The organism is Steroidobacter agaridevorans (assembly GCF_009932555.1).
Taxonomy (GTDB): domain Bacteria; phylum Pseudomonadota; class Gammaproteobacteria; order Steroidobacterales; family Steroidobacteraceae; genus Steroidobacter; species Steroidobacter agaridevorans.
This window is the reverse complement of sequence record NZ_BLJO01000001.1, coordinates 1,544,833-1,601,026: the sequence shown is the minus strand read 5'-3', so window position 1 is coordinate 1,601,026 and position 56,194 is coordinate 1,544,833. Positions and strand designations below refer to the sequence as shown.

General features: G+C 62.4%; 56 protein-coding genes and 1 pseudogene. 43 read left to right on the top strand and 14 right to left on the bottom strand.

The annotated features are described in order from the left end of the window. The first annotated feature begins 13 nt into the window (after positions 1-13). The 15 genes and pseudogenes from rplE to rplQ form a co-directional block, all read left to right on the top strand. Positions 14-559, top strand: a complete 546-nt coding sequence (gene rplE, locus GYH35_RS06850) for a 50S ribosomal protein L5 (RefSeq protein ID WP_129775230.1) — start codon at positions 14-16, stop codon at positions 557-559. Between the two features lie 17 nt (positions 560-576). Beyond that, positions 577-882 (top strand): 30S ribosomal protein S14, encoded by a 306-nt coding sequence (rpsN, locus tag GYH35_RS06845; protein ID WP_116808881.1) that lies wholly within the window; start codon positions 577-579, stop codon positions 880-882. A gap of 27 nt (positions 883-909) precedes the next feature. Continuing rightward, positions 910-1,305 (top strand): 30S ribosomal protein S8, encoded by a 396-nt coding sequence (gene rpsH / locus GYH35_RS06840; RefSeq protein WP_161816281.1) that lies wholly within the window; start codon positions 910-912, stop codon positions 1,303-1,305. A 15-nt stretch (positions 1,306-1,320) separates the two neighbouring features. Beyond that, positions 1,321-1,857, top strand: coding sequence for a 50S ribosomal protein L6 (gene rplF / locus GYH35_RS06835; RefSeq protein WP_161816282.1), 537 nt, complete (start codon positions 1,321-1,323; stop codon positions 1,855-1,857). Positions 1,858-1,909: 52 nt separating this feature from the next. After that, positions 1,910-2,260 (top strand): 50S ribosomal protein L18, encoded by a 351-nt coding sequence (gene rplR, locus GYH35_RS06830; RefSeq protein ID WP_129644632.1) that lies wholly within the window; start codon positions 1,910-1,912, stop codon positions 2,258-2,260. 12 nt (positions 2,261-2,272) lie between these two features. Further along, entirely contained in the window at positions 2,273-2,782 is a 510-nt protein-coding gene (rpsE, locus tag GYH35_RS06825) for a 30S ribosomal protein S5 (RefSeq protein ID WP_161816283.1), read from the top strand. 40 nt (positions 2,783-2,822) lie between these two features. After that, a complete protein-coding gene (rpmD, locus tag GYH35_RS06820) occupies positions 2,823-3,023 on the top strand; it encodes a 50S ribosomal protein L30 (RefSeq protein ID WP_161816284.1) in 201 nt (66 codons plus the stop codon). A gap of 15 nt (positions 3,024-3,038) precedes the next feature. Then, the gene (rplO, locus tag GYH35_RS06815) at positions 3,039-3,488 is read left to right on the top strand and encodes a 50S ribosomal protein L15 (RefSeq protein WP_161816384.1); all 450 of its coding nucleotides are present in this window, start codon (positions 3,039-3,041) and stop codon (positions 3,486-3,488) included. 98 nt (positions 3,489-3,586) lie between these two features. Continuing rightward, positions 3,587-4,885, top strand: a complete 1,299-nt coding sequence (gene secY, locus GYH35_RS06810; RefSeq protein WP_161816385.1) for a preprotein translocase subunit SecY — start codon at positions 3,587-3,589, stop codon at positions 4,883-4,885. Positions 4,886-4,931: 46 nt separating this feature from the next. Continuing rightward, positions 4,932-5,045 (top strand): 50S ribosomal protein L36, encoded by a 114-nt coding sequence (gene rpmJ / locus GYH35_RS06805; RefSeq protein ID WP_116808875.1) that lies wholly within the window; start codon positions 4,932-4,934, stop codon positions 5,043-5,045. A gap of 90 nt (positions 5,046-5,135) precedes the next feature. Beyond that, a complete protein-coding gene (rpsM, locus tag GYH35_RS06800) occupies positions 5,136-5,513 on the top strand; it encodes a 30S ribosomal protein S13 (RefSeq protein WP_161816285.1) in 378 nt (125 codons plus the stop codon). Between the two features lie 19 nt (positions 5,514-5,532). Further along, on the top strand, positions 5,533-5,940 hold the full coding sequence (rpsK, locus tag GYH35_RS06795; RefSeq protein WP_161816286.1) for a 30S ribosomal protein S11: 408 nt from the start codon (positions 5,533-5,535) through the stop codon (positions 5,938-5,940). A gap of 20 nt (positions 5,941-5,960) precedes the next feature. Beyond that, positions 5,961-6,584: a 30S ribosomal protein S4 gene (gene rpsD, locus GYH35_RS06790; protein WP_161816287.1), complete on the top strand. Its 624-nt coding sequence runs from the start codon at positions 5,961-5,963 to the stop codon at positions 6,582-6,584. Positions 6,585-6,687: 103 nt separating this feature from the next. Further along, positions 6,688-7,692 (top strand): DNA-directed RNA polymerase subunit alpha, encoded by a 1,005-nt coding sequence (locus GYH35_RS06785; RefSeq protein WP_116808871.1) that lies wholly within the window; start codon positions 6,688-6,690, stop codon positions 7,690-7,692. A 55-nt stretch (positions 7,693-7,747) separates the two neighbouring features. Then, a pseudogene (rplQ, locus tag GYH35_RS34835) lies at positions 7,748-8,140 on the top strand (50S ribosomal protein L17); the annotation flags it as partial. Positions 8,141-8,520: 380 nt separating this feature from the next. Here the strand turns inward: rplQ and GYH35_RS06775 are convergent. Both GYH35_RS06775 and GYH35_RS06770 read right to left on the bottom strand, forming a co-directional pair. Continuing rightward, a complete protein-coding gene (locus tag GYH35_RS06775; RefSeq protein ID WP_161827945.1) occupies positions 8,521-9,504 on the bottom strand; it encodes an FAD:protein FMN transferase in 984 nt (327 codons plus the stop codon). Positions 9,505-9,581: 77 nt separating this feature from the next. Continuing rightward, entirely contained in the window at positions 9,582-12,119 is a 2,538-nt protein-coding gene (locus tag GYH35_RS06770) for a TonB-dependent receptor (RefSeq protein ID WP_161827944.1), read from the bottom strand. A 398-nt stretch (positions 12,120-12,517) separates the two neighbouring features. On the opposite strand from GYH35_RS06770, the gene sthA reads away from it, so the two are divergent. Further along, entirely contained in the window at positions 12,518-13,909 is a 1,392-nt protein-coding gene (gene sthA / locus GYH35_RS06765) for a Si-specific NAD(P)(+) transhydrogenase (RefSeq protein ID WP_161816291.1), read from the top strand. Between the two features lie 86 nt (positions 13,910-13,995). Continuing rightward, on the top strand, positions 13,996-14,409 hold the full coding sequence (gene mscL / locus GYH35_RS06760; protein WP_161816292.1) for a large-conductance mechanosensitive channel protein MscL: 414 nt from the start codon (positions 13,996-13,998) through the stop codon (positions 14,407-14,409). Positions 14,410-14,824: 415 nt separating this feature from the next. On the opposite strand, the gene pepQ is transcribed toward mscL, so the two are convergent. Together pepQ and GYH35_RS06750 are read right to left on the bottom strand one after the other, a co-directional pair. After that, the gene (gene pepQ / locus GYH35_RS06755) at positions 14,825-16,162 is read right to left on the bottom strand and encodes a Xaa-Pro dipeptidase (protein WP_161816293.1); all 1,338 of its coding nucleotides are present in this window, start codon (positions 16,160-16,162) and stop codon (positions 14,825-14,827) included. A gap of 2 nt (positions 16,163-16,164) precedes the next feature. Continuing rightward, positions 16,165-17,007: a 2-keto-4-pentenoate hydratase gene (locus GYH35_RS06750; protein WP_161827943.1), complete on the bottom strand. Its 843-nt coding sequence runs from the start codon at positions 17,005-17,007 to the stop codon at positions 16,165-16,167. 171 nt (positions 17,008-17,178) lie between these two features. Here GYH35_RS06750 and GYH35_RS06745 point away from each other — a divergent pair, with 171 nt between their 5' ends. From GYH35_RS06745 to GYH35_RS06720, 6 genes are all read left to right on the top strand, one after another. Then, on the top strand, positions 17,179-17,403 hold the full coding sequence (locus GYH35_RS06745; RefSeq protein WP_161827942.1) for a hypothetical protein: 225 nt from the start codon (positions 17,179-17,181) through the stop codon (positions 17,401-17,403). A gap of 207 nt (positions 17,404-17,610) precedes the next feature. Further along, entirely contained in the window at positions 17,611-18,123 is a 513-nt protein-coding gene (locus tag GYH35_RS06740) for a GNAT family N-acetyltransferase (protein WP_161827941.1), read from the top strand. An 80-nt stretch (positions 18,124-18,203) separates the two neighbouring features. Next, positions 18,204-19,001 (top strand): TIGR00266 family protein, encoded by a 798-nt coding sequence (locus GYH35_RS06735; RefSeq protein ID WP_161816297.1) that lies wholly within the window; start codon positions 18,204-18,206, stop codon positions 18,999-19,001. Between the two features lie 4 nt (positions 19,002-19,005). Then, positions 19,006-19,413: a GFA family protein gene (locus tag GYH35_RS06730; protein WP_161816298.1), complete on the top strand. Its 408-nt coding sequence runs from the start codon at positions 19,006-19,008 to the stop codon at positions 19,411-19,413. A gap of 49 nt (positions 19,414-19,462) precedes the next feature. Further along, a complete protein-coding gene (locus tag GYH35_RS06725) occupies positions 19,463-19,846 on the top strand; it encodes a VOC family protein (RefSeq protein ID WP_161816299.1) in 384 nt (127 codons plus the stop codon). Positions 19,847-20,034: 188 nt separating this feature from the next. Continuing rightward, positions 20,035-20,316, top strand: coding sequence for a hypothetical protein (locus GYH35_RS06720; protein ID WP_161816300.1), 282 nt, complete (start codon positions 20,035-20,037; stop codon positions 20,314-20,316). A gap of 14 nt (positions 20,317-20,330) precedes the next feature. On the opposite strand, the gene uvrA is transcribed toward GYH35_RS06720, so the two are convergent. Continuing rightward, positions 20,331-23,186 carry an excinuclease ABC subunit UvrA gene (gene uvrA, locus GYH35_RS06715; RefSeq protein ID WP_161827940.1) on the bottom strand — a complete coding sequence of 952 codons (2,856 nt, stop codon included), beginning with the start codon at positions 23,184-23,186 and terminating at the stop codon, positions 20,331-20,333. Positions 23,187-23,424: 238 nt separating this feature from the next. Here uvrA and ssb point away from each other — a divergent pair, with 238 nt between their 5' ends. The 11 genes from ssb (at position 23,425) to GYH35_RS06660 (ending at position 35,970) form a co-directional block, all read left to right on the top strand. Continuing rightward, complete coding sequence (ssb, locus tag GYH35_RS06710; RefSeq protein ID WP_161827939.1) at positions 23,425-23,916, top strand: single-stranded DNA-binding protein; 492 nt, start codon at positions 23,425-23,427, stop codon at positions 23,914-23,916. 251 nt (positions 23,917-24,167) lie between these two features. Beyond that, complete coding sequence (gene miaB, locus GYH35_RS06705) at positions 24,168-25,544, top strand: tRNA (N6-isopentenyl adenosine(37)-C2)-methylthiotransferase MiaB (protein WP_161816303.1); 1,377 nt, start codon at positions 24,168-24,170, stop codon at positions 25,542-25,544. Further along, positions 25,541-26,581 (top strand): PhoH family protein, encoded by a 1,041-nt coding sequence (locus GYH35_RS06700; RefSeq protein ID WP_161827938.1) that lies wholly within the window; start codon positions 25,541-25,543, stop codon positions 26,579-26,581. The genes miaB and GYH35_RS06700 overlap by 4 nt, the downstream gene beginning before the upstream one ends. After that, positions 26,578-27,072 carry an rRNA maturation RNase YbeY gene (gene ybeY, locus GYH35_RS06695; RefSeq protein WP_161827937.1) on the top strand — a complete coding sequence of 165 codons (495 nt, stop codon included), beginning with the start codon at positions 26,578-26,580 and terminating at the stop codon, positions 27,070-27,072. Before GYH35_RS06700 ends, ybeY begins: the two co-directional genes overlap by 4 nt. Next, positions 27,053-27,916: an HlyC/CorC family transporter gene (locus tag GYH35_RS06690; protein ID WP_161816306.1), complete on the top strand. Its 864-nt coding sequence runs from the start codon at positions 27,053-27,055 to the stop codon at positions 27,914-27,916. Before ybeY ends, GYH35_RS06690 begins: the two co-directional genes overlap by 20 nt. Positions 27,917-28,008: 92 nt before the next feature. Further along, on the top strand, positions 28,009-29,571 hold the full coding sequence (gene lnt, locus GYH35_RS06685) for an apolipoprotein N-acyltransferase (RefSeq protein WP_161816307.1): 1,563 nt from the start codon (positions 28,009-28,011) through the stop codon (positions 29,569-29,571). A gap of 97 nt (positions 29,572-29,668) precedes the next feature. Beyond that, the gene (locus GYH35_RS06680) at positions 29,669-30,316 is read left to right on the top strand and encodes an FMN-binding negative transcriptional regulator (RefSeq protein WP_161816308.1); all 648 of its coding nucleotides are present in this window, start codon (positions 29,669-29,671) and stop codon (positions 30,314-30,316) included. A 134-nt stretch (positions 30,317-30,450) separates the two neighbouring features. Then, entirely contained in the window at positions 30,451-31,233 is a 783-nt protein-coding gene (locus GYH35_RS06675) for an undecaprenyl-diphosphate phosphatase (RefSeq protein WP_161816309.1), read from the top strand. Between the two features lie 8 nt (positions 31,234-31,241). Next, positions 31,242-32,513, top strand: coding sequence for a dicarboxylate/amino acid:cation symporter (locus tag GYH35_RS06670; RefSeq protein WP_161816310.1), 1,272 nt, complete (start codon positions 31,242-31,244; stop codon positions 32,511-32,513). Between the two features lie 62 nt (positions 32,514-32,575). After that, complete coding sequence (locus GYH35_RS06665; RefSeq protein ID WP_202624110.1) at positions 32,576-35,275, top strand: sensor histidine kinase; 2,700 nt, start codon at positions 32,576-32,578, stop codon at positions 35,273-35,275. Next, complete coding sequence (locus GYH35_RS06660; protein WP_161816311.1) at positions 35,272-35,970, top strand: response regulator; 699 nt, start codon at positions 35,272-35,274, stop codon at positions 35,968-35,970. Before GYH35_RS06665 ends, GYH35_RS06660 begins: the two co-directional genes overlap by 4 nt. Positions 35,971-35,986: 16 nt before the next feature. Here GYH35_RS06660 and GYH35_RS06655 read toward each other — a convergent pair whose 3' ends face one another. The 3 genes from GYH35_RS06655 to GYH35_RS06645 form a co-directional block, all read right to left on the bottom strand. Then, on the bottom strand, positions 35,987-36,979 hold the full coding sequence (locus GYH35_RS06655; protein ID WP_161816312.1) for a hypothetical protein: 993 nt from the start codon (positions 36,977-36,979) through the stop codon (positions 35,987-35,989). Positions 36,980-37,093: 114 nt separating this feature from the next. Further along, the gene (locus tag GYH35_RS06650) at positions 37,094-37,948 is read right to left on the bottom strand and encodes a methyltransferase family protein (RefSeq protein WP_161827936.1); all 855 of its coding nucleotides are present in this window, start codon (positions 37,946-37,948) and stop codon (positions 37,094-37,096) included. Beyond that, the gene (locus GYH35_RS06645) at positions 37,948-38,316 is read right to left on the bottom strand and encodes a LuxR family transcriptional regulator (protein ID WP_161816314.1); all 369 of its coding nucleotides are present in this window, start codon (positions 38,314-38,316) and stop codon (positions 37,948-37,950) included. Before GYH35_RS06645 ends, GYH35_RS06650 begins: the two co-directional genes overlap by 1 nt. Before the next feature lie 194 nt (positions 38,317-38,510). Between GYH35_RS06645 and GYH35_RS06640 the strand changes: the two genes are divergently transcribed. From GYH35_RS06640 to vapC, 8 genes are all read left to right on the top strand, one after another. Further along, complete coding sequence (locus GYH35_RS06640; RefSeq protein ID WP_161827935.1) at positions 38,511-38,933, top strand: hypothetical protein; 423 nt, start codon at positions 38,511-38,513, stop codon at positions 38,931-38,933. A 125-nt stretch (positions 38,934-39,058) separates the two neighbouring features. Continuing rightward, positions 39,059-41,341, top strand: coding sequence for a TonB-dependent receptor (locus GYH35_RS06635; protein WP_161827934.1), 2,283 nt, complete (start codon positions 39,059-39,061; stop codon positions 41,339-41,341). Beyond that, positions 41,338-42,936 (top strand): sialidase family protein, encoded by a 1,599-nt coding sequence (locus GYH35_RS06630; protein WP_161827933.1) that lies wholly within the window; start codon positions 41,338-41,340, stop codon positions 42,934-42,936. The genes GYH35_RS06635 and GYH35_RS06630 overlap by 4 nt, the downstream gene beginning before the upstream one ends. A gap of 111 nt (positions 42,937-43,047) precedes the next feature. After that, positions 43,048-44,538 carry a peptidoglycan recognition protein family protein gene (locus GYH35_RS06625; RefSeq protein ID WP_161827932.1) on the top strand — a complete coding sequence of 497 codons (1,491 nt, stop codon included), beginning with the start codon at positions 43,048-43,050 and terminating at the stop codon, positions 44,536-44,538. A gap of 4 nt (positions 44,539-44,542) precedes the next feature. Further along, the gene (locus GYH35_RS06620) at positions 44,543-45,601 is read left to right on the top strand and encodes a cell division protein FtsA (RefSeq protein ID WP_161816319.1); all 1,059 of its coding nucleotides are present in this window, start codon (positions 44,543-44,545) and stop codon (positions 45,599-45,601) included. Between the two features lie 176 nt (positions 45,602-45,777). Beyond that, entirely contained in the window at positions 45,778-46,920 is a 1,143-nt protein-coding gene (locus GYH35_RS06615) for an acyl-CoA desaturase (RefSeq protein WP_161816320.1), read from the top strand. 118 nt (positions 46,921-47,038) lie between these two features. Then, positions 47,039-47,239: a type II toxin-antitoxin system VapB family antitoxin gene (locus tag GYH35_RS06610; RefSeq protein ID WP_161816321.1), complete on the top strand. Its 201-nt coding sequence runs from the start codon at positions 47,039-47,041 to the stop codon at positions 47,237-47,239. Beyond that, positions 47,236-47,640, top strand: a complete 405-nt coding sequence (gene vapC / locus GYH35_RS06605) for a type II toxin-antitoxin system VapC family toxin (RefSeq protein ID WP_161827931.1) — start codon at positions 47,236-47,238, stop codon at positions 47,638-47,640. Before GYH35_RS06610 ends, vapC begins: the two co-directional genes overlap by 4 nt. Before the next feature lie 25 nt (positions 47,641-47,665). Here the strand turns inward: vapC and GYH35_RS35370 are convergent, their stop codons facing one another. The 3 genes from GYH35_RS35370 to GYH35_RS06590 all read right to left on the bottom strand — a co-directional run bounded on the left by GYH35_RS35370 (position 47,666) and on the right by GYH35_RS06590 (position 51,387). Continuing rightward, positions 47,666-47,875, bottom strand: coding sequence for an antitoxin Xre/MbcA/ParS toxin-binding domain-containing protein (locus GYH35_RS35370; RefSeq protein WP_161827930.1), 210 nt, complete (start codon positions 47,873-47,875; stop codon positions 47,666-47,668). Positions 47,876-47,953: 78 nt separating this feature from the next. Beyond that, entirely contained in the window at positions 47,954-49,396 is a 1,443-nt protein-coding gene (locus GYH35_RS06595) for a PepSY domain-containing protein (RefSeq protein ID WP_161816324.1), read from the bottom strand. Between the two features lie 2 nt (positions 49,397-49,398). Further along, the gene (locus GYH35_RS06590; RefSeq protein WP_161816325.1) at positions 49,399-51,387 is read right to left on the bottom strand and encodes a TonB-dependent receptor plug domain-containing protein; all 1,989 of its coding nucleotides are present in this window, start codon (positions 51,385-51,387) and stop codon (positions 49,399-49,401) included. Between the two features lie 198 nt (positions 51,388-51,585). On the opposite strand from GYH35_RS06590, the gene GYH35_RS06585 reads away from it, so the two are divergent. After that, positions 51,586-52,854: a hypothetical protein gene (locus GYH35_RS06585; RefSeq protein ID WP_161816326.1), complete on the top strand. Its 1,269-nt coding sequence runs from the start codon at positions 51,586-51,588 to the stop codon at positions 52,852-52,854. A 351-nt stretch (positions 52,855-53,205) separates the two neighbouring features. Here GYH35_RS06585 and GYH35_RS06580 read toward each other — a convergent pair whose 3' ends face one another. From GYH35_RS06580 to GYH35_RS06570, 3 genes are all read right to left on the bottom strand, one after another. Next, positions 53,206-53,646, bottom strand: a complete 441-nt coding sequence (locus GYH35_RS06580) for an EF-hand domain-containing protein (RefSeq protein WP_161816387.1) — start codon at positions 53,644-53,646, stop codon at positions 53,206-53,208. Between the two features lie 82 nt (positions 53,647-53,728). Further along, positions 53,729-54,979, bottom strand: a complete 1,251-nt coding sequence (locus GYH35_RS06575; protein WP_161816327.1) for an amidohydrolase family protein — start codon at positions 54,977-54,979, stop codon at positions 53,729-53,731. Next, positions 54,976-56,194: amidohydrolase (locus tag GYH35_RS06570; protein ID WP_202624109.1), on the bottom strand; the 1,219-nt coding region annotated here is incomplete at its 5' end. The genes GYH35_RS06575 and GYH35_RS06570, both read right to left, overlap by 4 nt.

Sequence of the window (56,194 nt, the reverse complement as noted above, 5' to 3'; positions counted from 1 at the left end):
CAGGTAAACGAAGATGGCTAAGGCAAGACTCGAACAGTATTACCGCGACACGATCGTGTCCCAGCTCAAAGAGACGCTGGGCCTCGCGAACGTCATGGAAGTGCCGAAGATCACCAAGATCACGGTCAACATGGGCGTCGGCGAAGCGGTCGCGGACAAGAAGATCATGGACAACGCGGTCGGCGATCTCACCAAGATCACCGGTCAGAAGCCGCTGGTCACGCGCGCGCGCAAGTCGGTTGCGACCTTCAAGGTCCGCGACGGTCTGGCGATCGGCGCCAAGGTGACGCTGCGCGGCGCGCGCATGTATGAGTTCCTCGATCGTCTGGTGAGCATCGCGATGCCTCGTATCCGCGACTTCCGCGGCGTGAGTGCTCGCTCCTTCGACGGCCAGGGCAATTACAACTTTGGCGTCAAGGAACAGATCATCTTCCCGGAAATCGCATACGACCAGATCGACGCGATCCGCGGCATGGACATCACGATCACCACGACCGCCAAGGACGACAAGTCCGGCCGCGCGTTGTTGGAAGCGTTCAATTTTCCGTTCCGCAAGTAACGGCGGGAGCTAGGTTTATGGCCAAGACATCGATGGTCAATCGCGAAGACAAGCGTGCGAAGCTCGTGAAGCGCTACGCCGCCAAGCGCGCGAAGCTGAAAGAGATCATTCGCAAGCCGACTTCCACGCCGGCGGAACGCGAAGCTGCTGTCGCTCAGTTGCAGGCTCTGCCGCGCGACTCGAGCAAGAGCCGCCTGCGTAATCGCTGCGCAATCACCGGCCGTCCGCGCGGTTTCTACCGCAAGTTCGGATTGGGCCGCACCAAGCTGCGCGAAGCGACCATGCGCGGCGAAATTCCGGGCCTCGGCAAGGCCAGCTGGTAACAGCTGGTACCTCTGGAGCACGCATAAATGAGCATGACGGATCCGATCGCCGACTTCCTGACCCGTATTCGTAACGGGCAGTCTTCCGGCAAAACCGAAATCAACGCGCCGACTTCCAAGGTGAAGATCGCGATTGCCAAGGTGCTGAAGGACGAAGGCTATATCGAAGATTTCTCCGCGACTGACGTCGAGGGCAAGCCGACGCTGGCGGTACAGCTGAAGTACTTCCAGGGCCGCCCGGTCATCGACCGCCTGGAGCGCATCAGCCGTCCCGGCCTGCGCGTCTACAAGGGGAAGGACGAGCTGCCTTCCATCCTGGGCGGACTGGGTATTGCCATCGTTTCCACGTCTAAGGGCGTGATGACCGATCGCCAGGCGCGCGCTGCGGGCCACGGCGGCGAAGTCATCTGCGTCGTTTCCTAATAGGGACGCACAGCAATGTCTCGAGTAGCAAAACAGCCGGTCCCACTGCCGCAGGGCGTGACCGCCACCATCAGCGCCGACAGCATCAGCGTCAAAGGCGCCAAGGGCACGCTGAGCCTCGCGCTCAACGCGCGGCTCGTGAAAGTGGTGCAGGACGCCGCTGCGCTGAAGGTGGAGAAGGCCAACGACGGTCGCGAAGCCGACATGGTCGCCGGTTCCACGCGCGCGCACCTCGCCAACATCGTGCAGGGTGTGAGCAAGGGCTACGAGCGAAAGCTCGAGCTCGTCGGCGTCGGTTACCGCGCCGCTGCGCAGGGCAAGAACCTGAACCTCACGCTGGGTTTTTCGCACCCGGTCGTCTACACGGCGCCCGAGGGCATCACCATCGAGACGCCGAGCCAGACCGAGATTCTGGTCAAGGGCTTCGACGTGCAGAAGCTCGGCCAGGTCTGCGCCGACATCCGCGCGTTCCGCCCGCCCGAGCCGTACAAGGGCAAGGGCGTGCGCTATGCCGGCGAGAAGATCGAACTGAAGGAAGCCAAGAAGAAGTGATATCGGCCCAGGCGTCGTGCCAGAGGGTACCGGTCATTTCGGGAAATTAGTTATGAACAAAAATGCTCAACGACTGCGCCGTGCGATCCGCTCGCGCGCCAAGATCCGCGAACTGAAAGTTCTGCGGCTGTCGGTGCATCGTACGTCACAGCACATCTACGCCCAGATCTTCGACACCGAGTCGAAGGTGCTGGCGGTTGCGTCGACCCTGCAGAAGGACGTGGCCGCGGGTTTGAAGGGCACCGGCAATGCGACCGCCGCTGCCGCGGTCGGCAAGGCAATTGCCGAGCGCGCCAAGGCGAAGGGCATCACCAAGGTGGCCTTCGATCGTTCCGGCTTCAAGTTCCACGGTCGTATCAAGGCGCTGGCCGATGCCGCGCGTGAGAACGGTCTGGAATTCTAAGAGAGACACCACATGGCCAGAGTTGAAAAGAACCAGGCGGGCGACGAGTACATCGAGAAGCTCGTTGCGGTGAACCGCGTCGCCAAAGTCGTGAAGGGCGGCCGCCAGTTCGGCTTCACCGCGCTCACCGTGGTGGGCGACGGTCGCGGCAAGGTCGGCTTCGGTTACGGCAAGGCGCGTGAAGTGCCGGTCGCGATCCAGAAGGCGATGCAGGCGGCTCGCAAGAACCTGTCGACGGTGTCGCTGAAGAACGCGACGCTGCACTACGCAGTGTCGGGCCGTCATGGCGCGACTCGCGTGCACATGCAGCCGGCCGCCGACGGTACGGGCTTGATCGCGGGCGGCGGTATGCGCGCCGTGTTCGAGTGTGCCGGTGTGCGCAACGTGCTCGCCAAGAGCTACGGCTCGCGTAACCCGATCAACATCGTGCGCGCCACGATGAATGCGTTGAACAGCGCGCAGTCGCCCGATGACATCGCGGCGAAGCGTGGCAAGAGCGTCGAGGAAATCCTCGGCCAGTAAGCCGAGAGATTCTCTGCGCGGACCAATTTAGGAAGTCGTCATGGCAAGCAACAAGGGCTACAAAGTCACGCTCGTAAAGAGTGTCTTCGGCCAGCTCAAGGCTCATCGCGCCACCGTGCGCGGCCTGGGTCTGCGTCGTATTCGTGACACCGTGACCGTGGCGGATACGCCGGAAATTCGCGGCATGCTGAGCGCCTCGCGTCACCTGCTGAAAGTTGAAGAGTTGAAGGGCTCTAATTAAATGAGTACCGAAAGCATGCGCCTCAATGAGATCTCGCCCGCTCCGGGCAGCAAAAAGACGCGTCTGCGCGTCGGTCGCGGCGCTTCCGCCGGCCAGGGCAAGACCTGCGGCCGCGGCGTGAAGGGTCAGCGCGCGCGTAAGGGCGGCTACCACAAGGTCGGCTTCGAAGGCGGCCAGATGCCCATCCAGCGCCGGCTGCCGAAGTTCGGCTTCCGCTCCAAGATCGCCCCGCTGGTTGCCGAAGTGCGCCTGTCGGAGCTTGCAAAGGTCAAAGGCGACGTCATTGACTTGGACGTCCTGCGTGCCAACAACCTGGTGCCGGCGTTTTCCGAGCGCGCGCGCATCGTGTTGTCGGGTGGCATCAGCCGCGCGGTGACCGTCAAAGGCGTGCACCTGACGAAGGGCGCCAAGGCTGCCATCGAGGCGGCCGGCGGCAAGATCGAAGCGGTCGAGGCTGCCAAGTAAGCAGCCTCTGACGGTTCGACAGTAACGATTCACTGAACGACAAGGACTCCGTGGCCACCAAACCCGCCACCGCTGCGTCTCTGTCCGCCTTCGGCGAGATGACCCGCTTCGCAGAGCTGCGACAGCGGTTGTTCTTCTTGCTGGGCGCGTTGATCGTGTATCGCATCGGCACGTTTATTCCGGCACCGGGCATCGACCCGGTGGCGCTCGCGCGCTTCTTCCAGGAGCAGCAGGGCACCATCCTGGACATCTTCAACATGTTCTCCGGCGGCGCGCTGGAGCGGTTGTCGATCTTCGCGCTGGGCGTCATGCCGTACATTTCCGCGTCCATCATCATTCAGATGATGGCGGTGGTCGTGCCGTCGCTGGCCGCGATCAAGAAGGAAGGCGAGTCGGGCCGTCGCAAGCTGACTCAGTACACCCGCTACGGCACGGTCGCGCTGGCGGCAGTGCAGGGCGCCTCGGCGGCCATCGCGTTCCAGAACCAGGGCGTGGTCGTGGCTCCGGGCCCGCAGTTCGTGTTCGTCGCGACCATGACGTTGATCGCCGGCACGATGTTCCTGATGTGGCTGGGTGAGCAGATCACCGAGCGCGGCCTGGGCAACGGCATTTCGATGATCATTCTGGCCGGCATCGTGGCGGGTCTGCCCGCGGCGATCGGCGGAACCTTGGAACTGGTGCGCACCGGTGAAATCAATCCGGCCGTGGCGCTGGTGCTGTTCATCATGGTGATCGGCGTGACGGCGTTCGTGGTGTTCGTGGAGCGCGGCCAGCGTCGCATCCAGGTGAACTACGCGAAGCGTCAGCAGGGCCGTAAGCTGTACGCCGGCCAGAGCACGCACCTGCCGTTCAAGTTGAACATGTCGGGCGTGATTCCGCCGATCTTCGCGTCCAGCTTGCTGCTGTTCCCGGCGACGATCGCCAGCTGGGGCGGCACGTCGGGCAATTTCTCGTGGCTGCAGAACGTGTCCACGGCGCTGACCCCGGGTCAGCCGGCGCACATGATCCTGTACGGCGGTCTGATCATTTTCTTCTGCTTCTTCTACACCGCGCTGGTGTTCAACTCGCGCGAGACGGCGGAGAACCTGAAGAAGTCGGGCGCCTTCATTCCGGGCATCCGCCCGGGTCAGCAGACCGGCGAGTACATCGACAAGGTGCTGACGCGGCTGACGGTGTGGGGCGCGCTGTACGTGACCATCGTCTGCTTGCTGCCGGAGTTCCTGATCTCGCGCTTCAGCGTGCCGTTCTACTTCGGTGGCACCTCGCTGCTGATCATGGTCGTGGTGATCATGGACTTCCAGGCGCAGGTCGCGGCACACCTGATGTCGCACCAGTACGAAGGCCTGATGAAGAAGGCCAACCTGCGCGGCTATGGCCGCCCGGGCCAGCAGAATTAAGTCGGTATTTGATGGCGGACGGCCAGGCGGTCCGCAGGAGTGAGTCATGAAGGTCCGTGCATCAGTCAAGAAGATCTGCAAGAACTGCAAGGTCGTGCGCCGCCGCCGCGTGGTGTACGTAATCTGCTCCGACGCGCGTCATAAGCAGCGCCAGGGCTGATAAGCCTCGGCTGGCAGTCTTTAAAGCATTGAGTTACAGGGTTTTTTAGTTTACAGTTCCGCGCTTTTCGTCGCGGGGAGTAGTCCGCAGATGGCTCGCATTGCCGGCGTCAACATTCCGATGAACAAGCATGTGTGGGTTGGCCTCACACATATCTACGGTATCGGCCGCACCCAGGCTCAGAAGGCCTGTGACACTGCGGGCGTCAAGCAGAACACGCTGGTGAAGAACCTCACCGACGCGGAAGTGGCTGCGCTGCGTTCGGCGATCAGCAAGCTCACCGTCGAAGGCGATCTGCGCCGTGAAGTGTCCATGAACATCAAGCGTCTGATGGACCTCGGTTGCTACCGCGGCATCCGTCACCGTCGCGGCCTGCCGCTGCGCGGCCAGCGTACGCGCACCAACGCCCGCACCCGCAAGGGTCCGCGTAAGGCAGCGGTGAAGATGAACGTCGCGGCCGGCAAGTAACGGCTGAACCAGAGGATTTATGGCTGAGCAGAAGCAACAGGGCGGCTCCAAAGGGGGCGCTCGCAAGAAGGTCAAGAAGCATGTGACCGATGCGATTGCCCACGTGCACGCGTCGTTCAACAACACCATCGTCACGATCACCGATCGCCAGGGCAACACCCTGTCGTGGGCGACGAGCGGTGGTTGCGGTTTCCGCGGCTCTCGTAAGAGCACGCCGTTCGCCGCGCAGGTCGCCGCCGAGAAGGCTGGCACCGCCGCGCAGGAACACGGCGTGAAGATGGTGGAAGTGCGCGTCAAGGGCCCCGGCCCGGGCCGCGAATCCGCCGTCCGTGCGCTCAATGCCTGCGGCCTGAAGATCACCAACATTTCAGACGTCACGCCGATCCCGCACAACGGCTGCCGTCCGCCCAAAAAGCGCCGCGTCTAACGCGTCGCTAAGGAAGTCGCATGGCTCGTTATCTTGGTCCGAAGTGCAAGCTGTCCCGCCGCGAAGGCACGGACTTGTTCTTGAAGAGCGGCGTCAAGTCGCTGGAATCGAAGTGCAAGCTGGAAGTGCCGCCGGGCGGCATCAAGGGTGAGCGTCGGGGTCGTCTGTCCGACTACGGCCTGCAGCTGCGCGAGAAGCAGAAGCTGCGCCGCATGTACGGCGTCCTTGAAAAGCAGTTCCGCAACTACTACATCAAGGCGACGGGCCGTCCGGGCGCCACGGGTTCGACCCTGCTGCAGTTCCTGGAAGGCCGCCTCGACAACGTGGTGTACCGCATGGGTTTCGCCGCCACGCGCAGCGAAGCTCGCCAGCTGGTCAGCCACAAGTCGATCTCGGTGAATGGCGAAGTGGTCAACATCCCTTCGTACCAGGTCAGCGCCGGCGACGTGATTGCCGTGCGCGAGAAGGCGCAGAAGCAGCTGCGCATCCAGACGGCGTTGCAGATCAAGTCCCAGGTCGGTTTCCCGGCGTGGGTTGAGGTCGACGAGAAGAAATTTACCGGCACGTTCAAGCAGCTGCCCGACCGCGAAGAGATTCTGCCCGAGATCAACGAGAACCTCGTGGTCGAGTTGTATTCGAAGTAATGACGTGTTTGACGGCGGATTTGAAATCCGCCGTCAACGCCTTGATCTATAGGGGACAGTTTTCGATCTGTCCCCAACACTTACCTAAACAGGTGAATGGTCCATGCAGGCATCCGTTGGCGAATTCCTGAAGCCTCGCGTCGTCAAAGTGACTCCCACGACCGCCAAACAGGCGAAGGTCGTGATCGAGCCGTTTGAGCGCGGCTTCGGACACACGCTGGGCAACGCCCTGCGCCGCGTGCTGTTGTCTTCCATGCCGGGCTGCGCGATCACCGAAGCGGAGATCGACGGTGTGCTGCATGAGTACACCAGCATCGAAGGCGTGCAGGAAGACGTTGTCGACATTTTGTTGAATCTGAAGCAGGTTGCGATCCGCCTCAATGCGCGCGAAGAGACCGAGCTGCGTCTCCACAAGAAGGGCCCGGGCCCCGTGACCGCGGGCGACATCCAGCTCGACCACGACGTGGAAGTGCTGAACACCGATCTGGTGATCGCGAATCTAACCAAGGCCGGTGAACTGAATATGACGCTCAAGGTGGAGCGCGGCCGCGGCTACCGTCCGGCCATCCAGCGCGCCACGTTCGAAGAGTCCAGCGGCCCCATCGGCCGTCTGCAGCTCGATGCGTCCTTCAGCCCGATCCGCCGCGTGACCTACACGGTCGAAAGCGCGCGCGTCGAGCAGCGCACGAACCTGGACAAGCTGATCCTGGACATCGAGACCAACGGCACGATCGACGCGGAAGAGGCGATTCGCCGCGCCGGCTCGATCCTGAAGGACCAGCTGTCGGTGTTCGTCGATCTGCAGGGCCAGGACGAGGGCGCTTCGAAGGCTGCCGAGCAGCAGTTCGATCCGATCCTGTTGCGCCCGGTGGACGAGCTCGAGCTCACGGTTCGCAGCGCGAACTGCTTGAAGGCCGAGAACATCCATTACATCGGCGACCTGGTGCAGCGGACCGAAGTGGAGCTGCTCCGTACGCCGAACCTCGGCAAGAAGTCGCTCACCGAGATCAAGGAAGTCCTGGAGAGCCATGGCCTGTCGCTCGGCATGCGCCTGGACAACTGGCCGCCGGTCAGCTTGAAGCGCGACGACGATCGCGACGTTATTTAAATGCTAGCTAGGGGCCCGCGCAGCGGGCCCCGAGTTTTGTAAGGACTGAAGAACAATGCGTCACCAACTTTCTGGCCGTCAGCTCAGCCGCAATGCTCCGCATCGCCAGGCGATGCTGCGTAACATGGCAGCCTCGCTGCTCCGTCACGAGACCATCCGCACCACCGTGCCGAAGGCCAAGGAATTGCGTCGTGTAGTCGAGCCGTTGATCACGCTCGGCAAGGCCGACAGCGATGCCAACCGCCGCCGTGCCTTCTCCCTGCTGCGCGATGCCGAAGTGGTCGTGAAGCTGTTCGAGACGATCGGCCCTCGCTTCCAGGCGCGTCCGGGTGGCTACACCCGCATCCTGCGCATGAACCCGCGTCCGGGCGACGCCGCTGAGATGGCGCTCATGCAGCTGCTGGATCAGCCTGAGCTCGCCGACGCTGAAGCCGCGCCGTCCACCGAAGGCGAAGAGGCCGCTGCGCCGAAGAAGAAGGCTGCTTCGAAGAAGAAAGCCGCTTCCAAGCGCGTCAGCAAGAAGGCTGTGAAGTCCGACGCGGAGAAGGCCGAGAAGAAGGCCAAGGCCGAGAGCAAGGCCGCCGCCAAGGCCAAGAAGGTCGAAGCCGCTGCTGCGAAGAAGAGCGCCAAGAAGACCGCCACGCCGAAGAAGAAGGCTGGCGCCAAGAAGAAGGCTGCTGCGAAGAAGTAACTTCGCGCTGGCTCGTCGATACCGAAGGCCCTCTCGAGCGATCGAGAGGGCCTTTTTCATTGCGCCTGCCGGCCTCCATTCCAGGCCGGCAGTAGTACCCGCTCTGTCTCCATTCCGGGCCGGCGAGGGACCTGTTTTTATTTTGCTGTGTCGGGCGGAGCCAAGCCTTTCGTGTACAGCACTTTCCCTTCCGGCGTCACCAGTACCGCGTCGATATCATCCAACCGGTTATATATTTCGATTGCCTTTTCCGGCCCTAAAACAAACGCTGTTTTAGAGAGCCCATCCGTGCGAGTCGCGGTCGGGCCAATGATCGTCGCGCTCCGAACCTTGCTCGCCGAGTGACCCGTCTTCGGGTCGATGATGTGGTGATAGCGCACGCCGTTCTCGTCGAAATAGCGTTCGTAGTCGCCGGACGTCGAGAGCGCCGCGTCTTCGAGCGGAATGCGCGCGATGACTTCATCTTTCCGATCGGGATGCCGGATGCCCACAACCCAGGGCTGACCGAAACGATCGCCAATGATCCGACTGTCGCCGCCCGCGGTGACCAGTGCGCGGTCGATGCCTCGCGCCTGCAGGACGGCGATGCCGCGATCGACCGCGTGGCCTTTGCCAATGCCACCTAGATCGACACGCACGCCAGGCCGGGCGAAATGCACGGTGCTGTTTTTCCTGTCCAGCTCGACGTGCCGATAATTGATGCCCGGCAACGCCGCGGCGATTTGTTTCTCATCCGGATGCACGTGCTTCCGGAAGTCATACATGTAGCCGACGCTCGCATAAGTGATATCGAACGCGCCGTCGGTGAGGCGTGAATAGTCGAGCGCGGTCGAGAGCAGATCGAACAGCTCGGCGGAGATCTCGATCGGCTCCTGAGCGGCCCGTGCGTTGACGATGGAGAGTTCACTCGTCGGCTTGTAAGTGCTCATCCCCTCATCGACACGTCGCATCTCCGCGAGCACGGCCGCGATGGCGGCGTTGCCTTGCGCCTTGTCGGTGGCCCACAGCTCCACGACGATGCGCGTCCCCATGATTCCGTCCTCGACGCGCTCCATCCATTCCGCGCGAGCCGGCTGGGCGAGGACGAAGAGCGCCAGGACTGTCGATAACAGGTGTTTCATCCGGGCATAGTAGCGCAAACAAAAAGGGCGGCTGATTACAGCCGCCCTTGCTCCTGCGAGAGCTGTTGCCGTACTTGTTAGAACTTGAACCGAGCCGTCACACCGTAGGTCCGCGGCGCGCCCAAGAAGCCATTGAGCGTGCTCTGCGAAGCGCCGGCGGTCGTCGACGAGCCCTGCAGCGTGGCGTCGAACAGCACCTGGTAGTACTCCTCGTCCGTCACGTTCAGCGACCACAGCTCGACCATCCACTTGTCGTCCGCCGCGCCGAAGCCCAGGCGCAGATTCACCAGCGTCATCGCATCCTGGATCTTGCGCGGATCCAGATTCGAGCCGGTGTTGTACTCGGACGTGTAGCGGGCGCCGACGTTGCCGCGGAACAGCAGGTTGTTGCCGATCGGCTGCTCGTAAGTGGCCGACAAGCTCGCCGACCATTCCGGCGCGAACGACAGCGTGTCGTCCTTACGCTCGGTCCGGAAGAACGCGAGATTGGCCGGGCCGCCGAAGTCTTCGATCTGCGTGTCCGCATACGTCACACCGCCCTGGAAGCTGAGCTGCTCGAGCGGCGTGTACCACACGAAGTCGACGTCCACGCCTTGCGACACCACCTGCGGCAGCGAGGTCACGATGAACTGCAAGCCGGTGAAGGTGTTGAGCTGGAAGTCGGTGTAGTCCTGGTAGAACACGGCGCCGTTCAACAGCAGGCTGTTGTCCGCCCACTGCGTCTTCACGCCCAACTCGTACGAGTCCACGAGCTCACTGTCGAAGCTCGTGTCGGTGTCGACTGAAGGACCCACCAGAGTTCCCACGCCAGGGATGGTGAGCGTCTGGCCCGGATTGAGGAAGAAGATGCCATTACGCTCGCGGTACAGGTTGAAGCCGCCGGCCTTGTAGCCCCGCGCGAACGACAGATACGACATCAGGTCGTCGGTGAAGCGATAGGCGACCTTGGCGGTGCCGCTCCATTCCTCTTCGTCGAGCGACTGCTTGGTGTCGACGTTGCCGAAGATCGGATCGGCGTACGTCACGCTACAGCCGATGCCGAAGATGGTCTGCGCCTGCGCGGCGGCCGTCGGGCCATTCGCACCCAGTGCCGCAGCTACCAATGGAGCGAAGGCGGGGTTGCTGCGCAGGAGTGTGCAGCCCTGACCGCTGTGCTCGTTTCGGTAATGGGAGTCCAGATCCTTCGACTCATCCGTGTAGCGCAGGCCCAGCGTCAGCTCCAGCGCGTCCGTGAAGCGGATGCTGTTGTTGGTGAACAGCGCCCAGTTCTTGGACTCCTGCTCATAAACGTCGCGAGTCGCGGCGTTGGCCGGATAGGCGGTAGCTGGCAGGCCGCGCACCGGGCTCGCGGTCGGGCCGCCGGTGATGCCGACGTAATACTGCTGGAACTGCGTGCCCTGAATCAGCTGATCGCGCGAGTCCAGATCTTCGTTCGCATAGAACAGACCGACCAGCCAGCTGAGCTTCTCGCTCTCGCCGGCAAGGCGGAATTCCTGCGTCAGCTGCTCGAACGAATTGCCGAAGTTGCCATCGGGATTGCGATACAGGATGTCGACCGTGGTGAAGTCGGCGTCCTGGCCGTTGATGGTTTCCCAATCGCGCCACGCGCTGATCGATGTGACCGTGGCGCCGCCGAGCGCCTCGAGATCCCAGTTGATCTCCATCGACGCACCCTTGTCTTCCACTTCCTGCTTGGTCGAGCGGTTCGAGTACGCGACGCGCTCGAACGGATCGGCGGGATTGCTGAAAGAGCCCGGCACCAGGGCATTCAGCACCGCGAGCACGCCGGGGTTGGGCGACAGCACGGCCTGCGGAGCCGCGCAGCAGTGTTCGTCGCGATCGGTGTAGTCGGCCGTCAAGCGGATATCCAGCGCTTCGCTCGGCTGGAACAGCAACTGGCCGCGTGCGGTCTTGAACTTGCGATCGACGTCTTCGTCTTCGGTGCGCGGGCCGGGGCCACGCACGATGTCGAGGAAACCATCACGCTCGCGCGAGGCGATATACAAACGTCCGGCCACTTTATCGGAGAACGGGCCCGTCACCGAGGCGGCGCCTTCCATCGCGCCGTAATCGCCGGCGGTGAGCTCGACGTTGGCGCCGAAGTCGAACGCGGGCCGCTTGGTCACGACGTTGATCACGCCGGCCGAGGTGTTCTTGCCGAACAGCGTGCCTTGCGGACCTTTCAGCACTTCGATGCGCTCCAGCTCGCCGAGGTCGCCAAAGCCCACGCCGTTGCGCGGCCGATAAACGCCGTCGATGACCACACCGACCGACGACTCCAGGCCGGCGTTATCGCCGACGGTGCCGATGCCTCGGATACGAGCGGTCGTGACCGACTCGTTCGACGTCGACGTCACCAGCAGGCCGGGCGTGAGCAGTGTGAGATCTTTGATGTCTTTGACGCCGGTATCCTGCAACAGCTGCTCGGAGATCGCGGTCACCACGATCGGCACGTCCTGCAGGCTTTGTTCACGTTTCTGCGCGGTCACGATGATGGTATCGATCGTGCGCGTATCCTGCTGCTGCTCCGTGGCTTGCTGGCCAAACGCAGGTACTGTTATCAGAGCCAATGCACCCACCACTGCTCGGCGCAGCAGCACACTTCGATCTTTCATGGATCCCCCTTGTTTAGATCCAACTATCTCTAGGTCCAGATTGAGAACTTGTCATGGCGGGGCTGACCAGCCCGCTGCTGATACCCAGCACGCGAAGACTACTGAGTTCGGAGCGCCGTTGAAAGAGACTTTGCATAAAAGCAACGTCCACTAAAGCACCAAAATGATTCAAACATGCCGGTTGCGGGCCGGGATATTCGGAGATAGCGCCATGCAGTCCGGGCTGCCCCCAACCAAGGGGCGAACCGCGGGCGATCTTGTTGCGTTCTGCAGGACTGGGCTGTTGTTCCCCGACAACGAGTCGGGGATGATGTGCGGTGCTGGGCAGGATGTCCGAATGCCGGGAGCGCAGGGATGCGCAGGACCGGCCTCGAAAAAGTGAGTCTGGTAACGAGAGCATGGCGACTGAACAGTTTGATGTCGTGGTCATAGGCAGCGGGCCGGCCGGCGAGGGCGCGGCGCTGACAGCTGCCAAGAGTCATCGCAGTGTCGCCATCGTCGAGCGCTACTTCGAGGTGGGCGGCGGCTGTACGCATTGGGGCACCATCCCCAGCAAGGCCCTGCGCCACGCGGTGAAGATCCTCCACGACCTGCGGCGCAATCCTCTGCTGCGTGAGTTTCACGACGCCTCGAAGCTGACTTATCCGCAGCTGCTGGCCTCGGCGGGCAAGGTGATCGAGGCGCAGGTGGCGAGTCGCCGGCGCTTCTATGAACGCAATCGGGTTCCGGTGTTGTTCGGCGAGGCGAGCTTCGTGGATGCGAACACACTGGAGATCCAGCCCCCGACCGGCAAGCCGACGCGCATCAGCGGCAAGCACATCGTCATAGCCGCGGGCTCGCGGCCTTACCATCCACCGGAAGTGGACTTCAGCCACGAACGCATTCGAGACAGCGATTCCATCCTGCGCTACGACCAGCATCCGTTCTCCGTGACCATCTATGGTGCGGGAGTTATTGGTTGTGAGTACGCCTCGATCTTCATCAACTTAGGCGCGAAGGTCACGTTGGTCAATACTCACGATCGCCTGCTGTCGTTTCTCGACGATGAAATCGCCGAAGCTTTGTCATATCACCTGCGCGAGCAGGGCTGCGTGATCCGTCACAATGAGCAATTCAAGGCACTGGAAGCGCGCGAGCGCGACGTGGTGCTGCATCTGGAGTCGGGCCGCAAGATCAAGTCGGATCTGCTGCTGTGGGCGAACGGCCGCACCGGCAACTCCGACAAGCTCAAGCTCGATCGCGTCGGCCTGAAAGCCAACAGCCGCGGCCAGGTCGAAGTGAATCAGCACTACCAGACGGCGGTGCCTCACATCTACGCAGTGGGCGATATTGTCGGGCCGCCGGCGCTGGCCAGCGCCGCGTACGTGCAGGGCTCGCATGCCGTACAACACATGCTCGATCCGTCGATCGCGCCCCATAGCACGGCGACGATTCCGAGCGGCATCTACACCATCCCGGAGATTTCCTCGATCGGCCGCACCGAGCGCGAGCTGCAGGAAGCGAAGGTGCCGTACGAAGTCGGCCACTGCTCGTTCAAGAACCTGGCGCGAGCGCAGATGACGGATGAGCGCGTCGGCGTGCTGAAGATCATTTTCCACGCCGAGACCATGCAGGTGCTGGGCGTGCACTGCTTCGGCGACAACGCTTCGGAGATCGTGCACATCGGCCAGACGGTGATGGCCGGCTCGAACAACGACATCCGTTACTTCACCCAGACCACGTTCAACTATCCGACCATGGCCGAGGCGTATCGGGTCGCGGCGTATAACGGCATCAACCGGCTGACGTAGTTCACGAGGCTCGACCGGCGGCGATTACATTCTTCATCTCAGTTGGGTATCGTCGCGTTGCGCTAACAACTCCAACCGAGGTGGCTATGAGCTTCGTCAAGGAATTCCGGGAATTCGCCGTCAAGGGCAACGTGGTCGACATGGCCGTCGGTATCATCATCGGCGCCGCGTTCGGCAAGATCGTCAGCTCGCTGGTCAGCGACGTGGTGACCCCGCCGCTGGGCTACATCATCGGCGGCGTGGATTTCACCAAGCTCGCGATTACCATGCCGGCCATTCGTGAAGGCGCGGAGCCGGTGACCCTTCGTTACGGCGTGTTCCTGCAAGCGACGTTCGATTTCATCATCGTCGCCTTCGCCATCTTCCTGATCATCAAGTTGATCAATCGGCTGCGCCGCGCCGAGGAAGCCAAACCCGCCGCCCCGGCAGTGCCGCCTCCGCCGCCTCGCCAGGAAGTGCTGCTCGAGGAGATTCGCGATCTGCTCAAACAGCAGCGCTGATTGGGCGCTGACGCGCGTTGCCGCTGACGCGGTTGCGCGCAGCCTGTCGGCAGAGCTGGGGCGTAGGTGGAGGGTCTCGGGAAACTCGCGAGCGTCTTCACTGTTGGCGGGCTTTGCCTCGATGGCTGCCGCACGATTTGCTCAGCTGACGTTTCACCGGCGGTATCGCTCGCTGCGCGCTAACGCGCTGCGAGCTGCAACGCGCGCCGTCAGCTGTACTGCCAACGTGCAACGGCTTGCTCGAATGGCGGCGGTGGCCGAGTCACCGTGGTTGCGAACTTCCCGAGACCCTCCACCTTTCCCCCAGCTCGAAGATGCGCGACTCGAGGCCTCACGCATCGAGGTCACTTTCGCGCTGTGAGCTGGAACGACGCTACCAAGCTCGCGTGGCGTTCCCTTTCCCTGCCAAACGGTTTTAGTTCGCAGCAGCGAACGCCGGACGCGTCAGATTCTCCGGTTCGGCCGTCGTGGCGGCGACGTTGTCCTCGATGCGGATGCCGCCGAACGGTTTGAACTTCTCGACCTGCTGCCAATTGATCTGCTTGCCGAGCGGGGACGTGCGGGCCTTCTCCAGCAATTGATCGATGAAGTAGAGGCCCGGCTCGATCGTCACGACGAAGCCGGGCTCCAGCGTGCGAGTCAGCCGCAAGTAAGGATGGCCTGGCGGTCGCGCCTTCTGTTTGCCATCCGGCGTAACCGTGAAGCCGGCAACATCGTGCACTTGCAATCCCAGCAGATGTCCGATGCCGTGCGGAAAGAACACGCTGCTCAGTCCACTCGCCAATGCCTCGTCCGGCGCAACGTTGATCACGTCGAACTCACGCAGAATCTTCGCGATGCGCCGATGCGCGCTGAGATGAATGTCAGCGTAGTCGACCCCAGCTCGAACTTCACTGCACAGACCCTGCTGTTCGCGATCCATCGCCTCGATCAACGCGGCGAAATCATCGTTCTCTCGCGAATACGTGCGCGTGATATCCGCCGCGTAACCATGAAACTGTGCGCCGGCATCGATCAGAAATGAACGCGACTGCGCAGGCGCCGTGCGCTCCTGATTTTGATAGTGCAGAACCGCCGAGTTGGCGTTGAGGCCTACGATGTTCGGATACGGCAGCTCGTTCTCTGTCTGGCCAGTCGCACGGATATAAGCCATGTTGATTTCGTACTCGGAGCCGCCGGCGCGAAATGCAGCTTCGGCAGCTTTGTGACCGCGCGCGGCCATGCGAGATGCGCGACGCATGCACTCGAGCTCGTACTCCGTCTTGAACGCGCGCACGTAATGCAGTCGATGCAGCAGCGCTTCGGGATTGCGACCGGTGAAACCCCAGTCGGTAAATTCTTCCCGCCACTCACCGACGAATGCACAGCGAGACACGCCGGCGATGTGTGACTTCGCCTCCGAGGCTTCACGAATGATCTTGATGTCGAACTGATCGGTCCAGAAGTCGTTCGGCAGCTGGGGCGGCTTGTACCAATAGTCCACCGGCTGCAGGAACACGAGCTGCAAGCGCTGTCCGGGCCGATACAGGATCCAGCAGTCGACCGGCTCCGCGAGCGGCGTCCACAGGCGGAAGTGCGGATTGGGCTTGAACGGGTAGGGCTGGTCATCCAGGAATTGCATGTGCAGACCGCCCGCATAGATCGCCAATGCGTCGAAGCCGGTGGCGGCGAGCGCATCGTCGGTGTGGCGTCGCTGGATCTGCAGGTGCGCTGTGTATGAAGCTCGCAGCGAAGCTGTGGATTGGACGTTCATGGTCATTCCGTCACGTTGATCTCGAGCGAGGCCCATTGCGCAGAGCCCGAATGGTAGCTGGCGACGCAGTGCCCTGTCGTGCCGGGGAGCATCCGACCCAGTGAACCGGTCAGCAAGATTTGCCCGGGCTCGAGCCGCCAGCCTTGCTCGACCATCTTGTTCACCAGGAACAGCGCAGCGCGCCACTGGTCGCCGAGCGAGTCGGTGCCTTTGCCGGTGAACATCTCCTGATCGTTGCACACGAGTCGGACGTCGGTCGCATTCGGATCGCGCTGTTGAGGCGATGCGAACTCGCCGACGATGTATTTCGCCGCCGCGACATTGGTGGCGACAATGTCGATGCCATCGAGTGCCTGCGGCTGCGTGTAATCGAGGTTGGGCAGCTCGATCGCGGCGCCGATGCCGTCGATGTGCGCGCGCAGAGACGCTACATCCGATAATGGTTGTTCGATCCGCGTGCCGATGCGCATGGCGATCTCGACTTCGATATGCAGACCGCGTAGTTCATGCAGACGCACCGTGCTTGCGGATGGCAATGAACCTTGCGCGAACAGCACGCCCGCCACTGCATCGTTGGTCTTGAAGCGTGCTTGCGCCGGTGCGGATGTGAGTCCTGCTTTGAACCCCGCTGGACGCGCGCCATTCAATTGCTCGCGCACGCTGCGCGTTTGCACGCGATACGCGGAATCAATTGTCAATGTTTCGTCAATGTTAGGTAACGCGCGCTGCTCGCGCCATGATGTCACTATTTCGTCAACGACACGACGCTCCGGCGAACTGCACGCACTGAGCACGATACAGATCAATGACATCGACGCGACGCTGCGCGCGGCTCTGGTTTTCATGTGAGTTTGTTAGATGTCTTCATGCAGCGACGACGCTGCTGATATGTTGCGTGGCTGTTTCAAACCCAGGTGAAACATCTTAGACTCCGGCCGCCGCATTGGAACGGTGGCGCGAGCCGCTCGATCCGTTGCTGTTCAATCAACCTACATCACATTGGGGTGATCGTTCACATGAACACAAAGATGATCCTCGCCGCTCTGGCGTTGTCGCTGTCGCTCGCTGCTTGCGCCAAGAAGGAAGAGGCTCCGGCCGAAGCCGCTCCTCCGGCCGCTGAGGCTCCTGCTGCTGAAGCTCCGGCTGCCGAGGCACCTGCTGCCGAAGCTCCTGCTGCCGAGGCTCCTCCGGCTGACGCCGCTACTGCGCCGGCCGAGACCACGCCGCCCCCGGCTCAGTAATCGAGCCTGGCTTGCGGGGATGGATTTCCAATCCGTCCCCGACAGTCACCAGCAACGGGCGGTTCTCCGCCCGTTGTTGTTTTGAGGGTCGCCCGGATGCGCCAGCCGTGGGGATCACCGATATCGGCGACTGCGATTTGGCAGTACTGTAATCTAAGGATTGAAACTCTCGATCAGCGGAGGTGGCAAGGGAATCGCCAGCAACCCGTGCCCGTCAGTATTCGCGATGCTTTGAATTCTCCACGCGACCGTCAGTGGATCCAGGCTCAATATCCGGAGTACCTGGAAGACCTGTCGCTCATGAGCATGAACACCGGCGTGTTCCCGGCCACCCGTGAGGTGCAGACCGAGCTCATGGCGCGCTGGTTCGCGGACGACAGTTCCTACCCCCTGATCATTTTGAAGAACGAGCAGCCAGCCGGCTTCGCGCTCGTCAGCCGCCCGCCCCGGAATCGGCGCGACCAAGTCGACTTCCGCATGGCGGAGTTTTTCATCGCCCTGAAATCGCGCCGGCTGGGCATCGGCCGGGACGCCGCGAATCTGATCTTCAACCGCTTCGCGGGCAGTTGGGAGATCACGGAGTTCCTGCACAACAAAGCCGCCGTCGGTTTCTGGCGCGCCATCCTGTTCGAGTACACCGGCGGAAAGTTCCAGGAAAAAGTCGCGCACGGAGAAGTGCGCCAGACATTCACGTCCGCGAATCGTCAGCGCGTGCGCTGACGCCTGTCCTCCGCGGGGCCCGTCCTCGCCGCGCTGCCATCGGCTATCCTATAGAAACTTTCTTCGGTGGAGAGCTTTCGATGGCGATGGATGTAGTGGACTACCAGATCTTCGGCGATGACATGCAGTACGTCGAGATCGAGCTCGATCCGGGCGAAGCCGCGATCGGCGAGGCCGGCGCGATGATGATGATGCAAGACGGGATCGAGATGGACACCGTCTTCGGCGATGGCTCCGCTCAGCAAGGCGGTCTGTTCGGCAAGCTGCTCGGCGCCGGCAAGCGGCTGGTGACAGGCGAGTCGCTGTTTACGACGATATTTCACAACGAGGCGCGAGCCAAACGTCGCGTGGCGTTCGCGGCGCCGTACCCCGGCAAGATCATTGCTGTGAAGCTGTCCGAAGTGGGCGGGACTTTGATCTGCCAGAAAGACAGCTTCCTCTGCGCGGCGCGCGGTGTGTCGCTTGGCATCGCGTTTCAACGTCGACTGGGTGTGGGGCTGTTCGGCGGCGAAGGCTTCATCATGCAGAAGCTCGACGGCGACGGTCTGGTGTTCGTGCACGCCGGCGGCACGCTGATGGCGCGCGATTTACAACCGGGTGAGCGGCTGCGCGTCGATACCGGTTGTATCGTCGCGCTCGAGCCCAGCATCGACTTCGACATTCAGTACGTCGGCAAACTGAAGAGCGCGCTGTTCTCCGGCGAAGGATTGTTTTTCGCGACGCTCACCGGACCGGGCCGCGTTTGGTTGCAGTCGCTGCCCTTGTCGCGTCTCGCCAATCGCATCATCGCCTCCGCGCCCGCAGCTGGCGGCCGCCAGGTCGGCGAAGGATCGGTGCTCGGGTCGCTGGGTGGATTGCTCGACGGCGACAACAGCTAGCCACATGAGTGAAAAGCACGTTGGCTCCTGCCTGTGCGGACAGGTTCGCTTCGAGATCGAGGGCGATTTCGACAGCTTCTTCCTGTGTCATTGCGAGTACTGCCGCAAAGACACGGGAGCGGCGCATGCCGCCAATTTGTTTGCTTCGACCGCAAGACTGCAGTGGCTCTCGGGTCGCGATCAGGTCCGAGAATTCAACTTGCCTTCCACCCGGCACGCCAGGTCTTTTTGCTCGGTCTGCGGGGCGGCGGTGCCGTGCGAACAGGCGGGCGGGGCATTGCTGGTCGTTCCCGCTGGAAGTCTGGATAGCGAGGTTCGCATCAGGCCGAACGCGCATATCTTCGTAGCGAGCCGCGCAAGTTGGGATGACGGCCTGCAGGCGCTTCCATCGTTCGACAAGTTTCCGTCCTGACAACGGACCGCGCGATGCTCTGGCTCGCGGGTGACCTATAGGAGGAGTCATGCACCATTCCAGGCTTTGCGCAGTACTCATTGACTGCAATACCTCTGACGTCGATCAGGCCGCGAGCTTCTGGGCGAGCGCTCTAGGTCGGCCAGTCGATCCCGATCATCCAGGGACCCGCGGCAACTACCGCATGCTGGCGACGCCAACTCACGAGCCCATCGTGCAGATCCAGCGCGTCGACCACGCAAGCAGAGTTCATATCGATATCGAAACCGACGACATCCCTGCTGAAGTGGCTCGGCTGGAAAAGTTAGGCGCGAGCGTGGTCAGCCGCCTGGAGCGATGGGTCGTGATGCAGGCGCCGACGGGGCAGCGATTCTGCGTCGTGCGCGTGCAGCGGCCGGGATGGCCTGAGAACGCCAATCGTTGGGAAGATTAGGCGCTCCCGATTCGCCGTGAGTCGAGTTGCCGATCGCATTGGATTCACCCTAAACTCAGAACGCGCGAGCGGCATGCGACTCGCAGATAATGATCTCAGATGGATCGAGATAAGCAGGGAGAATGAAAATGCGAAAGCGAAGCTCGCTAGGATCGGCGTTACTTGCTCTGATTTCCTGCGGAGTACTCGTGCTGCCAGCAACCGCTTCGGCGTGGGACGGCACGGTGAATGACACGATCAGTCAGATCGACGTAACTGATGGGGATCAATTGGGATTTCGAATCTATTTCCCCAACTCGACCGCGTGTGGCAACGCTCATAACTGGGCTTATCTGAATCGCGGCGACTCGAACTATCAGGCCTACGTCGCTGCGGCGTTGATGGCGAAGGCGACAGGAACTCCAGTCACGGTTTATTCAAACGTGGACGCCAATGGCTATTGTCACGTGCGCTTCCTGACGCTGCGTTAGTTGTGGAAGCGGGCTCACGCCCGCTTCCGAACCGCCGGCGGTTTCTTCTTCTCGAGAATCGGCTTCAGATACTTGCCGGTGTATGAGTTCTTGACCTGAGCGATCTGCTCCGGCGTTCCCGTCGCCACGATGGTGCCGCCACCGCCGCCGCCTTCCGGCCCCAGATCGATGATCCAGTCCGCGGTCTTGATCACATCGAGGTTGTGCTCGATGACCACGATCGTGTTGCCCTCATCGCGCAGACGATGCAACACGCCGAGCAACTGCTCGATATCGAAGAAGTGCAGGCCCGTGGTGGGCTCGTCCAAAATATAAAGCGTGCGGCCGGTCGAGCGCTTCGATAGTTCTTTCGCCAGCTTCACGCGCTGCGCCTCACCGCCAGACAGAGTCGTGGCGTTCTGCCCGAGGCGGATATAGGACAAGCCGACATCCATCAGCGTCTGCAGCTTCGGCGCGATCACCGGAGCGTGGCGGAAGAACTCCAGCGCATCCTCGACTGTCATCTCGAGCACTTCGTTGATGTTCTTGCCTTTGTAACGAATCTCCAGCGTCTCGCGGTTGTAGCGTTTGCCTTTGCAGACGTCGCAAGGCACGTACACGTCCGGCAGGAAGTGCATTTCCACTTTGATGACGCCGTCGCCCTGGCAGGCCTCGCAGCGGCCGCCTTTGACGTTGAAGCTGAATCGCCCGGCTTCGTAGCCGCGCGCGCGTGCTTCCGGAACGCCGGCGAAGATGTCGCGAATCGGAGTAAACAAACCGGTGTACGTGGCGGGATTGGAGCGGGGAGTGCGACCGATGGGGCTCTGGTCGATGTCGATGACGCGATCGATTTCGTCCAAGCCCTCGACGCCATCGCTCGGCGCCGGATCCGTTGAAGCATCGTTCAACTGACGCGCGACGAATTGATACAACGTGTCGTTCACGAGCGTCGACTTGCCCGAGCCGGACACGCCGGTCACGCACGTCATCACCCCGAGCGGAATATCGACCGTCACGCCTTTCAAGTTATTGCCACGCGCGTTGACGATGCGCAGGTGGCGGCCTTCCTGCAGCGGCGTGCGCGTCGGCGGAATCGCAATCTCACGCTTGCCGGACAGATATTGACCCGTGATCGACTTCGCGTCCGCGGCGATTTCCGCCGGCGTGCCTTGAGCGATCACCAAGCCGCCGTGCACGCCCGCGCCCGGGCCGAGGTCGACGACGTGATCGGCGTGACGAATGGCATCTTCGTCGTGCTCGACGACCAGCACGGTGTTTCCTAAATCGCGCAGCCGGTTCAACGTCAACAGCAGCCGGTCGTTGTCGCGCTGATGCAGGCCGATCGAAGGCTCGTCGAGGATGTACATGCAACCGACCAGGCCCGAGCCGATCTGGCTCGCGAGTCGAATGCGCTGCGCTTCGCCGCCGGACAGAGTGTCGGCGCTGCGATCCAAGGTCAGATAGTCGAGGCCCACATCGCTGAGAAAGCGCAGTCGCTCGCCGATTTCCTTGATGATCTTGCCTGCGATCTCGCCGCGCCAGCCGTCCAGCTTCAAATCCGAACTGAAGCTCAACGCATCGGCGACTGCGAGCTTCGCGAGATCCGGCAAACTCCGCTCGGCGACGAACACGTTGCGCGCGGCGCGATTCAAACGCGTGCCGCCGCAGTCGGGGCAGGGCTGATTGCTGAGGTACTTGGAAAGCTCCTCGCGAACGGCGACCGACTCGGTCTCGCGATAGCGGCGCTCGAGGTTCGGAATCACGCCTTCCCATTTGTGAGAACGGCGCAGCGTGCCGCCTTGGGCATTGACGTATTTGAAATCGATCTTCTCTTCGCCGCTGCCGTAGAGCACGACCTTCTTGCACTTCGCCGGCAGATCCTCCCAAGGCTCCTCGACGTCGAATTTGTAGTGCTTCGACAGCGATTGCATGAGCGCGAAGTAATAGGCATTGCGCCGATCCCAACCGCGAATCGCGCCGCCGGCGATCGATAAATTCGGATGATGAATCACGCGGCTCGGGTCGAAGAACTGCTGTACGCCCAAGCCCGAGCAAGTGGCGCAGGCGCCCGACGGGTTGTTGAACGAGAACAGCTTGGGCTCGAGATCGGCGATGCTGTAACCGCAGACGGTGCAGGCGAACTTATCCGAGAACACCAGTTCTTCCCGCTTCGGATCGTCCATGAACGAAACGCGCGCAACGCCATCGGCCATGCGCAGCGCCGTTTCGAACGACTCCGCCAGGCGCTGCGCCACATCGGCTCGCACTTTCAAACGATCGACGACCGCATCGACGCTGTGCTTTTTCTTCGGGTCGAGTTTGGGAACGGCGTCCAGCTCAACCACGTGCCCATCGACGCGCGCACGCACGAAACCCTGGCCGCGCAATTGTTCGAATACTTGAGCGTGCTCGCCCTTGCGATCGTCGATCATCGGCGCGAGCAGCAGGATGGGTGTGCCTTCAGGCAGGCGCATCACCTGATCGACCATCTGGCTCACAGTCTGAGCGGCGAGATCGACGCCATGATCGGGACAACGCGGCGTGCCGACGCGCGCGAACAGCAGACGCAAGTGATCGTAAATTTCGGTGACCGTGCCGACCGTCGACCGCGGATTGTGGCTCGTCGACTTCTGCTCGATGGCGATGGCCGGCGACAGGCCTTCGATCGAATCGATGTCAGGCTTTTCCATCATCGACAGGAACTGGCGCGCGTAAGCCGACAGCGACTCGACATAGCGGCGCTGGCCTTCGGCATAAATGGTGTCGAACGCGAGCGACGACTTGCCCGAGCCGGACAATCCGGTGAAGACAATGAGCTTGTCCCGCGGCAACTCGAGGTCGATGTTGCGCAGGTTGTGAGTGCGGGCGCCGCGGATGACGATGGAAGGCATGGGTTCCGTACGTGGCGTCAAAAGGGGATCGTTCAATATACGGGGCCGGTCAACCTCGGGCAAAACCTGGTCAGGGAGCGGCAGGAATTAGCAGCCGGCGGAAGCCCGCTCCGCCAAGCACGAATCGGCTGGCGTCGGTGCGCTGAATAACTGGCAGTTTGCCCGTGGAGAATGTTCTGCGAACCCGGCCCGGCCTGTTTACAATCCCGGCCTTCCCTGAATTCGAGGTTCGCTAGTCATGGCGCGCGGTATCAACAAAGTCATTCTGGTGGGCAACTTGGGAGCGGACCCCGACACGCGCTACATGCCCAGCGGCAAGGCCGTCACCAACATCCGGATCGCCACCTCCGAGTCCTGGAAGGACAAGCAGACCGGCGACATGCAGGAGCGCACCGAGTGGCACTCGGTCGTCCTCTACGACAAGCTCGGCGAGATCGCCGCCGAATACCTGCGCAAGGGCTCGCAGGTCTACATCGAAGGCTCGCTGCGCACCCGTAAGTGGCAGGACAAGGAAGGCAAGGACCGCTACACCACCGAAATCATCGGCCAGAACATGCAGATGCTCGGCGGCCGCGGTGGCGGAGGCGGCGGTGGTGGTGGCGGCGGCGGCGGCTTCGGCGGCGACGACGAGCAGCCGCGTCGTGCCCCGTCCCGTCCTCAGCAGAACGAGCGTTCGGCGCCCCCGCCGGCCGATGACGGCGGCGGTTTCGACGACGACATCCCGTTCTAGCCAGAAGACCCACGCCCTGGCCCCTCCCGCTGGGAGGGGGAAACAGACTCCAGGCCGAGGCGCTGGCCTGAATGCGGGTCTGAACCGAGCGGCCAGGGTCTTGAATTGACAAAAGATTGCCTCATTTAACCGGGCCCGCCAGCGAACCCCGCTGGATCGGGCCCGAAATCCGTTCGCCGGTGGAAAAGCCCCGGCGCGGCCCTTATCCTTGTCCACCCTCATAGCCTGCGTTCGTCCGCCCGTTTCACCCCATGCCTCGCGTCTTTATCCGCACTTTCGGCTGCCAGATGAATGAGTACGACTCCGCCCGCATGGTGGACGTGCTGCGCGAGGCCGAGGGGTTCGAGCCGACCGACGACCCGGCCCAGGCCGACCTGTTGCTGCTCAATACCTGCTCGGTGCGCGAGAAGGCGCAGGAGAAGGTGTTCTCGCAGCTCGGCGGCTGGAAGCAGCTGAAGAAGGCCAATCCGGGCCTGATCATCGGGGTCGGCGGCTGCGTGGCCAGCCAGGAAGGCGACGGCATCACCAGGCGCGCCCCTTATGTCGATCTGGTGTTCGGCCCGCAGACCCTGCATCGCCTGCCGGACATGATCCGCGAGATCCGCTCGGCCGGCCGCTCGGTCGTCGATGTGAGCTTTCCGGAGATCGAGAAGTTCGATCACCTGCCGGCGCCGCGCTCGGAAGGCGCGACCGCGTTCGTCTCCATCATGGAAGGGTGCAGCAAGTACTGCACCTTCTGCGTCGTGCCTTATACGCGCGGCGAGGAAGTGAGCCGTCCGTTCGAGTCGGTGATGCTGGAGATCCGGCAGCTGGCCGATCAGGGCGTCAAGGAAATCAATCTGCTGGGCCAGAACGTCAACGCCTATAACGGGCCGATGGACGATGGAACGCCTTGCGATCTCGGCACGTTGATTTATTGCGTAGCTGATGTGCCGGGCATCGAGCGCATCCGCTTCACAACGTCACATCCGGTCGAGTTCAAGGACTCGCTGATCGAGGCTTATCGCGACGTGCCGCAGCTCGCGAACTATCTGCATCTGCCGGTGCAGGCCGGCTCGGACCGCATTCTCATGGCAATGAAGCGTGGCTACACCGCGCTCGAATACAAACAGAAGATCCGCAAGCTGCGGGCGGTGCGCCCGGATATCAGCATTTCATCGGACTTCATCGTCGGCTTCCCCGGCGAGACCGACAAGGATTTCGAAGCGACCATGAACCTGATCGCCGACGTCGGCTTCGATCAGTCCTTCAGCTTCATCTACAGCCGTCGTCCCGGCACGCCGGCGGCGTCGCTGCCGGACGATGTGTCTCAGGAAGAGAAACATAAACGATTGGAGATTCTTCAGGCGCGCATCAACCAGCAGCACCTGGAGATCAGTCGTCGCATGGTCGGCACGGTGCAGCGGGTGCTCGTCGAGCGGCCCGCGAAGAAACACGAGGGACAGATTGCCGGCAAGACCGAGAACATGCGCTGGGTCAATTTCGATGGCCCGCACTCGCTGATCAATCAGTTCGCCGATGTGCTGATCACCGAGGCCATGCCCAATTCGCTGCGTGGCCGGCTGGTCGGCGCGGGCGACACCTCTTCCATCCCGGCCGCGGCGGAGCTCGCCGTGGCCGCCCAATGAACTCACATGAGAGTTCGCGTACCACGGCATTGAACGCATCCATCGCAACGCGCGCGCTCGCGTTCGAGCCAGTGGACAACGCCCGGCTCGCCAATTTCGTCGGCCCCATGGACGAAAACCTGCGGCACGTCGAGCAGCGGCTCAACGTGCAGGTGAACCGCCGTGGCGGCCACATCGAAGTGTCCGGCAATCCGGCCGCGGCCAACGCGGCGGAGAAGGTGCTGCGACGTTTGTTCGAGCTGTCGTCGAAGGAATCGATCACACCGGATCGTGTGCATTTAGCAGTGCAGGAGGCAGGCATGGAAGAATCAACGGCGCCCGTCCTGGTCGCGCCGCGTCCGTCGGACGAGGTGACGATCCACACGCAGCGCGGCGGCATCCGCGGGCGGGGTCCCAATCAAAGACAGTATCTGCATAACATCCACACCAACGACCTGACGTTCGGCATCGGGCCGGCGGGCACGGGCAAGACCTATCTTGCCGTGGCCTGCGCGGTCGAGGCGCTGCAGACCGATCGCGTGCGTCGCATCGTGCTGGTGCGCCCGGCGGTGGAAGCGGGCGAGCGTCTGGGCTTCCTGCCCGGCGACATCGGCCAGAAAGTCGATCCGTACCTGCGGCCGATGTATGACGCCCTGTACGACATGATGGGCTTCGACCGCGTCGCCCGGGCGATCGAGCGCCAGGTGATCGAGATCGCACCGCTGGCGTTCATGCGCGGCCGATCCCTTAATGACTCTTTCATCATTCTGGACGAAGCTCAGAACACTTCGGTCGAGCAGATGAAGATGTTTCTGACGCGCATGGGCTTCGGCTCCAAGGCGGTCGTGACCGGCGACATCACGCAGACCGACTTGCCCAAACAGCAGATGTCGGGTTTGAAGCACGTCATGAATGTTTTACCGGGCGTCGACGGCGTGGCCTTCAGCTACTTCACTTCGCGTGACGTGGTCCGGCATCCGCTGGTGCAGCGGATCGTGCAGGCGTACGAGCAGAAGCAGGCGGCCGCTCCCGACCGGCCTGGAGGCGACGGAGCTTGAAATTGGCCGTGACCGTGCAAGTGGCAAGTTCGCGTCGCGGCGTACCGCATGCCCGGAGTTTCAACCGGTGGGCGCAGGCTGCCTGCGCCCCCTACTTGCCACGCAATAACCAAGAACTCGCGCTGACCATCCGTGTGGTCGGCGCCGCGGAGAGCCGCAAGCTCAACCGCACCTGGCGCGCCAAGGACAAACCCACCAATGTGTTGTCGTTTCCCGCCGCGCCGCTGGCGCCTGGGAAGAATGGCGTGCCGTCTCGATTTCCCGCTAAAGAATATTCAGAGCTCGGCGATCTCGCGATCTGCGCGCCCGTGGTGGCGCGTGAGGCGACGGAGCAGGGCAAACCGGCGCAGGCGCATTGGGCCCACATGGTGGTCCACGGCGTCCTGCATCTATTGGGCTTCGATCACGAGAACGATCGTGACGCCACCGCGATGGAAGCCCGTGAAGTGAACATTCTGGCGCAATTTGGATATGACAACCCGTATGCCTGAAGAGCACAGTCACACCGGCAGTTGGCTGCGACGGATCACCGGCTCACTGAGCGGCGAGCCGCGCGACCTGGAAGATCTCAACGAAGTGCTGGGCCAGGCGCGTGAGCGGGGCATCATCGATGCCGACGCGCACGAGATGTTGGAAGGCGTGTTCCGGGTCGTCGAGCTGCAGGTGCGCGACATCATGGTGCCGCGCTCGCAGATGATCATCGTCAACCGCGACGATCCGCCGGAGGAGATCCTGCCCATGGTGGTCGAGCACGGCCACTCGCGCTATCCGGTCATCGGCGAGGACCGCGATCAGATCGTCGGCATCCTGCTCGCCAAGGACCTGCTGCGTTATTTCGCCGAAGGCACCCGTTCCAGTTTCGATATCAAGGAATGTTTGCGGCCGGCGGTGTTCATTCCCGAGAGCAAGCGCCTCAACGTGCTGCTGAAGGAATTCCGCGTCAGCCATCATCACATGGCCATCGTCGTCGACGAGTACGGCGGCGTGTCGGGCCTGGTGACCATCGAGGACGTGCTGGAGCAGATCGTCGGCGACATCGGCGACGAATACGACACCGACGACGATCTCGACATCCGCAAGGAAGGCGAGCGGCAGTTCACCGTCAAGGCGCAGACGCGCATCGACGAGTTCAACGGCTACTTCGGCACGGATTTCAGCGACGAGGAATTCGACACCATCGGCGGCCTGGCGATCAGCAGCCTGGGCCGGCTGCCCCGGCGCGGTGAATCTTTTTCGCTCGGCGGGCTCGAATTCAAGGTATTGCGCGCCGATCGCCGCCGTCTCGACCTGCTGCGTGTGATCACGCCGCGCGATATCGAGCCCCAAGACGACTGATCCGGTGCGCCTGTCCGGTGCCGGGAGCGCATGCCTGCGCGGGACCGGTCCCTCCTGGCACGATTGGCTCAGTCATCCGTCATTGCATCCAAGTGAACACTTCCAAGGAACAAATGGCGGCCATTCCGCTGCTAGCAAAGGATCACGCCGTGAGCGTGCGCACCTTCAAGTTCTACACGCCTCTGTCCTTGCCGGCCGGCGCTGCGGTTGCGCTGGCGTTCGCGCCGTTCAATGTGTGGCCGCTGGCCATGCTGTGCTTTTCGTTCTTGTTTCTTGCCTGGGAAGACGCGACGCCGAAGCAGGCAGCGCAGCGCGGGTTCCTGTTCACGGCCGGCACTTATCTGGCCGGCACCTACTGGCTGTATCACAGCATTCACACCATCGGGAATGCGCCGCTGGCGCTGACGGCGTTTGTGATGCTGGCGCTGGTCGCCATCATGTCGGCGTACACGGCGCTGGTCGGCTATGCCTTGAAACGCTGGATTCCCGCGCAAGGCTGGATCAAATGGCTCCTCGTTCTGCCCGCGGCCATTGTCATTCTCGAATGGTTCCGTGGCTGGTTTCTCAGCGGCTTTCCCTGGCTCGCGCTCGGCTACACGCAAACCGATACGTGGCTCTCTGGCTTCGCGCCGGTCGGTGGTGTCTACACCGTCAGCCTGGCGGTGACTTTGTGTGCGGGAGCTGTTGTCGCGATCATCCTTGGCAACAAGAACATCCGCATCGCGGCGGCGAGTGTCATCGGCGTGTTGTGGCTCATCGGTCTCTCGATCCACAACAAGGAATGGACCGAAAAGACCGGCGAGCCCATCAGCGTCGCCATCGTGCAAGGCGCGGTCCCGCAGGAAATGAAATGGCAAGACGAGCAGCGCGACAAGACCATCGCGTTGTATCGGGGGCTGACGCGCGAGCATCTCGGCACCAACCTGATCATTTGGCCGGAAGCCGCGTTGCCCGGCCTGTCCTATGAACTGCACGACGTGCTGAGCGAGGAGTGGACCGCGGCGCATGCCGCGGGTTCGGCCCTGGTCCTCGGCCAGGTGCACTTCGATCCCGAGGAACAGGTGTATTTCAATGCGGTGCTGGCGCTCGACAAAGAGCCGCAGTGGTACGCCAAGCGGCGCCTGGTGCCGTTGACCGAATATTTCCCGACGCTGCCGGCGTGGCTCACGGGCTGGCTGCGGAGCATGGAGCTGCCCTACAGCGGCTTCAAAGCCGGGGTCGAGAATCCCGATCCGCTCGACGCCGCCGGCCAGAAACTGGCGCTGACCATTTGTTACGAAGATGCCTACGCGTCGGAGCAGCTCGACGTGTTGAAGTCAGCGACCCTGCTCGTGAATGTGACTAACGATGCGTGGTTCGGCGATTCGACCGCCGCGCATCAGCACCTGCAGATCAGTCGTATGCGCGCGCTCGAGGCGGGCCGGCAACTGTTGCGCGCGGCGAACGACGGCATCTCCGCGATCATCGCTGCAAACGGCGTCGTCGAGAAAACGTTCCCTCGCTTCAAGCCCGGCGTGCTGACCGGCGATGTCCAGCCGCGCATCGGACTGACGCCGTATGCGAAGGTCGGCAACTGGCCGGTGATCATCCTGAGTTTTCTATTCCTGGTCGCCGGTCTCTGGCCGCTGATTGCCCGCCGCAAAACTCAGAGCTGATGCGGTTATAGCTGGCGCGTATGGCCCGCGCGCTGTAGTAAACGATCCGCAGGGCAAAGCTGCTGGTCTCGGCAGCCATTAGCATCAGGATATGAATATGGGCGTCAGGGTCGATCGTTTCGCGCCGCGTTCCGATGCGGATTTGTTACGTCTGGTGCAGCAGCAGCCGCTTGCCTGGGTGGTTTCCGGTTCGGTTGCCGACGACAACTTTCGTTCGACCTTGCTGCCCATCCTCGCCGAGACCGATGCAGACGGTCGGATCGTGCGCCTCGTCGGGCATTTCGCGCGCTCTAACGATCAATACAAACTGCTGATGCAGAACCCGAAGGCCGTGATGCTGGTGCTCGGCTCGAACGGCTACATCTCGCCGTCGTGGATGCAGGACAGGACTCAGGCGCCGACCTGGAACTACGCCAGCGCGCAGTTCTTCGTCGATGTGGAATTCTTCGAGCAGCCCGCGGCCATCGAGGCTCACCTGCGGGAGCTCGTGGATACAATGGAACGCCAGACGCCGCGCGCAGACCGCGCGCCTGCATGGAAGGTGGATGACATGGGGCCTCGCTATGGCTCGCTGGCACAACGAGTCATCGGCTTCCGCGCGCAGATTCGTAATGTTCGCGCCAGATTCAAGCTGGGCCAGGATGAACGCGACGATGTGCTCACCGACATCATGACCGGCCTGGAGCAGGGCGCCCGCGCTGAATTGCATACCTGGATGCGTGAGTTCAACCCGGGCCGCGGCTGAAACCTGTCCAAGTCCTGTCGCGGCCAGCTCCTGTCGCGGAACGGGGACTTCAATGTAAAAGCGTCGCACCCTGTCCCCGGCTGCGTCACGTCAGTATCATTGGCCGATGTGCCTTTGAATAGCGATGGGGACGAGTGGACAATTTTTTACAGGTCATCCTGCTCGGGATCATCGAGGGCATCACCGAGTTCCTGCCCATCTCCAGCACCGGTCACTTGCTGATCGCGCAGCACTGGTTGGGGCGGCGCTCGGAGCTGTTCACGGTCGCCATTCAGGCAGGTGCGATTCTCGCGGTGGTCGTGATCTACTGGCGGCGGCTGTGGAACCTGACGATCAATTTCTCGGATCCCGTCAATCGCGATTACTTGTACAAGTTGAGCTGGGCGTTCATCGTCACCGTGATCGGTGGCTTCACCGCCAAGCAAGTGGGGCTGGAACTGCCCGAGACAGTGGCCCCGATCGCGTGGGCGTTGATCGTCGGCGGTATCGTGATCTTCGCGGTCGAGGCCTATGCCGATCGCCAGCCGGTGCGTGACACGCTGACGTGGGGCGTGGCGACCTGGGTGGGCCTGGCGCAGATCCTGGCGGCGGTGTTCCCTGGAACATCGCGCTCGGCTGCCACGATTTTCGCGGCCATGCTTGCCGGCATGACGTCGCGTCCGGCCGCGGCCGAGTTCGCGTTCCTGGTCGGCATCCCGACCATGTTCGCCGCGACTGCTTACGAAGTGTTGAAGCTGTATGGAGCCGGCCAGCTCGCGAATGAGAACTTCGGCGATCTGGCGCTGGGCTTCGTGGTGTCGGCCATCGTCGCGTTCATCGCGGTGAAATGGCTGCTGCAATACATCCAAACGCATCGTTTCACCGTATTCGCCTGGTATCGCATCGCTTTGGGAATCCTGTTGCTGGTCGCCGTGTAGAGGACTGCATGCCGAATCGTCTGACACGCTGGATCATCATCGCGCTGGTGCTCGGCATCCTGAGCGGCTACGTCGCCTTTGCGTACTTCCCGGACTCGAGCGCGGGCTTCGCCGAGATCGCCTCGCTGCTGCCGTTTGTCTTCCTGCGGCTGATCAAGATGATCATCGCGCCACTGGTGTTCGCGACGCTGGTGGTGGGCATCGGCAAGATGGGCGACATCGTTACGGTGGGGCGTGTCGGCGGCAAGGCGCTGGCGTGGTTCATCGGCGCCTCGGTGCTGTCGCTGACGCTGGGCCTGGTGCTGGTGCAGATCTTCGAGCCGGGCAAGGCGATGTCGCTGCCCGTGCCCGACGCCACGACTTCCTCCGGCGTGCAAGCCGGTGCGCTGACGCTCAAGGGCTTCCTCACGCACCTGATTCCAGTCAGCGTCATCGAATCGATGGCGCACAACGAGATCCTGCAGATCGTGGTGTTCTCGCTGTTTTTCGGCGTCGCTCTGGCGTCGCTCGGCGAGCGCAGCAAGAGCGTCATCGAAGTGCTCGACGCCGTCGCGCACATCATGCTCAAGGTCACTGGCTATGTGATGTTGTTCGCGCCGCTGGCGGTGTTCGGTGCGCTGGCCAGCATCGTCGCGAAGGAAGGGCTGGGCATCATCAAGGTGTATGGCCTGTTCATGGGCGAGTTCTATCTCGCCCTGCTGACCCTGTGGGTGCTGTTGATCGTGCTCGGTGGCCTGGTCGTCGGCCCCAGGATCATGCAGCTCATCCGGCGCGTGCGCGAACCGGCGATTCTGGCCTTTTCGACCGCGAGCTCCGAGGCCGCCTATCCGAAGACGCTGGAGGAACTGGAGCGCTTCGGCTGCAGCAACCGGATTGCGAGTTTCGTGCTGCCGGTGGGCTACTCGTTCAATCTCGACGGCTCGATGATGTATTGCACCTTCGCGGTCATGTTCATCGCGCAGGTGTATGGCATCGAGCTGAGCATCGCCCAGCAGATCCTGATGGTGACGATCCTGTTGTTCACGTCGAAGGGCATTGCCGGCGTGCCGCGCGCGTCGCTGGTCGTCATCGCCGCCACGTTGCCGCACTTCAATATTCCCGAGGCTGGCATGGTGCTGTTGCTCGGCATCGATCATTTCCTCGACATGGGCCGGTCGGCGACCAACGTGATCGGCAACAGCATCGCGACTGCGGTGGTCTCCAAGTGGGAAGGCGAGCTGCAACCCGCCAATGACACCGGCGTGGCGGTGGCCGAGCCGAGCGAAAGCCGGCTGAGCTGACCTTCCGGCCTTCCCGCGGCCTAAATCTTCACACGTTCGGTCTTCTGGGCCGGGGCGCCGGCATGCTCAAATCGGGCATGCGCCCCGATCCCGATCAATTGCTGGCTGCCGTGAATGCCCAGGAAGCTCGTGCCGGGCGCGGCAAGCTGCGGATCTTTTTCGGCGGTTCGGCCGGGGTCGGCAAGACCTACTCGATGCTCGAGGCCGCGCATCGCGTGCGCGAGACCGGGGCCGATCTGGTGCTTGGATATATCGAGCCGCATGGGCGTGCCGAAACCGAGAATCTGCGCGACGGGCTGGAACAGCTGCCCACGTTGCCAGTTCGTTATCGCGGGCTGGTGCGCCGGGAATTCGATCTCGATGCGGCGTTGAAACGCCGGCCGGCCATCCTGCTGGTCGATGAGCTGGCGCATTCCAACCTGATCGAAGGCGAGCCGCCGCCACGCCATGCCAAGCGTTGGCAGGACATCGAAGAGCTGCTCCAGGCGGGCATCAATGTCTGGACCACGGTCAACGTCCAGCATCTGGAAAGCCTCAACGATCTGGTGGCGCAGATCACCGGCGTGCGCCAGCGCGAGACCATTCCCGATCGAATTTTCGATGAGGCGGATGAAGTCGAGCTGATCGACCTGCCACCCGACGATCTGCTCGCGCGACTCCAAAGGGGACAGATTTATTTACCCGACGAGGCGCGCACCGCGGCCGATCGTTTCTTTCGCAAGTCCAATCTGATTGCTTTGCGCGAGCTGGCATTGCGTCGAATGGCCGATCGCGTCGATGCGTCGGCTCGCGCGACGGCTTCATTGGATCGTGCATCACGCGCGTGGATGGCACGCGATCGTCTGCTCGTTGCGGTCGGTCCAGACGAGCAGGCCGAACAGTTGGTGCGCGCGGGCAAGCGCATGGCGGACGCGCTCGATGCCGCTTGGTCGGTCGTTTATGTGGAAACGCCCGAGCTGCTGCGACTGTCACAACATCAACGCAACCGGCGCATCGACATTTTGCGTCTCGCTGAATCCTTGGGCGCGGAGACCGTGACGCTGGATGGTCCGACTGCGGCCGAAGCGTTGAGTGAATATGCGCAGACTCGAAACGCCACTCGCGTAATCGTCGGAACGCCAAAGCGACGCGGGTGGCGCGCGCTGTTACGAGCTTCGACAACGACGGCCCTGGCGCGCGCAGCAAAGGGCTTCGATGTAATTACGATTGCGCCGACGGATTCGCAAAAGCGGAGCACCGCTCAGCGCGACGACGCGCCGGAAGTTGCGATTCCTATCCACTGGGATCGCTATGCCTGGGCGCTCGCCACGACACTGATCTGTACGTTGGTCGGCTTCGTGATGAAGTCGAGCTTCGAGCCCGCGAACATCGTGATGATCTACGTGCTCGGCGCGACCATCGCCGGCGTTCGATTCGGTCGCGGCCCTGCCGTGCTCACCGCGATCGCCAATGTACTTGCGTTCGACTTTTGTTTCGTGCCGCCACAGTTCACGTTCTCCGTCGCGGACGCGCAGTATGTCGTGACGTTCGTAGTGATGCTGATCGTGACGCTGGTGATCGCCAATCTCATGGCGAGTGTGCGGCAACAGACTCGGGTTGCCGGCGCGCGAGAGCGGCGAACCTCTCTGCTGTACGCGATGAGCCGGGAGCTGGCGGCGACTCGGGGCATTGCCGAGATGGCTCGAGTCGCGGTTCGTCATGTCGCTGAAGTCTTTCAATGTCAGGCCGTGGTGTTGTTGCCCGACGCGACCGGCAAGCTCAGGCATCCGCGCGACTTGCCGGAAGCTGGGTCGCTCAGAGGCGCGGACCTGTCGATTGCGCAATGGGTGATCGATCACGGACGACGCGCGGGGCTGGATTCAGATACCTTGCCCGCCGCGCCCGCCTTATATCTGCCGCTGGGGAGCGAGAGCCAGAAATTAGGTGTGCTGGCGGTGTTGCCGCAGAACCGCCGTCGCGTGCTGTTGCCCGAGCAGCGGCGGCTGTTGGAAACATTCGCGGCGCAGATCGGATTGGCGGTGGAGCGGGGCAAGCTCGCTGAGGCCGCCGAGTCATCGCGCGTCGCGGCTGAAACAGAGAGCTTGCGAAACACGTTGCTCGCTTCCATCTCACATGACTTGCGCACACCTCTCGCTGTGATTGCCGGGGCTGGCAGCACGTTGGCCGAGCACGGCGATGAGCTCGATGAGGCTGCGCGCCGCAAGCTTGCGCAATCCATCGAGGCCAAGGCGCGCGATATGACGGATCTCGTTTCCAATGTGCTCGACCTGATGCGGTTCGAGTCCGGGCAGGTCGCGCTGCGCCGGGAGTGGGAAACGCTGGACGATCTGCTCGGCACTGCGCTGAGTCGAATGCGAGAGCGGCTCGCATCGCATCCGGTTAGCTCGCAGTTGTCTGCCGATCTGCCGGCGGTTCATGTCGACGCGAACTTGATCGTGCAGGTGTTCGTCAATCTGCTGGATAACGTAGTGAAGTACACGCCGCCCGACACGCCTGTGACGATCTCCGCCGTAGTCCGCGACAATGTGGTGGCTGTCACTTGCGACGATGCCGGGCCCGGATTGCCGCCGGGGGAGAGCAGTCGGCTGTTCGACAAGTTTCAACGCGGCAGCGAAGAAGGCGCGACGGGTGGCGCCGGCCTGGGTCTGGCCATCTGTCGAGCCATCGTTCGCGCTCACGGCGGCGATATCTCCGCGGGCGCACGGCCGGGCGGCGGGGCGCGATTCGTTTTCACGCTGCCGGTGAAAGAGGGGAGTGCGTGACACAGGCCCTCCATCAAGTGCTCATCGTCGAGGACGAGCCGGACATCCGTGGCATCCTGCGTACGTTGCTGAAGACCGCGGGCTATCGAGTCATCGAAACAGAAACTGCGGCGCGCGCCATCGTCGAGGCGAAAAGTCACAAGCCGGATCTGTTGTTGGTGGATCTGGGCTTGCCGGACGCCGACGGTGTCAAAGTCATTCGCGCCGTTCGAGGCTGGTCGCCGGTGCCCATCGTCGTATTGTCGGCGCGCACGATGGAATCCCAAAAGGTCGAGGCGCTCGATGCCGGCGCGGACGACTATGTCACCAAACCTTTCAGTGCCCCCGAGTTGCTGGCGCGTGTGCGTGCGGCATTGAGGCGCAATGTTCGGGGCGCCGAGCAGGTGCCGAATCTGCAAATCGGCTCGGTGGCGATCGATCTGACTCGACGGCAGGCCGTCGGGACGGACGGAGACGTGCACTTCACGCCGCTCGAATATCGGGTGTTGGAGAGTCTGGCGCGTCAGTCGGGCATGATCGTCACGCAGCGACAGCTCATCAGCGAGGCGTGGGGGCCGGACAAGCTCGGCGACACCAGAAGTCTGCGGGTGTGTATCAAGAACCTGCGCCAGAAGCTCGAGCCGGATCCAACCCGGCCGCAATATTTGCTGACCGAGGCGGGCGTGGGTTACCGGCTTCTGCTGCCAGCAGAGTGACGCCGGTTACCAACGATCAATCGGTGGCGGACCAGGGTCTCAGTTCCTCCGGCCGCTGACGTACGTACGCGAGCACTTGCCGGCGCTTCTCCGGGCCGCGCTTGCCTTCATCGCCGCCGGCAGTGTCGCCGAAGAACTCGGGCATGCGATCTTCGATGCGCTCGTAGATGCCGCGCCACAGTTTCTTCAGCCCGTGCACGGAGACGTCGAGCAACGGCATCAGCGTATCGTCGGAATCGTCGAACAAGGCAAACCACAGCAGCCGGCGTTGCGAGGCCGAGAAGGTGAACAGCGGCGGCTGGTTCTGGAAACAATTGCGGGCCGGCGAGCCGGGCAACAGGGTCTTCGCCTGCTCGCGCGTCAAACCGAACAATGCCGGATGATGCTCCGGCGGCAGGTTCTGAGCCACGATCGGGTCGGCGTACTGACGCCGGATGAACCCTGAAGCGACCGCGACTCGATCGTTGATCTCGCCGGTTTCATAGTAGACGGCGCGCAGGTTGTAGCCTTCATGAAACATCCGGAAGGTGTCCTGCGCGCAGGCGATCACGTTCTGGACGTACGGCTTGGCGATGTCGTAGTCCCGTTGCGAGAAGTGCAGAATCAACATCGTCAGCTCGCCCCGGGCGTTTTCCGCGCCGATCTCGCGATCGGTCATCGGTTTGAAGCTGCCGTCGCAGAGGCCGCGATAGATGCGGCGAGTGATGAACGCCTGGGGGCGTCCGTCCAGATCCAGCGTTTGCCTCAGGCTCCTCGGCACGATCAGAGTGGCGCCGGCCGCCTGGATGCGCTGGCCGCGCGGCAGCGCCAGATCTTCGATGACACCGGCCAGCATCGACGGCTCGTTGACCAGCCAATTCCACGCCTCGGCAACGTCGCGCCGTTGGTTCTCATCGAGGCCCACCCAGGGCGGCAGCAATTCCAGCGTTTCAGCGAAATCGCGACGGGTGATCGGGCGATGGCGCAGACGAGAGAACGCGCGGACATGGCTGGCGTCGCTGGTGGCCATTCTCGAAACGGTGACCTTGGAGCGGCTTCGGATGGCCCGGATTCTAGCGGATGCAAACGCTTCAGAGCAGGCTGCCCGATGGGACGGGCTGCAACTGTCAGAACGGCCGACGCTTCAATTCGATGGATAGGCGAGCGTCGCGGTGAGCGGGCCGATCAGCGGCAGCAATTCGATGCGCTCGAAACCGGCGGCACGGCAGTCATCATCGAGATCCGCCCCGCTCAATGCTCGATTGCGATGGCTCTCGGCGCCCAGCAATGCCGCCAGCGCGGAACCTCGGCGGCGATCGTCGCCTGCAAGCAATTCGATGGCGATCAGGCAGCCCCCGGGTGGCAAGGCCCGATGAGCGCGTCTTAAAAGTTGCGCCCGTCCGGCCTCATCGAAGCGGCGAAGAATCATCGGTGTCACGATGACGTCGGCGCGAGGCAGAGAATCGACGGCTTGCCGGCCTGGGACGGCAAGTCTCGTGCAACACATATGTATGTGGCGGGCGGCGATGGCTCGCGCCAACAGGCCGCGCGCGCTGCCCAGATCGAGCATCGTTCCGTAACGGGAGAAGTCGAAACGCTCGGCCAATAACGCAGCGGCAATGGCCAGCAATCCGGCAGCGAAGGATCTGGATTTTCTCGAAGTCGCCGCCGCCACACTCTGCGATAGAACTTCACCCAGGTAGCCGGGGCCGTTCCGGTCCAGGAAATGTCCGCTCTCGCGGCTGTTGACGTACACGGCGCCGGCGTCGTCGCCTTCACGTTCCAGCAATCCCAACGCCACCAGCGGTTCCAGCAGATCGGCGACGGCGCTCTGACTCAAGCCAAGCGAGCGGCGCAATTGACGGTTCGAGCGCGGTCCTTTGCCGAGCTCGGTGAACAATCCAACTTCGAGCGCCGACAGCAAAATGTGCGAAGCGCGGAATCCGAAGCCCGTCTGCAGAATGTGCTCCGGGGATAGCATGACCGAAGGCGATCTCATCAGTGACGCGCGTACTTCCAGGTCGCTGCCTGCACGCGCGAGCTGACGCCGAGCTTGGTGAGAATGTTCGCGACGTGGCGTTTCACCGTATGCAGGCTCAGATCGAACGCCCGGGCGATTTCTTTGTTGCTGTCGCCGGCAGTGATGCGTTCGAGGATCTCCAGTTCGCGGGCCGTCAGCTTGACCGAACCTGGAGCAGCAGTGGGTTGAGGCGCCGAGACAACCTCCCGAGCCGGCACGAGTTGCAGAAGCAAGGTGTTCAGATCGTCGCGAGTGGCAATGCGCGCCAGCGTATCGCTGACGGCCTGTCGCACCGCTTCGCGGAGTTGTTCGTAAATATCGACCTGGTCGCAGATCTCGGTGTCCATGGAAGCTCCCCAACGCTGTTATTCGATGGGCTGCATCCTAGGCAATGGGGGCATCCGGCAAAATGCTCAAAAAGAGACTGCTCTAAAAGGGTACTTCCCGAAAGGACGAGTACGTTCATGCGCTAGGACAACTTGCCTAACCTCCGATGGTTGTCCCGGGCCGAGGGACCGGGCGTATACTTCCGCCCGCAGTCATGCGTCGCCCCCTCCTCAAACTGCTGAGCCTCTGGATCCTCCCGCTGCTCCTGGCGCGGGCGCTGATTCCGACTGGCTTCATGCTTTCGGTGGATGCGGGCCAGCTGCAGCTGATGTTCTGCCCATCGGGCGTCGTGCAACCGCTGGCCACGCCGAAGGCGCTGCAGCACCACGCACATGCCGAGCATCACCAGGGCATGCACCATGGCGGCGAGGCGGATCAGTCGTCGCCTTCGCATGATAATGACAACGCACCGTGTCCCTTCTCGCTGGTCGCGTCCGCGACGACTTGTGAAATTCCCTATCTCGCCGGCGCAGCAGATGCCCCGCGCGACGAACGTTTCGAATATCTCTCCGCGCCGACCTTCCGTGTCGGTCCAGTTCGCGCCGATCGTATTCGCGGTCCTCCCAGCCTCGCCTGACATCGTTCACTAGTGAGGGCGCCCCGACTGTCAGGATCGCGGGCATTGCTGCTCGCTCCTGATCGTTCCGCGCCCCGACAGGCCGCGACCAAACGTCGCGGCGGCGAAGGTCTGGAGTCGATTTCATGGACACCCGAACTATTTTCGCGACGGCGGCACTGCTCAGTGCCGGCGCGCCTGTCTGCGTGCACGCTCAAGGCGTCGCGACGGACAAACTGATCGATGCGATCACAGTGACCGGCCTGCGGGAGCGGGCGGCTGTGGAAGTGCCCAACCCGACGGCGTCGAAGACGGCCGTCGAGCTGCGCACTCAGAATCTTTTCAATCCCGAGGACGCACTCAACTACTTACCCAATATCACCATCCGCAAGCGTTACATCGGCGACCGGAACGCGCTGATCGGCGGCCGCAGCTTCTCGACGCTGCAGCCGGCTCGCGGCCTGGTGTTCATGGACGGTTATCTGCTGTCCAACTTCCTCGGCCGCTTCGATGCGCCTCGCTGGAACATGATCGCGCCGGAGGAGATCGAGCGCGTCGATGTGTTGTACGGGCCGTATTCGGCGACGTATCCGGGCAACTCCATCGGTACGACCGTTGCGATCCGCACGCGGCGGCCGGTCGATCTGGAGTCGAGCGTGCGAACCACCGCGTTCAGCGAGCACTTCGACGAATACGGTATCGAGGACGACTACACCGGATATCAGGTGTCCGCGTTCCTGGGCGACCGTCTCGACAATGGCGTTTGGTTCACGCTGGCCGCGAATCGTCAGGACGCAACCGGTCATCCGATGCAGTACTTCACCGTGCCCGCGAACGCGGCTGGGGTTTTCCCGGAAGTCACAGGTACGGCGACGCCAGTCACGGGCGTGCGGTTCGACAGAGATCCGCAAGGCCGTCGACGCGCCGTGTTCGGTGCGAACGCTGGCGCCATCGATCACACGATTCAAGATCAGGTGAAGCTGCGCGGCGGCTATGCATTCACGGATTGGATGGAGATCGAAGGCTTCGTCGCGCTGTGGCGTAACGACACCGACAATGAGAATCGCACTTTGATGCGCGATGCGGCCGGCAATGAAGTCTGGTCGGGGCTGGTGGTTGCCGATGGCATCGCCTTCGACGTTCCGGTCAACGCGTTCCTGCCGAGCACGCGCAAGGAAGAGCATCGGCTGTGGGGCACGACGCTGCGAACGACGCGTCCCGACGGCTGGAATGGATCGCTGGTTTATTCCCAGTACGACATTCTCGAAGACTCGCAGATCGAAGGCTACCGGGATGGCTCTGGTCCGGACCGCTCGCCTGCTCCAACGAATACGGAGCGCGACGGCACCGGCTGGCAAACGTTTGAAGTGCAGGGCGTCTACACGCCGTTCGCCGACGACTGGACCGGCGGTCGTCATACGCTGGTGGTCGGCTATCACCGCAACGAGTACCAGCTCGAGAATCCGGTCTACAACATCGTCAGCGGCACCCTGAGGCAAAACGTGTTCGGCCAGACGCGTTTAGAAGCCTGGTATCTGCAGGATGAGTGGCGCCTCGCCGATCGTTGGTCGCTCACGTTGGGCGCGCGCTATGAAGACTGGTCCGCATTCGACGGCGGGCAACTCGGCGCGGACCCGTACGCCGATCGGAGTGACAGCGCCGTTTCACCGAAGGCGTCGTTGGCATTCACGCCCAACGACGACTGGACGCTGCGCTTGAGCGCGGGGCGCGGCGTGCGTTTCCCGACCGTGCCGGAATTGTTTCAAGGCACGAGCACCGCCGGCGGCATCACCGTCAACGATCCGAACTTGAAGCCGGAGCGTTCCGACTCGGTCGACTTCACGGTCGAGCGCTGGTTCAGTTGGGGCAAGTTGCGCGCGTCCTTGTTTCAGGACGACGTGCGCGACAGCATCTTCAGTCAGACCAACATCACCGTGACGCCGAACGTCACGAACGTGCAGAACGTCGACCGTGTGCGAACGCGTGGCCTCGAAACGGCATTCAGCATTGCGATCCCGGCAATCGAATCGCTGTCGTTCGAGGGTAGCCTCGCTTACGCACGCGCCAAAATTCTGGAGAATGACAACTATCCTGTCTCGGTCGGCAATGTCTGGCCGCGCATCCCGAAATGGCGCGGCAATCTGCAAACTGTGTGGCGGCCGACGGACCGCTGGCTGACCAGCCTCGGCGTTCGATACTCGGGTCGGATGTTCGGCCGGCTCGAGAACGATGATATCAATCCCGATACTTACGGCGGGGTGTCGCGCTTTACGATGCTAGACGCGCGGGTCGCGTACACGACGGCAAGTAACATCGAGCTGGCGGTGGGCGTGGACAACCTCACCGACGAGCGCGCTTATCAATCTCATCCTTATCCAGGCCGCACTGCGTTCATCGAGGCGCGCTGGTCGTTCGAGGGCACGCCATGAAATCACTGAACTTCCATCGTCACTGTGCAGCCACGTTCTTGGTGCTGCTGTCTCTTGTGTTCGTCGCGCTGGCTCAGCCGGCGCTCAGTGCGATGTCGCACGGTCGCGCTCTTGGCACGACCGCCGCGTTCGATCGACAGCAGCGCTTATGGATCGTGCGCAGCGAGCCGGTCGATAAGAACGCTCATGTCGTGGTCGAGCGTTCGGACGACCATGGCAAGACCTGGCAGCCTGCCATTCGCGTGACGGCGAAACCCGAGCCGGTCTCGGCCGACGGCGAGAATCGTCCGAAGATCGCGTTCGGTCCTCGCAACGAGATCTATGTGAGCTGGACTTCGCCGACCTCGGAAAAATTCACGGGCGATATTCGCTTCACGCGCTCGTTGGATGGCGGCAAGAGCTGGTCCGCTCCTGCGGTCGTACATCATGACCGCCAGCTCATCACGCATCGCTTCGAGTCGCTGCTCGTCGATCAAGCGGGGCGCATCTGGGTCACGTGGATCGACAAGCGCGATCTCGGCGCTGCGCAGGCGGCGAAACGTGAGTACGCAGGCGCGGCCGTTTATTACGCGTACTCGGACGATCGTGGTGCGACCTGGCGCGGCGATTACAAACTTGCCGACAACAGCTGCGAGTGCTGCCGGATTGCATTGGCGCTCGATTCGAAAGGCCGCGCTGTGGCCATGTGGCGCCATGTGTTCCCTGGCAGCGAGCGAGATCATGCATTCGCCGTGTTGAAGCCGGACGGGCAGGGCGTTGCTATCGAGCGCGTCACGACGGATCGATGGAAGATCGACGCGTGTCCGCATCACGGGCCGTCACTTGCAATTACCGCCGACGGCGCTCGTCACGCTGTGTGGTTCAATCAAGTCAACGGCGCAGGGCGTGCGTTCTACGGACGTCTGACGGGCGCTGCTCCTGCAAATGTGCAGCCGTTGCCGGTCGGGGCGATGCACGCAGACATCGCGGCACGAGGAAACATCGTCGGCATCGTTTGGAAACGTTTCGACGGCAACGCCACGCAGGTGGAGTCGTGGATATCGAAAGACGGCGGCCGCCATTTCACACCCGGGCCGACCTTGCAAACCGAAGGCGAATCCGATCAGCCGCGCGTGCTGAGCACCGACTCGTCGATGTTGATTGTCTGGCGCAAGGCTGACGGGGTGGCGGTCGCGAATCTCGGCGATGCGAGCGGCGACGACGCGATCAAACCCTTCACTCGCGACACGCTGCGCAAGATCGAGCAGCAGCATGCCGGCGCGGAGTTCTGGGTCGTGATGTGGGACTTGGAATGTGTCTATTGCATGAAGTCGCTCGGCAACATCGCGGCCCTGCAAAAACAGCAACCCACGCTCAAGGTGGTGACGGTCTCAACAGACCCTGTCGGCGCGGCGTCCGACATTCGTCAACGGCTCGCTGAACTTGGCGTGCGTTCCGAAGCCTATGCTTTCTCCGCCGCGCCAGAAGAAGCGCTGCGATATGCGATCGATCCCGCGTGGATGGGCGAGAAGCCGCGCGCGTATCGATACACAGCCAACGGCTCGCGAACCGCGATTTCCGGTGTGCTCACCGCCAAGGAATTGGCGGGATCGTGAACTGGGTACTAGTTCGCCGGACATAATGCGACTGTAATCCCTGATTGCAACGCAGAATGTTCGCAGGCATAACGTGCATCCCATTGTTTTCGTTGGATGGATGTCCAGCTCATGACGGCGGTAGCGAGAGGCTCGCCCACGGAGCGCTATCGGCGTGAGCGGCCGCCCGTGAGCCGTGAATGCGGCGATGAGCTGACACGGATCACGGACGACATCGACGATCCCATCGTCAAGCTGCGCTATCTGCAGAACGCGCTCAACGAAGAAGGCGACAAGAGCGCACTCGTGCAGCTCGTGCCCATCCCGCCGGCGCGTCGCGCGTGGTATCGATTGAAAGGATTGCGCGCGCTCGATGCTGTAGCCGATGCCAACGAAGAAATAGCCGAACGCACGCTCGCGGCTCGACAGACCGCGCGTCGTGTTGTCGTCGGCGCGAGCGCGGCTGCGATGTTGTTTGTTCCAGTGCTCGTGGCGATCGTCGCGTGGCAAGTCAATCGATGGCGCAGCGAGCCCGAGCAAGTTGCATCCGTCGGTTCTTCCACGGAAGCCAATGCGACTGCCATCGAATCCACGACGGCGCCCCTCGTGGTGCCGCCCACGACGACGGCGACGCTGACTTCTCCAGCGTCGGCAGAAGAGGCGCCGGTCAATCAGCCGCCGGTGGCCGAGCCGTTGGCTGCGGAAGACATCGGCATCGTGCCCAGCATGTTGTGGGTTGCGGATCGCGGGCCGGGCTGGGAGCTGTATAGCAACGGCCTACGCATCGAGACGTCTTACACGGTGAAAGGCACGCCCCGCGACTATCGCGTGCAGACCCGCGATGGCAAGTTGCTGCCGACGAAATTCGATCGTCCCATCGGCATTTTGTTTCATACGTCGGAAAGCGATCTGTGGCCGCTCGAGCCGGGCTACGAGAAAGAATTGCGCAAGGGCTCGGCAGCGTTGCTCCGCTTCGTGAAGCGCGAGCAGGCCTACAACTACATGATCGATCGCTTCGGCCGCGTGTATCGCATCGTCGATGACGACAGCCGCGCCAATCATGCCGGACACGGTGTGTGGGCGCGCGGCGATGAGGTTTATCTGGATCTGAATTCGGCCTTCCTCGGGGTATCGTTCGAATCCCGTTGGGAAGGCGGGCGCACGCTGCCCATCACGCGCGCGCAGCTGATTGCCGGTCGCAATCTCACTCATTACTTGCGGCAGCGGTTCGCGATCGCGCCGGAGATGTGCGTGACGCACGGGCTCGCGAGCGTGTCGCCGAAGCGTGGCTTGATCGGATATCACCTGGACTGGGCGCGCGGCTTTCCGTTCCAGGCGTTCGGTTTGCCGGATTTGTATTCGCAGCCGCTGCCGAGCGTGGCGCTGTTCGGCTTCAACTACGACAGTGAATTCCTGCGCACGATGGGTGAGCGCTGGCCCGGCCTGATCGCGGCCGAGAAGCAACTCGCCGACGAGGCGCGCCAGCGCGCGATCTCACTCGATCAATTACGGCACGAGCGCCAGACGCAATATCGCCGCTGGCGCGCGGCGCTTCCGACTCCAGCGGGGCCAGAGCCCACGCTGGAGGCACCAGCTTCACAGACGGCAGACAAAAGAGGGTAACGCTATGGACGATCGTAACGAGCACGGTTCGGAATCGTCGGGCTCCGGCAGCCACACTGGCCAGAGCCAGAGCGGCACCCGCACACGCATCGGACTCGACGTGGGCACCAGCAAGGTGGTCTCGGCGCGCGGCGACAACGTTTCGCCGACCACCGACTCGCAGCTCAATGCGTTTTTCGACGTGCCGTACTCGGCGTTGCATGAGCAAGGGCTGAAGGCCAATCGCACGCCGTTCTATCGCGAGGACGACCGGCTGATCGTCTATGGCGATGCTTCGGAAAAGTTTGCGCATATCTTCAACGCCAACGTGCGTCGGCCGATGGCCAAGGGCATTCTGAATCCGCACGAGCCGCAGGCCACGCATGTGCTCGAGACGGTGCTCGGCACGCTGGTGCCGGTGTCGCGGAATCCTGGCGAATTGCTGGCGTTCTCCGTGCCGGCCGCGGCGCCCGAGACGGGCCACGAGCTGACCTATCATGAAGAAACCATCAAACGTTATTTGAAGGGCCGCGGTTACACGCCGCTCGCCGTCAACGAAGGTCTGGCGGTCGTGTTGGCCGAGCTTGCGAAGGAAGGCTTCACGGGCATCGGCATTTCCTGCGGCGGCGGCATGTGCAACGTCGCGATCTCGTACTTGTCGATTCCGTCGCTCACCATGAGCCTGGCGCACGGCGGCGATTTCATCGATTCGTCGGTGGGTGCGGTGGTCAACGAGCCGGCCACGCGCGTCAAGGCGATCAAGGAAGAAACGCTGGATCTGACCCGCGAGGGCGGCGACAAGATCGACAAGGCGCTGCACATCTACTACGACAGGCTGATCGAGTCGCTGGTCGACGAACTGGGCAAGGCCGTGCAAAAAACACCCAAACTGCCGCGCAACGACCAGCCCATGCCCATCGTCCTGGCCGGCGGCACCTCCAAGCCGAACGGTTTCCGGGACCGCTTCGAAAAGGCCCTGCGTCGCCGCTCCTGGCCGTTCCAGGTGGGCGATGTGCGCATGGCGAGCGATCCGCTGACAGCCACCGCCCGTGGCGCCCTGGTCGCGGCGCTGGCGGAGCGCTGATCCGCCTCTTGAAAGCGAACCAGTTCACGCAATTAAGCGCTGGCGCCTCAGGCAAACCCTGAACCTGGCCGGTACTTCGCACGAAGTGCCGGCCGGGTGGGTCTGAGACATTATTGCGCGGAAATTCGCATCTACCCCTGCTAGGATCCGAGCCTCAAGTCTTCCACGGAGTACCGATGACCGCTGACGCCACGCCGAATCGCGCGCCTCTCAACTGGCCCGCGATCTTCATGTTCCTGATCACCACCATCCCGGTAGTGACGGTGCTGCCGTGGTATTGGGCGACCTTCGGTTTCGACGGCTTCGAATGGGTGTGCTTCTTCGTGCTCTGGGCGCTGAATGGCATGTCCATCACCGCCGGCTACCACCGCCTGTGGGCGCATCGCAGCTACGAGGCCTCCAAGCCCCTGCAGATTTTTTACATGCTGTTTGGCGCGATGGCGCTTCAGAACAGCATCCTGGTCTGGGCGTCGTCCCACCGCGTGCACCATCGCCATGTCGATGACGTGGACCACGATCCGTACTCGGCCAAGCGTGGCCTGTGGTTCTCGCACCTGGGCTGGATGCTGCGCAACTACGAGAGCGGCAAGCAGGACTTCCGTAACGCCAAAGACCTGGAAGCCAATCCGATCGTGGCCTTCCAGCACAAGTATTACGTGCCGATCGCCGTGGGCATGAACTTCGGCATCCCGCTGCTGCTGGGCTGGATGCATGGCGACATCTGGGGCAGCCTGCTGCTCGGCGGCTTCCTGCGCCTGGTCGTCAGCCATCACTGCACGTTCTTCATCAACTCGCTGGCCCACTTCTGGGGCAGCCGTCCTTACACCACCGAGAACACCGCCCGCGACAACGGCATCCTGGCGCTGTTCACCTGGGGCGAGGGCTATCACAACTATCACCACCTGTTTCAGTGGGACTACCGCAATGGCATCCGCTGGTACCAGTGGGATCCGACCAAGTGGCTGATCTCCGCCGCCAAGTTCGTCGGCCTGGCTCGCTCGCTCAAACGCGTGCCCGAGTTCCAGATCCGCCAGGCCCTGGTGGAGCGCCAGCTGCAGAAGGCCGAAGAGAACCTCGGCCAGTGCCAGGACCACGGCCGCCTCGCCGCCCTGCGCCAGTCCCTCGAAGCCGAAGCGCAGCACTTCAAGGAGACGCTGGCTCACTGGGCGACGCTGCAACAGAAGAAGGTCGAAGCGGCCAAGAAAGCCGTCATCGATCACATCGAACACACCGAGTTCGCTCATCGGGTCCGCGAGCTCGAAGAGTCGCTGCGTCAGCAGTACCTGCGAGTCCGGTTGATCGCCGTACAGGCGGCTTGATCGGGTAGAGCTCGATTGATTGAGAAAAGGGCGCCGAAAGGCGCCCTTTTTGTTTGCCCATGAGCTTGGCTTGCGGGCCATGGAGCGCGTGTGTAAAGTGTTGTGTGAGGTGATACACATGGCTACCAATCTTTCTATAGATCCGGAGCTCATCGAGCAGGCGCTGAAGGTAAGCGGCGAAAAAACCAAAGCTGCAACCGTCACTAAGGCTCTGCAGGAATTCATCGCCCGTCGTCGGCAGAAGGCCATGCTCGATCTGGCTGGCAAGCTCGAGTGGGATGGAGAATACGACTACAAGAAAGAGAGAACGCGTCGTTGAGTCTGTTCGTCGATACCAGCGTCTGGTCGCTTTTCTTACGGCGGGACCAGCCGGCTGATCTTCCTGAGATCGTGGCTCTCAGGCGTGCGCTAGAGAGCGGCGAGCGAATAGTCACGACGGGCCTCGTGCTACAGGAACTTCTGCAGGGATTTTCGGGCCCGAAAGCACGAGAACAAATCATCGACCGATTTGCGGCGTTTCCACTCTTGGCGGCGAATCGAGAGGACTACATCGCAGCGGCGGCCTTGCGTAACGATTGCCGCAAACACGGCGTCCAGAGCGGAACAATCGATGCATTGATCGCTCAGCTCTGTGTCCATCACGACCTGACGTTGCTGACAACTGACGGTGACTTCAGTCACATTGCGAAGTGGTGCGCGCTGCGACTTTGGCGTCAATAGTTCGGCTGCCGAGCGGCAGGCAGGCTCACGAGTACGTTCCGTATTCGATCCGCAGCAATAGACTTTCTACCGTGCGATAACCCGACTCGTTGCATGCTGCTACATCGATAGGGCGGCGGTTGCCGAGGCCGGGCTGAGGGTGAGTTAGCCAGTGCTCGACTATGTCGTCGTGTTCGAGTGCGACGCGTGCGAGAGCAACAAGCCGCGTGTGCCGACATTGCTCCAATTCGTTCATGGCCCGCCCTGTCTATGCAACCTGCCGTGACGGTAGCAAACATCGGCGGAGCGTCACAATTCCACTGCTACCACTAGTTCACGCCCGCAGCCGGCGCCAGCCAATGATTACGCTGCTGATGGAGATGACGACGCCGGCGAGGCTGAGCAGCCACAGCACCACGTCCCAGGCCGGGCGGTGAGCGAGCAGGAAGCGGAAGTCGAGACTGTGGAGGGCGTTGAAGAGCCAGCGGTCGACGCGGTCGGTGTGGCGCATCCAGTTGAGGACCTGGCCGGTGCGCGGGTCGACGTGGATCCAGGTGCGGTCGGGGTCGTTGAAGATGAAACGGAGGATGGGTAGGGGGCGGTCGCCGCGGCGGGAGTACCAGTAGGTGTCTTCTTGTTCGAGGCGCTGGGTTGCAACGAGTCGGGCGTCGCTCAATAAACGAGGCGCAGCGGCAATCAGGGAAGCATCGTCGAAGAGGTGCGGCGAGCCGGTGGTGGCGTCAATAACGACAGGTTCAGCGTTGCGTGACTTCAGCGCCAGCAGCGGACGACCGAGGCTCCAAACGAACAAAGCTTCGTGAATGTCGCGATCGTTCAAAGAGTGCAGCACGGAAAGGGACGCTGGAAAGTCAGGTTGGTCATTGCCGAGAAAGGCCACATTGCCAGCCGACATGCGCTGAAAGTCGATGTCCCGAGCCCAGGGTACGGGCGGGCCCATCGACAGCCAGCCACTGAAGATCCAAGTCAAAAGAAACACACCGCCGATCACGCCAGCGATGTGATGCCACGCCATCCAGCCTCGATAGGGAGTGACATCCCGGCCGCGATAGCGACGACGCAGGCGAAGACGGTCGATGCCGAGCCATAAGCCGGTAAACGCAACGACGATGGCGACGCCGGAAGTCCACATGACAACCCGACTCCACACCGCCGGCTGCGCGCGGAGATCGCGGAAGTACATCCAGTGCAGCACAGCTCCAACCCAATTCCACGCTCGCTCGCGAGAATGCGTGTCGAGCACAATCTCTCCCGTGCGAGATGAAACGTAGAGCTGCGTGCCGAGCGAGTCGTTCAAAGCGACCCGATGCAGCGGACGATGTTGATTGAAGTTTTGCGCGACCGACCATTGATCGCGCTCGAGCGTCGTCACAGTCAGCGCGTCAGTGCGACCGGCAACACGCGATACGATGGCGCGAGCTTCGCCTGCATCCACATTTTGAATGATCCGGCCATCGACCGCGGAGACGGCGACTCGAGGCGCATCGGCCGGCTGCACGCGATACACCGGCTCGCCGGCCATCATCTCCAAGCGAATCTCGCGAGGAAACGCTGCGAGTGCGAGCCCATGAAGCACGTGCTCAGGCGCGATCGTGACCCGGCTCCAGTCGATGCGCTCCTGCATCGACGAGCGTTCCTCGGCCGTCAATGCCGGAAACGCCACATACATCATCACCAGTCCGGATAGAAACCACATTGCGAATAACAGGCACGTGGCGATGCCCAGCCAGCGGTGGCCAACGATCAGCCAGCGCAGCATCGTCAGAACTCGTAGGTGTAGCTGACGCCATAAGTTCTCGGCACGCCGAGACGCTCCGCGATGAACGAGCCCGAGCCATCGTCAAAGCGCGCCGAGCTCAGACGAGTCGCATATTCCTCATCGAAGACATTCTGCAAATTCACGCCGATCCGATGCCGACGCGCGGCGTCGACGAAGTAACGGGCGGCCAGGTTGAGCGTGAAATAGTTGCCGTAGTTCTGGCGGCCGAACGAGCCGACGGACTGATACACGTTGCCAACCCAGTTGGCCGTGGCGCTCGCATCCATCGGCAACTGCGCGGGCGTGAATTGCAGTGAGCCTTTCGCGTAGCTCTCCGGGAGGCGCGCGATCTGCGAGTCAGAGCCTTCTGCGCGCGACCGACTATAGGTGTAACTCAGGCTCGTTCTAAAGCTGCGACCGAGAGGCGCAGCGACCGCTACTTCGGCGCCTCGAACCTGCACTTCACCCGGCAAGTTCTGATAGCGACCATTCGGGAACTCATCCGTCGCGTCGCCGACCTCGATGAGATTGTCGATATCGCGGGCGAAGCCTGTGAGCTGCCACGCAATGGCAGCCTCATTCAGCCGCACGTTGCCGCCGATGGAAACATTCAGATTCTTGCTTTCCTCGGGCTGCAGATCCGGATTGCCGGCATAGTCGTCGATGCCGATGTAATAAAGCTGCTCGGCGCTCGGCAGCAGGAACGCCGTCGCCACGACACCTTCGGCATACAGCGCATGGTTGAATGTGTATCGACTGCTGACATTCCATACCGTCGCGTTCTTCCCGCCACTGCCGCGGTTGTAACGAGCGCCCGCAGCGGCCGCCACCTTCTCGAACGCATTCTCCGCCGTGCGTACCTCGCCGAAGAATGCATGCACGGTCTCGGTCTCGCCCGCGATGGGGAAGACGTCGTCGCGAGCCTTGTAGTTCTGGTAGTCGTAGCCGACGTGATAGTCGACCAGCCCGCCGGGCCGGATTCTCACGAGCGCGCTGCCACCGTAGTCATGAAAGCCCCAATAAGTGCCCGGGGCATACAGCACGACTTCTTCGCCGGTGGCAGCGTCGTTCTGGATGTTTGCGTACGTTGTGTCCCAGTCGTGCAAATAGGCTTTGAGCAGCAGCTGCACCTGCTCGCTGGCATCGTAGGCGAGCTTGGCGCTGACGATATCCTCGTCGCGATCGTTGTAGCTGCGCTTGGTGCGGGTCGCGCTGTTGTTGTCGAGCGTCGCGTCCGTGTGGTGATAGAGCATGTCCAGGCGCAAGGAGTCGGTGAAGTCCAGGCCGTACTTCAAACCGACGTTGGTCACGTCATAGCTGCGATCGCGATCGGTGGCGCTCGGTTCGTAGTGCGCGAACTGCCGATAACCATCGCCCTCGTTTTTCGAGCTGTAGACCACGAATTTGTGCCGACCGACGGCGCCGCGTGCAAAGCCGCCGACTTGATAGCCGTCGTTGCCGTCGTAGTTCATGGTCACGCTGCCGCCGGGCTCGTCGGAGAAGCTTCGGGTCACGACATTGATGGCGCCGGCGACGCCCTGCGTTCCGTAGAACAGGCTCTCGCCGCCCTTCAGCACCTCGATGCGCTCGACCATGTTGGCGGGCAGGGTGTCCGGGCTGGTGTCGTTGAAGATGCGGTTGTTGATGCGCACGCCATCGACCAGCCACAGCACGTCGCCGGGCCGCGAGCCTTGCAGCGACACGTCCACATAGTCGAACGGTCCGCTGCCGGGAGAGACGAACAGGCCGGGCACTTCGAACTGGAGCGCGGTGCTGACATCGACATAGCCGGCCGCCCGGACGCGATCGGCGCTGACGTATTCAACGTCGTGCCCATAGCGGGCCAGCTCCACCGGCAGCGTCTCCTCGATGCTCCGGGCGGTCACCAGGATTTCCTCCAGCGGACCCTTGCCCGAGGTGTCTTGCGCGAACGAGACGGTGGCGGCCAGGGTGAGCAGCGAGGCTGCAGCGAAGCGGCGGTGGCGAAGCAAGGCAGGTCCCCAGGAAGTGCTGAACGGCCGAGACTGTTTCGTCACCTGCGCGTTACCGCATAGCGAGACCGGCTCGGGCAAACTCACCGCAACGACACTACTCAGCGGACCTGGCCCATCGCCAGTAATTTACTGTTTCCAATGACGTTACTTAACGTTAAAAGTCCTAGCATTCCGGTTATGGGAGTGGCGGTCAGCATGACGGCGGTCGATGAGCTGCAGCGACTGGCAGCGCAGGTCCGCGCCAGTGGCTTGCTGGGCAAGCCGGGGGCGTTGTCGCGCCTGTTCGATTTCCTGCTGGCACGCTCGCTGAGCGGTGAGGCGCCGAAGGAGATCGAGATCGCCCTGCAGGTATTCGGCAAGGACGCGAACTTCGACGTGGCGCAGGACTCGGTGGTCCGCGTTTATGTTCACAAGCTGAGGCGTCGGCTCGAAGAATTCGCGACCCGCTCGCTCACGCCGTACGACAGCCGCATCACGATTCCGAAAGGCGAATACCGCCTGGTGCTCGAGCCGGGCAGTGCGGTTGCGCCGCCGGCTCCGGAGAATGCGGAGCCCACGCTGATTCAAGTAGCGCCGCCGAGTCAGCCGCGATGGCGGCACTGGCTGAGGCCGGCGTTAGCGGCGGTGGTTGCGTTCGTTGTGGGTGTCGTGCTTACTTATTGGTTCACGTCGAATCCGCAGGATCGGGATTTGACGGCGGTCCGGCAGAGTGCGGTGTGGGGGCCGCTGCTGGATGACGATCTGCCCATTACGCTGGTCGTCGGAGATTATTTCCTGCTTGGCGAAGTGGACCAGGCGGGGAATGTCGAGCGCCTGGTGCGAGAGTTCTACATCAACTCGAATCAGGACTTCCTCGATCATCTGCAGCTCAATCCGGGGCAGATGAACCAGTATCGCAATCTCGATCTCACTTATCTGCCGGCGGCGAGTGCGTTCGCTTTGCAGGATCTGGTGCCGGTGTTGAATGCCGGCAAGCAGGTGCGAGTGACGCTGCTATCGGCGCTCGATCCGAGACTGCTCAAGACCAGCCACGTCGTTTACGTTGGGTACATCAGCGGCATGGGGATGCTCGGGGATCGAGTGTTCGCGCAGTCGAGACTGGCGCTGGGCGGATCGTTCGATGAGCTGCATGACACGCAGACCGGGACGGATTACGTGAGCACGGCGATGCCGATGGGGGTCGAGGGCGGGGCGTTCCGAGACTTCGGTTACTTCTCTACATTCGCTGGGCCGAATGGAAATCGGGTCGTTGTGATTTCGGGGACGCGTGATAACGGGGTCATGCACGTCGCTGAGACGTTGTCACGTCGGGCGGGGCTTGAGGAAGTCGCGCGTGAGTCGGCCGGAGCTGCGTCCTTTGAGTCGCTCTATGAGGTGGATGGGATGGCGCGCGCCGGGTTGAACGCGCGGCTGTTGTTTGTGTCGCCGATGAAGAACGATGCGATTTGGAGTGGGGCGCCCTGAGAGTTCGGTGGGTCACGCCGCCGTGGCCGGAGGCGTCAGTGGCTCTTGGAGAAGAGGCGTCGGTGGTTCGCAGCGCCAGGGGCGGGGTGTCTCCTTCCGGCACCGGGCGCCCGCCGGAGCGCATTGCGCTCCTCGCGTCAGGTCCATGGTGAGCCCTGCTGTTTCGGCCCCGTCCATGTGCCGAAAAGCTGCCGGAAGGAGACACCCCACCCCTGACGCTGCCGATGCGTTAGAGCGAGAGTTGACCACGCGAACTCCGTTCGCAGCTATCGCGCTCTAGCGAACGCTTGGAGTTTCTCGCTGTCGCTCGAAACTCGATGCGATGTCGGATGTGCGTTATCGGCGCGTGCGTCATTGCCGCTTGCGATTGCGCCAGTTGTCGCCGGCCGCCTTGGCGGCTTCCTTCGCCGCGGCAAGCTCCGTGCTATCGAGCACGTTGTCCTTATTCGCATCGGCGCGGTCGAACAGCTTGGTTGGGCCGTTGACGAATTCTTCCTTGGAGACCTTCTTGTCTCCGTCGGCATCGAACTGAGCGCCCATGGCGTCGTTTCCGCCTTTTAGCTGACGGCGTTTGGCGAGACGTTCGGGAACATCGCTGCTATCGATGTAACCGTCGGAGTTGCGATCGAGCTTGGCGAAGTGATCCCCGCGGGCGGCGATGAATTCTTCTCGGGTGACGTTCCCGTCTTTATCGACGTCAGAGCGTTCGAAGACGCCTTCGCCGCGCACCTGTGCCAGCGCGGGAGTGCTTAACAGAATCAGCAGGGCTGCTGATACAAACGTGCGAGACATGGTGCGTTCCTCAGTTTCAGGGAGGGGCTGGTGTGAGCCAGCTTCCTCCCATCAACGCACCACGTCTCGCGAGGTTGACCGCTCAGTTCGCGGTCGCGCGCTTCAGGCGTTCGAAGTAACGATCGCGCAGTTCGGTCTGTCGAGAGCGCATGTCGACCGGGCGGCCGGCGATCCAGACCTGGTCGGCGAGGCTGGTGACCTCGAGCGGGTCGCCGCTCCACAGCACCACGTCGGCGACTTGACCGGCGGCGATGCGGCCGCGGGTCGCGCCGAGGCCGAAGATGTCGGCGGCGTCGGCGGTCAGTGCAGTCACGGCCGCTTCTTTCGGCATGCCATGCGCGACGGCGTTGCCGGCGAGCTGACGCACCTTGCGAGCGTTGTGGCTGTCTTCGAACATGCTGAAGGTGACTTTCACGCCGGCCTTGTTGAGCAACGCTGCGTTATCGAGCCGCGAGCCGATCGAGTCGAACGTGTTCGGCAGATTGTTGAGCGCGTCGACGATCACCGGCACCTTCGCTTCAGCCAGTTGATCCGCAACGACCCACGCTTCGGCGCCGCCGGCGATGACGGGCTTGATGCCGTATTTCTTCGCGAAGGCGATCGTCTTGACGATGTCGCCGGCGCGGTTGACGTTGAAGATCACGCGGCCGCCGGCGAGATAACGAGCGAACACTTCGCGACCGAGCGGATGCATCAGCGATTTCTCGTCGGAGATGCGATTGCGCGTTTCATGCACCGCCTGCTCGAGCACCATCCATTGGGCTGCGCGGCTGCCGCCCGAATGTGAGTTCATATCTCCGCCGAGATCGATGAACAGCGAGCGGCTGCCGTCGAGCACGGCATCCTGACGGCCGTCGAGAGTCACGGCTGCGCCTTGCCCGGCAAGGAAGTTGCCGCCCTCGGCGATGCCGGGATTCAGCACGGTCCAGGTCATGCCTTCGATGCGCGTCACGGGCACGAGCACGGAGCGGCCGTTATAAGCAACCGAAACATCGAACTCCGGCCGCCACTGCATTTCATAAGCAGGCGCGCCGAGGCCGATCGATGCGTCGTCAGTCGTCGGTTCCTGGGTGACTTCCTGGATGCCGACGGTGCTGAGACCAGCGAACATGCCGGGCGTCAGCGCGCGGTCCTTGGCATCGATGGTCGTCGCATTGTCGGCGGAAAGACCGCTGCCGACAGAATGGATCTTGCCATCGCGAATCAGCACGTCAGTGTTGGTGAGCGTGCCCTTGGCGGTCGAGGTGTAGACCGTCGCGCCACGAATCAAAATGTCTTGGGCGAGGGCATGGCTGGCGGTCAGGGCCAGCGCCGAGGCGATCAGAGCTTTCATTGTGCGCTCCCCCCATTGTCAACGTGCACGGCGGTCTCGTACTGACCCAACAGGAAATCGGATGCGGGCTTCGTCGATGGGTTGGCGCGGTCGTAGACCAGCGCGCCATCGATGAACACGTTCTCCGCGAGCGCATACACGCTGAAGGGATCGCCGTTCCAGATCACCACGTCGCCCATCTTGCCGGCTTCGAGCGTGCCGGTGACTTTGTCGATGCCGAGCGCTTTGGCGGCGTTGAGCGTGAGCCAGGTGATCGCGTGTTCGCGCGAGATATCGAGACCCATGCGATTGCCGCGAACCAGGGCCTTGCCGGCTTCCTGGTTGAGCCGTTGTATACCTTCCGCCGAATCGGAGTGCACGACAGCGCAACTGTTCTTGGGCATGTCGGTGAGCGCCAGGTTCTCCATCACGCCATCGAACGCTTCCATCTTGAAGCCCCACCAGTCGGCCCACTCGGCGCCGCAGATGTTGTTCTGCGCGAGCAGATCCGCGATCTTGTAGGCCTCGACGGCATGGTGGAATGCGGCGATCTTGAAGCCGAATTCCTTGGCCAGGTCGATCATGATGGCCATCTCGTCGGCGCGATAGCAGTGGATGTGCACCAGGATCTCGCCGTCCATGGCGCCGACCAGCGTCTCGGACTTCAGGTCGCGCTTCGGCGGTGATGGCGGCTTGTCGTCGTCATCCTTCTTCTTGCCGGACGAGTCCTTTTGTTTCTTTTCGTAGGCGGCGAGCTCGCGGCGATATTTGTTCCACTCCTCGCGATACGCCTGCGCATCGGCGAATGCCTGGCGATAGCCGGCCACATTGCCCATGCGCGTCATCGGCGCCTGGCCCTTGCCGCCATAGAATCCCTTGGGATTTTCGCCGCACGCCATTTTCAAGCCTTGCGGCGCGCCGGGGAATTTCATGGCCTGATAGGTGGTCGAGTGCAGGTTCTTCACGGTGACGCCACGGCCGCCGATGAGATTGCCCGAGCCGGGCAGGATCTGCATGGCAGTGATACCGCCTTGGAGCGCGGTCTCGAAACCCGGATCCTGCGGCCACACTGCATGCTCGGCCCACGCCTGCGCGGTGACGGGGTCGACCATTTCGTTGCCGTCGCTGTGCGCGTCGACGCCAGGGCTTGGATACACGCCGAGATGCGAGTGCACGTCGATCAGGCCGGGCGTGACCCAGCGACCGTTCGCTTCGATGACTTTCGCGCCAGCCGGT

Bases quoted from the DNA above. Each gene is read 5' to 3' on its own strand.
- rpmD (WP_161816284.1), top strand. From the start codon at position 2,823: ATGGCAAGCAACAAGGGCTACAAAGTCACGCTCGTAAAGAGTGTCTTC.
- GYH35_RS06575 (WP_161816327.1), bottom strand. From the start codon at position 54,979: ATGAAAGCTCTGATCGCCTCGGCGCTGGCCCTGACCGCCAGCCATGCC.
- ssb (WP_161827939.1), top strand. From the start codon at position 23,425: ATGGCGCGCGGTATCAACAAAGTCATTCTGGTGGGCAACTTGGGAGCG.
- GYH35_RS06645 (WP_161816314.1), bottom strand. From the start codon at position 38,316: ATGGACACCGAGATCTGCGACCAGGTCGATATTTACGAACAACTCCGC.
- GYH35_RS06620 (WP_161816319.1), top strand. From the start codon at position 44,543: ATGGACGATCGTAACGAGCACGGTTCGGAATCGTCGGGCTCCGGCAGC.
- rpsK (WP_161816286.1), top strand. From the start codon at position 5,533: ATGGCTGAGCAGAAGCAACAGGGCGGCTCCAAAGGGGGCGCTCGCAAG.
- GYH35_RS06735 (WP_161816297.1), top strand. From the start codon at position 18,204: ATGGCGATGGATGTAGTGGACTACCAGATCTTCGGCGATGACATGCAG.
- miaB (WP_161816303.1), top strand. From the start codon at position 24,168: ATGCCTCGCGTCTTTATCCGCACTTTCGGCTGCCAGATGAATGAGTAC.
- rplF (WP_161816282.1), top strand. From the start codon at position 1,321: ATGTCTCGAGTAGCAAAACAGCCGGTCCCACTGCCGCAGGGCGTGACC.
- rpsM (WP_161816285.1), top strand. From the start codon at position 5,136: ATGGCTCGCATTGCCGGCGTCAACATTCCGATGAACAAGCATGTGTGG.
- GYH35_RS06775 (WP_161827945.1), bottom strand. From the start codon at position 9,504: ATGAAACACCTGTTATCGACAGTCCTGGCGCTCTTCGTCCTCGCCCAG.
- rpsN (WP_116808881.1), top strand. From the start codon at position 577: ATGGCCAAGACATCGATGGTCAATCGCGAAGACAAGCGTGCGAAGCTC.
- rplO (WP_161816384.1), top strand. From the start codon at position 3,039: ATGCGCCTCAATGAGATCTCGCCCGCTCCGGGCAGCAAAAAGACGCGT.
- GYH35_RS06770 (WP_161827944.1), bottom strand. From the start codon at position 12,119: ATGAAAGATCGAAGTGTGCTGCTGCGCCGAGCAGTGGTGGGTGCATTG.
- GYH35_RS06580 (WP_161816387.1), bottom strand. From the start codon at position 53,646: ATGTCTCGCACGTTTGTATCAGCAGCCCTGCTGATTCTGTTAAGCACT.
- GYH35_RS06730 (WP_161816298.1), top strand. From the start codon at position 19,006: ATGAGTGAAAAGCACGTTGGCTCCTGCCTGTGCGGACAGGTTCGCTTC.
- sthA (WP_161816291.1), top strand. From the start codon at position 12,518: ATGGCGACTGAACAGTTTGATGTCGTGGTCATAGGCAGCGGGCCGGCC.
- mscL (WP_161816292.1), top strand. From the start codon at position 13,996: ATGAGCTTCGTCAAGGAATTCCGGGAATTCGCCGTCAAGGGCAACGTG.
- GYH35_RS06655 (WP_161816312.1), bottom strand. From the start codon at position 36,979: ATGGCCACCAGCGACGCCAGCCATGTCCGCGCGTTCTCTCGTCTGCGC.
- GYH35_RS06690 (WP_161816306.1), top strand. From the start codon at position 27,053: ATGACAACCCGTATGCCTGAAGAGCACAGTCACACCGGCAGTTGGCTG.
- GYH35_RS06665 (WP_202624110.1), top strand. From the start codon at position 32,576: ATGCTCAAATCGGGCATGCGCCCCGATCCCGATCAATTGCTGGCTGCC.
- GYH35_RS06615 (WP_161816320.1), top strand. From the start codon at position 45,778: ATGACCGCTGACGCCACGCCGAATCGCGCGCCTCTCAACTGGCCCGCG.
- GYH35_RS06630 (WP_161827933.1), top strand. From the start codon at position 41,338: ATGAAATCACTGAACTTCCATCGTCACTGTGCAGCCACGTTCTTGGTG.
- GYH35_RS35370 (WP_161827930.1), bottom strand. From the start codon at position 47,875: ATGAACGAATTGGAGCAATGTCGGCACACGCGGCTTGTTGCTCTCGCA.
- GYH35_RS06650 (WP_161827936.1), bottom strand. From the start codon at position 37,948: ATGAGATCGCCTTCGGTCATGCTATCCCCGGAGCACATTCTGCAGACG.
- GYH35_RS06640 (WP_161827935.1), top strand. From the start codon at position 38,511: ATGCGTCGCCCCCTCCTCAAACTGCTGAGCCTCTGGATCCTCCCGCTG.
- GYH35_RS06700 (WP_161827938.1), top strand. From the start codon at position 25,541: ATGAACTCACATGAGAGTTCGCGTACCACGGCATTGAACGCATCCATC.
- GYH35_RS06610 (WP_161816321.1), top strand. From the start codon at position 47,039: ATGGCTACCAATCTTTCTATAGATCCGGAGCTCATCGAGCAGGCGCTG.
- GYH35_RS06745 (WP_161827942.1), top strand. From the start codon at position 17,179: ATGAACACAAAGATGATCCTCGCCGCTCTGGCGTTGTCGCTGTCGCTC.
- GYH35_RS06725 (WP_161816299.1), top strand. From the start codon at position 19,463: ATGCACCATTCCAGGCTTTGCGCAGTACTCATTGACTGCAATACCTCT.
- GYH35_RS06750 (WP_161827943.1), bottom strand. From the start codon at position 17,007: ATGAAAACCAGAGCCGCGCGCAGCGTCGCGTCGATGTCATTGATCTGT.
- GYH35_RS06595 (WP_161816324.1), bottom strand. From the start codon at position 49,396: ATGCTGCGCTGGCTGATCGTTGGCCACCGCTGGCTGGGCATCGCCACG.
- rpsH (WP_161816281.1), top strand. From the start codon at position 910: ATGAGCATGACGGATCCGATCGCCGACTTCCTGACCCGTATTCGTAAC.
- GYH35_RS06625 (WP_161827932.1), top strand. From the start codon at position 43,048: ATGACGGCGGTAGCGAGAGGCTCGCCCACGGAGCGCTATCGGCGTGAG.
- rpmJ (WP_116808875.1), top strand. From the start codon at position 4,932: ATGAAGGTCCGTGCATCAGTCAAGAAGATCTGCAAGAACTGCAAGGTC.
- GYH35_RS06585 (WP_161816326.1), top strand. From the start codon at position 51,586: ATGACGGCGGTCGATGAGCTGCAGCGACTGGCAGCGCAGGTCCGCGCC.
- rpsD (WP_161816287.1), top strand. From the start codon at position 5,961: ATGGCTCGTTATCTTGGTCCGAAGTGCAAGCTGTCCCGCCGCGAAGGC.
- uvrA (WP_161827940.1), bottom strand. From the start codon at position 23,186: ATGCCTTCCATCGTCATCCGCGGCGCCCGCACTCACAACCTGCGCAAC.
- rpsE (WP_161816283.1), top strand. From the start codon at position 2,273: ATGGCCAGAGTTGAAAAGAACCAGGCGGGCGACGAGTACATCGAGAAG.
- GYH35_RS06785 (WP_116808871.1), top strand. From the start codon at position 6,688: ATGCAGGCATCCGTTGGCGAATTCCTGAAGCCTCGCGTCGTCAAAGTG.
- GYH35_RS06635 (WP_161827934.1), top strand. From the start codon at position 39,059: ATGGACACCCGAACTATTTTCGCGACGGCGGCACTGCTCAGTGCCGGC.
- GYH35_RS06680 (WP_161816308.1), top strand. From the start codon at position 29,669: ATGGGCGTCAGGGTCGATCGTTTCGCGCCGCGTTCCGATGCGGATTTG.
- secY (WP_161816385.1), top strand. From the start codon at position 3,587: ATGACCCGCTTCGCAGAGCTGCGACAGCGGTTGTTCTTCTTGCTGGGC.
- pepQ (WP_161816293.1), bottom strand. From the start codon at position 16,162: ATGAACGTCCAATCCACAGCTTCGCTGCGAGCTTCATACACAGCGCAC.
- GYH35_RS06670 (WP_161816310.1), top strand. From the start codon at position 31,242: ATGCCGAATCGTCTGACACGCTGGATCATCATCGCGCTGGTGCTCGGC.
- rplE (WP_129775230.1), top strand. From the start codon at position 14: ATGGCTAAGGCAAGACTCGAACAGTATTACCGCGACACGATCGTGTCC.
- rplR (WP_129644632.1), top strand. From the start codon at position 1,910: ATGAACAAAAATGCTCAACGACTGCGCCGTGCGATCCGCTCGCGCGCC.